Source organism: Blastococcus sp. SYSU D00669 (genome assembly GCF_054050715.1).
In genome coordinates, this window is the sequence record NZ_JBJGZV010000005.1 from 1 (window position 1) to 55,323 (window position 55,323).

Below are 55,323 nucleotides of genomic sequence, written 5' to 3' on the forward strand. Positions count from 1 at the left end.
CACTCGCCCGGCTCCGCGGGGGGCCACCGCGCGGCCCCCCCCGCCGCGGGCGCCCGCCCACCCCCCCCCCCCCGCCGCGCGCCCCGCCCCCCCCGCCCCCCGCGCCGCACAGCAGCACCGCACCGGCCGCCGCGACCGCGCGCGCGAGGGCGACGCGCTCGCCGAGGCCCGCGGCCAGGTCGTCGCCGAGGGCGAGCGAGTTGAGGCTGCGCGCCGACAGCAGGCCGACCAGGAAACCGGCCGCGAGGAAAGGCATAACCGGGGTGATGGACCCGAAGGTCGCCCCACCCACGCCGCCGACCTGCCAGGACTGGACGCTGGCGGCGATGTCGCCGCGCGGGAGGGCGACGGCGGTGACGAACGACGTCAGCGCCGCGGAGGTGGCGGACCCGGCCAGCGCGAGCTTGAGCGGGGTCGCGCCGCCCCGCCCCAGCGAGCCGACGCCGTAGACGAACACGGCGGCGACCGCCGCCCCGAGGATCGCCGTCCAGATGATGCTGGTCGCCGAGAACAGCCCGAACCAGGCCAGGCCGGCGACCACGGCCAGGGATGCGCCCATGTTCACGCCGAGGATGCCCGGGTCGGCCAGCGGGTTGCGGGTCACGCCCTGCATGACGGCGCCGGAGACCCCGAGCGCCGCACCGACGAGCGCCGCCAGCACGGTGCGGGGGATGCGCTTGGTCACCGCCGCCTGGCCCAGGTTCTCCGACGAGCCGCCGAGGGCGGCGAGGATGTCGGACCAGCCGACCCCGCGGGACCCCACCGCCACCGAGGCCGCCGTCAGCAGGGCCAGCAGGGCCAGGACGGCCAGCAGCCACAGGAACCGGACCGACCCCGGGCGTCGCGCGGGGGCGACGTCCGGGGTCGGGAGGGAGTCGACCGGGGTCACGGGACGGTGATCACGCGGCCTTGTCGGCCGCCTCGGCCAGCATGGCCAGGTAGTCCTCGAGCACCCAGGAGATCGCCAGCGGGGTCGGGTTCGCCGCGGTGCCCAGCGGGGTGTCGGGCAGCAGGACGATCGCCCCGTTGGCGACGGCGGGGATCTGGGACAGCAGCGGGTCGGCGTTGAGCGCGTCGACCAGCTCCTGGTCGCCGTAGGTCACGATGATGTCCACGTCGTCGAAGACGTCGACCTGCTCCGCGCTCACCGTGCCCGAGAACTGCTCGGGGTCGGTCGAGGCGGCGGCGATGCTCTCCGGCGTGCTCAGCCCGAGGTCCTCGAAGAAGGCGCTGCGGGTGTCGTGGGGCGTGTAGAAGCTGACCTCGCTGAGGTCGGTGGTGTCCACGTGCGTGAGGAACATCGTCGCCTTGCCCTCCAGCTGCGGGTGCTGCGCGACGGCGTCGGTGATGTCCTGCTCGATGCTCGCGATCAGCTCCTCGCCCTCCTCGGCCAAGCCCATGCCGGCGGAGTTGATCTCGATCATCTCCCGCCACGGCGTCGCCCACGGCGCCTCCGGGTAGGCCACGACCGGCGCGATCTCGCTGAGGGTGTCGTAGTCCTCCTGGGTCAGGCCCGAGTAGCCGGCGAGGATGACGTCGGGGTCGGTGTCGGCGACCGCCTCGAAGTCGATGCCGTCGGTCTCGTCGAAGAGCACCGGCTCCTCGCCACCGAGCTCCTCGAGCTCCTCGGCCACCCACGGCAGCAGGCCGTCGCCGTCGTCGTCGCCGAAGTTGGCGGCGGCCATGCCGACGGGGACGACGCCGAGGGCCAGCGGCACCTCGTGGTTCGCCCAGTTCACCGTGGCGATCCGCTCGGGCTGGGCGTCGATCGTCGTCGTGCCGAAGGCGTGCTCGACGGTGATCGGGGTGAAGTCCCCGGAGCCCTCCGCCTCGTCCTCGGCGGCCGAGGACGAGCCACCGCAGGCGGCCAGCCCGCCGGCGAGCAGGGCGGCCGTGGAGAGTGCGACCAGTCTCGGTGCGCGGCGCATGGTGTCCTTCCAGGTAGGAGTGCGGCGCCGCGGTGTCGGGCGACCGGGGCGAGCCTAGGACTAAGGCTTGGCTAACCGAACTTAGGGTCCACTCACCGACCTGTCGATCACGGCCGGCTCACGGTTGGGGAGGATGCGTCCGTGCGTGCGGTGGTCAGCCGGGTCGGGTCGGCGTCGGTGACGGTCGATGGCGCCGTCGTGGGCGAGATCGGCGCCGGGCTGCTGGCCCTGGTCGGCGCCGGCCGCGGCGACGACGCCGACCGGGCCCGTGCGCTCGCCCGCAAGATCCACGAGCTGCGGGTGTTCGCCACCGACGAGGGCGCGCGCTCGGCGGCCGACCTCGGCCGGCCGGTGCTCGTGGTGAGCCAGTTCACCCTCTACGCCGACACGCGCAAGGGCCGCCGTCCCTCCTGGGACGCCGCCGCCCCCGCCGAGGTCGCCGAACCGCTGGTCGACGAGGTGGTGGCCGAGCTGCGCCGCCGGGGCGCGCCGGTCGCCACGGGCGTGTTCCGGGCGTCCATGCAGGTCAGCTCGGTCAACGAGGGGCCCATGACCCTGCTGCTGGAGACCTGAGGAAGAAACGTCGGCGCGCCGACGTTGCGCCGTGAATCACACGGGTATCACTCCCGTGACGGAACCCACGCCTGTGCTTTCCCTGTGATTCACGCCCTCGTGGAACACGGGGGCCGGTGGCCGCCGTTGGACTCGGCGTACCACACCGGAACGAGAGCCAGGTACCGGGCCCGGCGATCCCGGGTCCGGGGACCACGACGAACGGATGAGCCTGCGCCACGGCGGGCAGTGCATCCGACCTGAAGGCAAGGACGAAGACCCATCGTGACGCTGTTGCAGTCTTCCCCCAACGACACCCTCGAGGTGCGCTCGCCGCGCCGGGAGTCCGACACCACCGGGCTGGTGTCGACCGACCTGGTGCGCGTGTACCTCAACACCATCGGCAAGACCGCTCTGCTGACCGCCGAGCAGGAGGTGGAGCTGGCCAAGCGGATCGAGGCCGGGCTCTACGCCGACCGGCTGCTCGCCGAGAAGAAGCTGACCCCTGCCCTGCAGCGGGACTACCGGGCCCTGGCCATCGACGGGAAGGCCGCCAAGGCGCACCTGCTCGAGGCGAACCTGCGCCTGGTCGTCTCGGTGGCCAAGCGCTACACCGGCCACGGCATGACGTTCCTGGACCTGATCCAGGAGGGCAACGTCGGCCTGATCCGCGCGGTCGAGAAGTTCGACTACACCAAGGGCTTCAAGTTCTCGACCTACGCCACGTGGTGGATCCGCCAGGCCATCACCCGCGCCATGGCCGACTCCGGCCGCACCATCCGGCTGCCCGTCCACCTGGCCGAGCAGGTCAACAAGGTGGTGCGCACCCGCCGCCGGATGCACCAGGAGCTGGAGCGGGAGCCCACTCCCGAGGAGCTCGGCCTCGAGCTCGACATGCCGGAGGAGCGGGTCACCGAGCTGCTGGAGTACAGCCGCGACCTGGTCAGCCTCGACCAGACCGTCGGTGCCGACGAGGAGTCCCGTCTCGGTGACTTCATCGAGGACGCCGACGCCGCGGTGGCCGAGGACGCGGTCGCCTTCCAGATGATGAAGGGCGACGTCCGCACCGTGCTGTCGACGCTGGAGGACCGGGAGCGCGACGTCGTCGTCCTCCGGTTCGGCCTGGACGGCGGCCAACCGCGGACGCTGGAGCAGATCGGCAAGCAGTTCGGTCTCTCCCGCGAGCGGGTGCGGCAGATCGAGCGCGAGACGATGGCCAAGCTGCGCGACCCGCAGCGGGCCGACGCCCTGCGCGACTACCTCGCCTGAGACGAGGCCCCCCAGGGGGCCGCTGACGAGCCGGGCCCCGGCAGGGGCCCGGCTCGTCGCGTCTGCAGGGCCGCCTGCGTGCGGCTGCGGACGCCGAGCTTGGCGAAGACGCTGCCGACGTGGTGCTCGACGGTGCGCTTGCTGAGGACCAGCCGTTCGGCGATCTCGCCGTTGGACAGCCCCGCGGCGAGCAGCTCCAGCACCTCCCGCTCGCGCCGCGTCAGCGGGCCCGGGCTGCGCGGCGACGGTGCGGTGCGCACCCCCGCCCGGCGCAGCAGCCCGGCGACCCGGTCCGCCTCCCCGCCGGCGCCGAGGTCGTGGAACACCCGCCAGGCCGTGGACCACTCGGCCACGGCCACCTCGGGCGAGACCGGCGCCAGCGCCCGGCCGAGCGCGACCCGGCACCGCGCCGCGTCCCACGGCAGCCCGGCGCGGGTGAACCGGCTCAGGGACGCCTCCAGGTGCGCGACCGCGCCGTCGGCACCCTCGGCCGCGAGCAGCAGGCCGCTGACCAGGTCGGCGCGGGCCTGCACGTGCGCCAGCCCGGTGCGCGCGGCCAGCGACCGCAGCCGCACGGCGCAGTCGCCGGCCTCGGCCGGACGGCCCGCGGCGGCGTGCAGCTCGGCCAGCAGGCCGACCTCCTCGTACCCGAGCACCTCGGCCGGGAGCTCGTCGACCGCCCGCCGGAGCACGGTCGCGGCGAGCTCCGCCCGGCCCTCCGCCAGGTGCAGCCGGGCGAGCGGGACCGCGGCCCGGCGGTCGCCCGCGGCGCCGTCCAGCAGCGCCGAGGCCTCCTCGAACCGTCCCTGCCTCGTGCGCAGGTCGGCCAGCCGCGCCGCCGCGGCCCCCCGCAGCGCGCGGAACCCGGACTCGTGCAGGCGCAGCGAGGTGGTCAGGTCCCGCTCGGCCTCGGTCCACCGCCCGGCCGCGGTCAGGACGCCGCCGTGGTGCATCCGGCAGACGGCCGGCACCCACAGGTCGTGCGAGGCGCGGCCGGCGGCGTCGGCGACGTCCACCCACTCCTGCGCGCGGCGCACGTCGAGCACCAGCTCGCAGCAGACCAGCATCTTGCAGTAGATCTCGCCGACGACCAGGTGGTCGCGGACCTCCCCGCTGGTGGCCGCGACGACCGCCTCGTCCAGCCGGCGCATGCCGTCCGCCACCCGGCCGTCCAGCACCAGGCCCGCGCCCTCGTACGCCAGCGCGCAGAACTGCAGGTCGGCGTCGGCGCAGCGGCGGGCGATCGCGGCCGCCGTCCGCACGTGGCCGGCGACGGCGGCCGGGGACTCGGTGGTCATGGCCTCGGCCAGCTCGACCCAGCCGCGCTCCGGGCACTCGCCGGCGTCCTCGGCGAGGCTGCGCGCACGGGCGAGCCAGCCGCCGGCGGCGGTGCCGTTGCCGTGCACCGCGGCGTGCAGGAACGCCAGCTCGCGCCCGGCGATGAGCGCGGGCCGGCGGACCTCGCCCCGGGCGCGGTAGCCGGTGAAGGCCCGCTCGTAGGACCGGACGGCGGAGGTGAAGTCGCCGGCCCACTCCTCGGCCCGGGCCAGGCCGTACCAGGCGTCCGGGGAGTCCTGCTGCCGCAGGGCGCCGGCGAACAGGCCGCGGGCCGCCGCCCAGTCGCCGCGCTCGAGGGCCGCCTCGCCGTCGGTCAGGAGCCCGGGCTCCGCCGCCATGCGCCGAGGATGCCACCGGCGTCGCGGGGGCGGACGCGCTCCGTGCACGGGTGCGCAGATGGGTGCGCGCACCCATGTGCGCGGCGTCGGCGATCGCCATCCTCGGCGTCGTTCCCGACGAGGAGAGGGCGCGATGAGCACGGAGACCTTCCAGATCCCCGCCGAGGCCGCCGAGCTGTACGAGGCGCGGTTCGTCCCGGCGATCTTCGCGGAGTGGGCGCCGCTGCTGGCCCACGCGGCCGGCGTGCGGCCGGGGCAGGCGGTGCTGGACGTGGCGTGCGGCACCGGCGTGGTCGCCCGCGCGGTCGCCGACCTGGTGGGCACGGAGGGCCGGGTCGTGGGCCTCGACCTGAACCCGGCCATGCTGGACGTCGCCCGCCGCGTCCGGCCCGACCTGGAGTGGCGGCAGGGGGACGCCGCCGACCTGCCGTTCGCCGACGGCAGCTTCGACGTCGTCCTGTGCCAGATGGCGCTGATGTTCTTCCCCGACCGGGCGGCGGCGCTCGGCGAGATGGCTCGGGTGGCGCGGCCGGGCGGCGTGGTCGGGGTGTGCGTGCCGGCCGCGCTGGACGACCAGCCGGCGTACGGGCCGTTCGTCGAGATGGCGGTCGACGTCGTCGGGCCGGCGGCCCGGTCGCTGCTCGGCAGCTACTGGTCGTGCGGCGACGCGGGCGAGCTGGTGCGGTGGTTCGCGGCCGCCGGCCTGCCCGCCGCGACGGTCACGACCCGGGTGGGGACGGCGGCGTTCGGCTCACCGGAGGAGCTGGCGGCCACCGAGGTCGACGGCTCGCCGCTGCGTGCGCGGATCAGCGCGGACCAGCACGCCCGCATCCTGGAGCGCAGCCGGGCGGTGCTGGCGCCGTTCACCGGGCCGTCGGGCCGGGTGGCCGCGCCGCTGCGCTGCCACCTCGTGGTGGCCGCGGCCCGCTGACCGTCACACCGGGTTGCGCAGGCGGCGCGGGCCGGGGTCGACCCGGCCGGACGGCGGGCCGACGCGGATGCCGCCGCCGGCGACCACCAGCGAGCGACCGCCGTGCCACGGCTCGGCGGGGCCCACGATGACCGGCTCGAGGGTGAGGGTGAGCACCTCCGGCAGGTCGTCGGCCAGCCGCGCGACCCGCAGCAGCAGCTCCTCCAGCGCCCGGGTGTCGACCGGCTCGGAGCCGCGGTAGCCGTCGAGCAGCGGCCAGGCGCGCGGCGCCCGCACCAGCTCGGCCGCGTCGAGGTCGGTGAGCGGCAGCGTGCGGTAGGCGCGGTCGCCGAGCAGGTCGGTGGCCACTCCCCCGAGGCCGAAGCTGACCAGCGCGCCGAACGAGGGGTCGTCGACGATGCCCACGACCGTGGCCACCCCCGGCGCGGCCATCTCCTGCACGATCACCGGGTCGCCGGCCGGGATGGCGGCGTGCGCGGCGCGGACGTCGTCGGCGTCCTTGAGGTCGAGCCGGATCCCGCCGAGGTCGGTGCGGTCGCGCAGCCACGGCGCGGTGGACTTGAGGACGACGGGGTAGCCGATCTCCTCCGCGGCGGCGACGGCCTCCTCCGCGGTGCTCGCCCGCCGGCTGCGCAGCAGCGGGATGCCGTAGGCGCCGAGGACGGCGAGCGCCTCCTCGTCGGTGAGGTCGCGGCCCGCCGGGCCCTCGGCCAGCACGACGCGGACCACCGCGCGGGCGGCGGCCTCGTCGACGTCGGGCAGCTCGGGGATCTGGCCGACCGGCCGCTGCCGCCAGCGGGCGTACTCGGTGACCATGGCCAGGGCGATCACGGCCCGCTCGGGCGTGGAGAACGACGGCACCGACCCGCGGGCCGGCATGCCGCCCTCGTCGAGGACGGCGAGCTCGGGCGGGATGCCCTCGGTGGAGAGGAAGGTCGCCACGATCGGCTTCGTCGAGCCGGCCGACACGTCGCGCAGCGCCCGGCCCATCGCCTCGGCGCCGCGGACCTGCGGCGGCAGGTAGACGGCGACCACCGAGTCGACGCCGTCGTCGTCCACGGCCGCCTGGAGCGCGGCCCGGAACGCCTCCGGCCCGGCGCTGGTGCCGATGTCGACCGGAGCGCCCTCGGCCAGCTGCAGCCCCTCCTCCAGCACCGCGTCGGCGACGAGCACGCCGAGCGCGGTGGAGTTGCCGACGACGGCGACGCGGCGGCCCCCGGGCAGCGGCTGGTGCGCCAGCAGCGTGCCGACGTCGAACAGCTGGGCGACGGTCTCCACCCGGATCACGCCGGCCGAGGCGAACAGCGCCGCCACCGACTGCTCGGGGACCTGCACCGACGTCCCGGCCAGGCCCGGGGCCATGCCGACGTGCCGGCCGCTCTTCACCGCGACCACCGGCTTGGTGCGGCCGACCCGCCGGGCCAGGCGGGCGAACTTGCGCGGGTTGCCGAAGCTCTCCAGGTGCAGCAGCACGACCTCGGTGCTGGGGTCGGTGGCCCAGTACTGCAGCAGGTCGTTGCCGCTGACGTCGGCGCGGTTGCCGGCCGAGACGAACGTGGACAGCCCGATGCCGCGGCTGCGGGCGCGCTCGAGCAGGGCCACGCCCAGCGCGCCGGACTGGGCGAAGAACCCGACCCGGCCGCGGCCGGGGACCATGGGCGCGAGGCTGGCGTTGAGCCGCACCGCCGCGTCGGTGTTGACCACGCCCAGGCAGTTCGGCCCGACCACGCGCATGCCGGAGGCGCGGGCGGCGGTGACCAGCTCGCGCTGGGCCACCCGGCCCTCCTCCCCCGCCTCGCCGAACCCGCCGGACACCACGACCAGGCCGCGCACCCGCTTGCGCCGGCAGGCCTCCACCACGCCGGCGACCTGCTCGGCCGGGACGGCGATGACGGCCAGGTCCACGTCGTCGGGGATGGCCTCGACGTCGGCGTAGGCCGGGACGCCCCGGACGTGCCGGGCGCCGGGGTTGACCGGGTAGACCGGGCCGTCGAAGCCGTAGCCGAGCAGGTTGCGCAGCAGGACGTTGCCGAGCTTGCCCTCGTCGTTGCTGGCGCCGACCACCGCGACCGAGGACGGGGTGAGCAGTCGGCCGATCGAGCGGGACTCGCTGCGCTGCTCGCGCTCGTAGGCCACGGCCAGCGCCGTCTCGGTCTGCGCGATCGGGAAGGTCAGGTGGACGACGCCGTCCTCGTACTCGCGGCGGGGCTCGTAGCCGGCGTCGAGGAAGACCCGCACCATGCGGCTGTTCTGGGCCAGCACCTCGGCGACGAACTTCGCGACGCCGCGCTCGCGGGCCGCCGCCGCCAGGTGCTCGAGCAGCACCGAGCCCAGGCCGCGGCCCTGGTGGGCGTCCTCGATGAGGAAGGCGACCTCGGCCTCGTCGGTGCCGGGCAGCCGGTCGTAGCGGCCGACGCCGATGACGTCGCCGCCGAGCACCAGCACGAAGGCCACCCGGTCGACGTGGTCGACGTGGGTGAACCGGTGGAGGTCGCGGTCGGAGAGCTTCTTCATCGGGCCGAAGAAGCGGTAGTAGCGGGTCTGGTCGGAGCTGCGCTCCATGAGCCCGACCAGGCCGTCGGCGTCCTCGGGGGTGATCGGCCGCAGGTGGGCGGTGCCGCCGTCGGCGGCGATGACGTCGGCCTCCCAGTGGGCCGGCGGCGGCGCGGGCGGGACGTCGGGGGGCGCGGTGGTGGTCTGCTCAGTCACGGGGGTCGTCCGGGTCCAGGCCGAAGTAGGGGAAGCTGGCACGGCGGGTGCGCAGGATCGCGCGGTCGACGCGGGACTCGGTGAAGGGGTCCCAGGCCGCGAAGCCGGTCCAGCCGCCCTCGGTCATGTGCGTCGGCGGACGGGCCCGCAGCCCGCGGCGGGCGACGTCCTCCCGCCAGGACTCCGGGATCTCGGTGGCGGGGTCCAGCGGCACGCCGCCGGCGACCGCGAGCAGGTGCGTCCAGGCCCGGGGGACGCAGCGGACCAGGCCGTACCCACCACCGCCCAGGGCGATCCACCGGCCGTCGCAGAGCTGGTGCGCCAGGTCGTGCATCAGCCGGTAGCTCGCCCGCTGGCCGTCGACGGTGAGCCCGAGGTCGGCCAGCGGGTCCTCGTGGTGGGCGTCGCACCCGCACTGGCTGACCAGGATCTGCGGCTGGAAGGCCTTGAGCACGCTCGGGACGACGGCGCTGAACGCGCGCAGCCAGCCGGAGTCGTCGGTGCCGTTGGGCAGGGCGAGGTTGACCGCGCTGCCGAGCGCCGTGGAGGGGTCGCCGGTCTCCTCGGGGAAGCCGGTGCCGGGGAAGAGGGTGAGCGGGGTCTGGTGGACGCTCACCGTGAGCACCCGCGGGTCGTCGTAGAACACCGTCTGGACGCCGTCGCCGTGGTGGACGTCGACGTCGACGTAGGCGATCCGCTCGTATCCCCGGTCGAGCAGCCAGCGGATCGCGATGGCCGCGTCGTTGAAGACGCAGAACCCCGAGGCGCGGTCGGGCATGGCGTGGTGCAGCCCGCCGGAGATGTTCACCGCGTGCTGGGCGCGGCCCTCGTGCACCAGCTCGGCGGCCCGGACGCTGCCGCCGGCGATGAGGGCGGCCGCGTCGTACATGCCGTCGAAGATCGGGTTGTCGGCGGTGCCGAGGCCGTGGCCGACGTCCGGGTCGGCGGGCGCGCGCTTCACCGCCTCGAGGTACGCCGGGTCGTGCACCAGGGTGAGCAGGTCGACGCCGGCCGGGGTGGGCCGCACCACGTCGACCCGGTCGGTGGAGAGGACACCGAGGGAGTCGGCCAGCCGCATCGTGAGGTCCAGGCGCACGGGGTGCAGCGGGTGCTCGCCGCCCATGGTGTAGCCGAGCAGGGCGTCGTCCCAGACCACGGTCACCGCGTCGCTCATCGGGCCTCCTCGCCAGGACGCGCCGGCGGCCGTTCGCCGCCCCCGCCGCCTTCGGACGCTACCTGCTCCGCCGAGTGCGCGACGCCGCACCGACCACCCGGTCGGGGACCCCGCCGCGGGCGCCGGAGTCCGTAGAATTCGAGGCCGGACACGGAGGAGCTGCTTGTGAACGACCTCATCGACACCACGGAGATGTACCTCCGGACGATCTTCGAACTGGAGGAGGAGGGCATCACCCCCCTGCGCGCGCGGATCGCCGAGCGCCTCCACCAGAGCGGTCCCACGGTCAGCCAGACGGTCGCCCGGATGGAGCGCGACGGGCTGCTGCGCGTGGAGGGCGACCGCCACCTGCAGCTGTCCGACAAGGGCCGCGCCCTGGCCACGGCCGTCATGCGCAAGCACCGGCTGGCCGAGTGCCTGCTCGTCGACGTGATCGGCCTCGACTACGCCGACGTGCACGAGGAGGCGTGCCGCTGGGAGCACGTCATGAGCGAGGCGGTGGAGCGCAAGCTGCTCACCCTGCTGGGCAACCCGACGGTCTCCCCGTTCGGCAACCCGATCCCGGGCCTGGACGCGCTCGCCGGTGAGTCCCCGCTGGGCGGCGAGACGTCCACGGTGCTCGACGCGCTGACCCTGCTGTCGGTGACCGCCACCGCCACCGGCCGGCCGGTGACCATCGCCCGGATCAGCGAGCAGCTGCAGGACCCCGAGACGCTGCGCGTGTTGGACGAGCGCGGCGTGCGCCCGGGCGCCTCGATGACCGCCCGCCTGGTCGACGGGACGGTCACCCTCGACGACTACCCGCTCCCGCCCGGCGCCGCGCAGCACCTGTTCGTGCGGGCCGAGGACGAGGACCTCACCCCGCAGGAGGCCGCCGCCGCGCTCTGAGGCGGTACCCCCGGCCGGACGACACCCCGAGAGCCGCGGTCTCCGCGGGGCCGCGGCTCTCGGGGTTCCGGGGACCGGGCTGCGGGCACCGCTGACGGAGGCCGTCGCGGGCGCCGGGCCGGGCGGTCCCGCCGTCGAGGTGGAGGCGGCGGTCGCCGAGCTGCCGCGCGACGCGTGCACCGGGAAGCTGCGCCGGTTCGTGACCGCGGTGGTGAGCACCCCCGGAGGGCGGGGTGGGTGCTCCGGCGGTGCTCACTACGGTGGATCCGTCGATCCCCGCACGTGAGAGAAGGCGACCCGTGAGCCAGGCCGACGCGCCCGAGACCGCCGCCGAGACGCCCGCCCCCAGCCCGTTCCACCGGCTCGCCGACTTCGTCGCGCTCCCGCGCATCGGCGGGCTGGCCCTCTCCCGGGACGGCCGCCGGCTGGCCATCTCGGTGCAGACGCTGGATCCGGAGGGGAAGAAGTGGCAGTCGGCGATCTGGGAGGTCGACCCCGAGGGGCGGGGCGACGCCCGCCGGCTGACCCGCAGCGCGCCGGGTGAGTCGTCGCCCGCGTGGGCGCCCGACGGCTCGCTGCTGTTCACCTCGGCGCGGCCCGACCCCGGTGCCGCGAACGGGGACGGCGAGCCCAGGGCGGCGCTGTGGAGCCTCCCGTCCGGCGGCGGTGAGGCCCGCCCGGTGCTGACCCGCGGCGCGGGGATCGGCGGCTTCGCCGTCGCGGCCGACAGCGGCGACGTGGCCGTGGTCGTCCCGACGATGCCCGGTGCGGTCGACGGGGAGGGCGACGACGCCCGGCGCAAGGAGCGCAAGGACGCCGGGGTCTCCGCCGTGCTGCACGAGAGCTACCCCGTCCGCCACTGGGACCACGACCTCGGCCCGGCCGCGCCGCACGTCCTCTGGCTGGGCCCGGTGCCGGCCGAGCCGACGGCCGGGAGCCCGGTCGAGGCCCCGGAGCTGCGCGACCTGACGCCCGACGCCCGGCCCCCGCTGGGCAGCGGTGACGAGATCGCCCTCTCCCCCGACGGACGGCTGCTCGCCCGCAGCGAGGACGTGCCCGACGGGCCGGCGGGGCGCCGGCTGCGGCTGCTGCTGACCGACACCTCCACCGGTGCGGCGCGGGTCCTCGTGGACGACGCGCTGGCCGACGTCTACGGCGCCCGCTTCTCGCCGGACGGCAGCACCGTCGTCTGCGTGCGCGAGGCGATGTCGACCTACAGCGAGCCGCCGGACTACACCCTGCTGCTCGTCGACGTCGGGACGGGGCGGGCCACCGAGCTCACCGAGGGCTTCGACCGCTGGCCCAGTGCACCCCAGTTCAGCGCCGACGGGTCGGCCGTCTACTTCCTCGCCGACGACGACGGCCGGCACGCGGTGTTCCGCGTCGGCCTCGACGGCGGGCAGCCGGTGCGGCTGACCGGCGACGGCGCCTACAGCGACCTGCAGGTCGCCCGCGACGGCAGCGCCCTGTACGCCCTGCGGTCGGCGTACGACTCCCCCGCCGTGCCCGTGCGCCTCGACCCGGCGGCGGAGCGGCAGGACCCGGTCGTGCTGCCCAGCCCGGGTGCGGTCGGACCGCTGCCCGGCCGGCTCGAGGAGGTCGAGGCCACCGCCGCCGACGGCTCGCGCGTGCAGTCCTGGCTGGTGCTGCCGGAGGGCGCCTCGGCGGAGAACCCGGCACCGCTGCTGCTGTGGATCCACGGCGGCCCGCTGATGAGCTGGAACTCGTGGTCGTGGCGCTGGTGCCCGTGGGTGCTCGCCGCCCGCGGCTACGCCGTCCTGCTGCCCAACCCGGCCCTGTCGCAGGGCTTCGGCCAGGACTTCGTCCGGCGCGGCTGGGGCGAGTGGGGCGGCGCGCCGTACACCGACCTGATGGCCGCCGTCGACGCCGCCGAGCAGCGGCCCGACATCGACGAGACGCGCACCGCGGCGATGGGCGGCTCCTTCGGCGGCTACATGGCGAACTGGGTCGCCACCCAGACCGACCGGTTCAGGGCGATCGTCACGCACGCCAGCCTGTGGGACCTCGACGCCTTCACCGGAACGACGGACGCGGCGTACTACTGGGAGAAGGAGTGGGGCGACCCGCTGCGCGAGCCCAAGCGCTACGAGCAGAACTCGCCGCACCGGTTCGCCGACGCCATCCGGACGCCGATGCTGGTCATCCACGGCGACAAGGACTACCGGGTGCCGATCGGCGAGGCGCTCCGGCTCTGGTACGACCTGCAGAAGCGCGGGATCCCGTCGAAGTTCCTGTACTTCCCCGACGAGAACCACTGGGTGCTCACCCCGGGCAACGCGGCGGTCTGGTACGAGACGGTCATCGCCTTCCTGGCCGAGCACGTGCTCGGCCAGGAGTGGCAGCGCCCGCAGCTGGTCTGACCCCGGCTCAGCCGGCACGGCGGAGGTCGTCGACGTCGGCCCGGGTGGCGACGATCAGGGCGCGGAGCTCCTCGGGCCGGACGCAGGCGGCCAGGCCGGAACGGAGGAGCCGCGCCAGGTCGTAGTCCTCGTCGTGGTCCAGGGCGTGCTCCAGCGCGATCGCGGCCATCGCGCCGTCGCCGCGCAGCCAGGCGCTGACCGCGGCCAGGGTCGCCGGCGGCGCCGCGAGCGGGAGCGGTGCGCGGCGGGTGCACTCGGTCCACAGCGACTCCGCCGCGGCGGCGTCCGCGCCGAGCGCCAGCCCGAGCGCCCGGTCGCGGACCGCCCGGTGCTGGAGGGCGCACAGGACCTCCGCCAGCTCCCCGGGCCGCAGGGGCGCCGGCGCGGCGCCGTCCCGGCGGGAGCTCAGCGCCCGCTCGACGGTGGCCCAGCCCTCCTCGCGGGCGCGTCCCCGGTCGGCCGGGGTCATCGCCAGGTACGCGGCCCGCACCGCCTCGACGTCGAGGCGGTCGAGGGAGCGCAGCCGGGTGGCCAGCTCCCCGCGGCTCTGCGCCACCACCTGGCCGGTCACCACGGAGGCGGCGGCGAGCGGGCTGACGCCCGCGGGCAGCGGCGTGCCGGCGCCGGGCGCGCAGCAGGGATCGGGGCAGTCGTAGGACCACCACCGCCCGTCGCGGACCAGCAGGAGCTCGCGCACCGGGATGCGCGCGGCGGCGAGGGTGAGGACCAGCTCGTGGACCAGGGGGCGGTGCGGCAGGTCGGGGTGGGGCTCGTCCGGCGCCTCGGACACGATGGCGATCAGCACCGCCTCGGGCGCGTCGGTGGCGATCCCGCGGGCGATGGCGCCGGCCAGCGGGACGGCGTGCTGCGGGGGCGGGATGTCCATCCGCACCGTCATCCCCACCCGGCCGCCGGACTCCCCGCCCAGCCCGACGACCACCACCGACTCCGCCGGCCGAAAGCCCAGCAGGTGCGGGAGCCCGGCAGCGATCTCGCCCGGGTCGGTGAGCCGGACCTCGTACTCGTGCTCGTCCATGCCGAGGACCGTGCCCGTCCGCAGCCCGCTTCGAGGGCGTTCGAGCGGATCTGTGGACAGCGCCGCCGGCTGTGGACGGCGGCCGGCGGTCAGGCGGACGGCCGCCCTACCGTGCGCCTCAGTCGAGCGCCTCCGACTGCGTGTCGTAGGCCTCCTGCAGGAGGGCGGTGAAGGATGCGGGGTCCAGTTCCTCGTCCCAGGACATCTGGGCGAGCCCGAGCACGCGGTCGCCGTCCTGGGCGACCCCCACCAGCTTCGTGGCGTCCCACGTGCCGTCCGGCCGCTCGCCGGAGATCGTGACCCGGAAGGCCGCCATGCCGTCCGGCACGTCCAGCTCCTCGATGCTCACGCTCGACGGCCCGTACCCGTCGTCGTCCTCCCCGCGGTCGAAGGTGACCGACCGGCACGCGTCCACGACCGTCTGCACCTGGGCCAGCACGTCCATGGAGGCGTCGGCGGTGGCCAGCACCTCGAACGTGCGCACGCCGTCGGCCCGGGCCACCTGGCCGACCGCGTCCTGCACGCCCGACACGAGGGACGCCGCCTGCTCGAGCGCGGTGCCGCACTCGCCCGGCGCGACCGGGTCCTCGGCGTCGGCGTCCGCGTCGCGGTCGTGCCAGGGAGGCCCACCGCGGTCGCCGTCGCCGAACGGGAGGCCGTCGAGCGGGAACCGGTGCACCTCGGCGCCTTCGCCGAACGCGGTGTCGGGCAGGAGGCCGTCGGCCAGGGGGGAGTCGTCGGCGGACGGTTCGTCGGCCGGCTCGTCGGTCGGGGTGGCGGACTCGGTCGCGGCGGCCGGCACCGTCCGGGTCGGCGTGGCGCCGCCGCAGCCGGTCAGCGCCAGGCCCGCGAGCAGGCCGGCCCCCAGGACGACAGCGGAGCGACGGTTCGGCAGCGCGCGGCGCGGCATGGGACGACGGTAGGACGGTCTCCGGCCGGCGCACAGCACCTCGGCGGGATTCACAGCACCTTGCCAGGTGCGTGCGGGTGGGCTCAGAGCTCGTACTGGACCGCGCTGCGGGTGGCCACCCACGGCTTGACGTGCTCCTCGATCACCGCGAGGTGCACCGGGTCGGCGGCGTAGCGCCGGTAGGCCCCGACGTCGGGGAAGTCGGCGACGAGCGCGGTGTCGGCGTTGCCCTCGCGCAGGCCGGCATCGTCGCCGACGGCGAACGCGGTCATCCCGCCGACGTCCTCGGGCAGCCGGCGCAGGGCGGCGAGGGTGGCCGCCCGGCGCTCGGCGTCGGCGGCGTCGGACCAGGTGAAGAGCACGACGTGGCGGAGCACGGGCACAGCCTGTCAGGTCGGGTCGACCGGCGGGTGACAACGGCTGGTTAGAGTCCCGCCCATGGGACGGTCGTTGCGCATCGCACTGCTGTCCTACCGGAGCAAGCCGCACAGCGGGGGCCAGGGCGTCTACGTGCGCGCGCTCTCCCGCGAGCTGGTCGGGCTCGGCCACCGGGTCGAGGTGTTCAGCGGCCAGCCCTACCCAGAGCTCGCCGACGGCGTCCCGCTCACGCCGGTGCCGAGCCTCGACCTCTACCGCGAGCCCGACCCGTTCCGCACGCCCCGGCCGTCGGAGTTCCGCGACTGGGTCGACGTCGCCGAGTGGGCCACGATGTGCACCGCGGGCTTCCCGGAGCCGCTGACCTTCAGCCTGCGCGCGGCCCGCCTGCTGCTGCGCCGCCGGGCCGAGTTCGACGTCGTCCACGACAACCAGTCGCTCGGCTACGGGCTGCTGCGGCTGCCCGGGGCCGGCCTGCCGACGGTTGCCACCGTCCACCACCCGATCGCGATCGACCGCGCCCTCGAGCTGGCCGCCGCCCCGACGTTGCGCCGCCGGCTCACCCTGCGCCGCTGGTACTCCTTCACCCGCATGCAGGCCCGCGTCGCGCAGCGGCTCGACGGGCTGACCACGGTGTCGGAGAACTCCCGCCGCGACATCGAGACGCACATGGGCGTGCCCGGCGCCGGCATCGAGGTGATCCCGGTCGGCATCGACCCCGACGTGTTCACCCCGCCGCCGGCCGACCGGCCGCGGGACCCCGGCTCGATCGTCGTGATCACCAGCGCCGACGTCCCGCTGAAGGGGCTGGTGCACCTGCTGGAGGCGGTCGCGAAGCTGCGCACCGAGCGGGCCGTGCGGCTCACCGTCGTCGGCACCGCCCGCCCGGGCGGCCCGGCGGCCGCCGCGCTGGACCGGCTGGCCCTGCACGACGCCGTGCGGTTCACCGGCTTCCTCCCCGAGCCCGAGCTGGTGGAGCTCCTGCAGTCGGCCGCGGTGGTGGCGATCCCGTCGCTGTACGAGGGGTTCTCGCTCCCGGCGATCGAGGCCATGGCCTGCGCCACCCCGCTGGTCACCACCGACGCCGGGGCGCTGCCCGAGGTCGTCGGCAGCAAGGCCGGCCTGCGGGTGGGGGCCGGCGACGTCGGGGAGCTCACCTCCGCCCTCGCGCTGGTGCTCGACTCCCCCTCCCTCGGCGAGCAGCTCGGCCGCGCCGGCCGCCGGCGGGTCCTGGAGTCGTTCACCTGGCGGGCCACCGCGCAGCGCACCGCCGACTGGTACGCCGAGGTGCTGCGCGCGAGGGGCAGCACGTGCTGACGATCGACTACGACCGGCTCGACCTGCGGCCGGGCATGCGGGTGCTCGACCTCGGGTGCGGCGAGGGCCGGCACGCCTTCGAGGCCTACCGCCGCGGCGCCCACGTCGTGGCCGTCGACTGGGGGCGGCACGAGGTCGAGACCACCAAGCGCTGGCTGGGTGCGATCGCCGAGGCCGGCCAGGCCCCGGCGGGCGCCCGTGCCGAGGTGGTCCGCGGCGACCTCACCGCCCTGCCCTTCCCCGACGCGAGCGTGGACCGGGTGATCGCCTCGGAGGTCCTCGAGCACATCCCCGACGACGCCGCCGCCTTCGCCGAGATCGCCCGCGTGCTCGCCCCCGGCGGACGGGTCGCGGTCACCGTCCCCCGCTACGGCCCCGAGCGCGTCTGCTGGGCGCTGTCCGACGCATACCACGCCAACGAGGGCGGCCACGTGCGCATCTACCGCGGCGACGTGCTGCGCACCCGGCTGCTCGCGGCGGGTCTCACCCCCGGCGGCAGCCACCACGCGCACGCGCTGCACGCCCCGTTCTGGTGGCTCAAGTGCGCGGTCGGCGTCGACAACGACACCGCCGCCGTGCGCGCCTACCACCGGCTGCTCGTCTGGGACCTGGTGCGCCGGCCGTGGCTCACCCGCACCGCCGAGAAGGTGCTCGACCCGCTGATCGGCAAGAGCTTCGTCCTCTACGCGGACAAGCCGGCGCGCGAGCGGCCGGTGGCCGCCGCGGGCAGCACGGACGCGGAGCGGACCGCTGCGGCGCGCTGACCCCGGCGGCCTGCCCGACCTGCCGGGGGTGCTCGGCGCCGACCAGGTCCGCGCCACCGTGGCCGCCATCGCCGCCGAGCAGGACCGCGACGGCGCCCTCCCCTGGTTCCGCGGCGGCCGGCTCGACCCGTGGGACTCCGTCGAGGCGGCCATGGCGCTCGACGTCGGCGGCGAGCACGCCCGCGCCCGCGCGGCCTACCGGTGGCTGGGTGCCCGGCAGCGCCCCGACGGCTCCTGGGCCGCCGAGTACCGCGGCGGCGTCGAGACCGCCCCCGCCGCGGAGAGCAACCACGCCGGCTACCTCGCCGTCGGCCTGTGGCACAGCTGGCTGGTCAGCGGGGACGAGGAGCTGCTCGCGGAGCTGTGGCCGGCGGTCCGCCGCGGGCTGGACCTGGTCACCCGCATGCAGCTGCCGGGCGGCGCGGTCGGCTGGGCGTTGCGCCCCGACGGCAGCCCCGACGACGTCGCCCTGCTCACCGGCAACGCCAGCCTGTTCCAGGCCCTGCGGTGCGGCATCGCGCTCGCCGGGCTGCACGGCGAGGCCCAGCCCGACTGGGAGCTGGCGGTCACCGAGCTCGGCACCGCGCTGCGGGAGCGGCCCGAGGCCTTCGCCGACCGGTCGCGCTACTCGATGGACTGGTACTACCCGGTCCTCGGCGGCGCGGTGACCGGCGGCGACGCCCGCGACCGGCTGGCCGCCGACTGGGACCGCTTCGTCGTCCCGGGGCTCGGGGCCCGGTGCGTCGCCGACCGCCCGTGGGTGACCGGCGCCGAGACCTGCGAGCTCGCCCTGGCGCTGGCCGCCGCCGGGCAGCGCGACGCCGCGGTCGAGCAGCTCGCCGCCATGCAGCACCTGCGCGCCGACGACGGCTCCTACTGGACCGGCTACGTCTACCCCGACGACGCCCGCTGGCCGGTCGAGCGGACGACGTGGACCGCCGCGGCCGTCGTCCTGGCCGCCGACGCCCTCACCGGGGCCGGCGGCGGGTCGCGGCTGTTCACCGATCCCGGCGCGCTGCCCGCGCCCGGCGCCGCGGACGCCCCGCGATCGCCCGATTGGCTGCCGGGGAGGGCGGGCAGAGTCCTCCCGTGAGTTCCCGCACCGAGGTCGCCGTCGTCGTCGCCAGCCGCAACCGCCGGGAGGACCTGCTGGCCACGTTGGCGCGGCACGAGGCGCCGGTGGTCCTCGTCGACAACGGCTCGACCGACGGCACCGTCGAGGCGGTGCGGGCTGCCCACCCGCAGGTCGCCGTGCTGCCGCTGGAGCGCAACGAGGGCGCCCACGGCCGCACGCTCGGGGTCGCCCACGCCGGCGCGGAGTTCGTGGCGTTCGCCGACGACGACTCGTGGTGGGCCCCGGGGGACCTCGCCCGGGCGGTCGAGACGCTGCGCGCCCACCCGCGGCTGGCGCTGCTCAACGCCCGCATCCTCGTCGGCCCCGAGGAGCGGCTCGACCCGGTCTGCGCGGAGATGGCGGCCAGCGCGCTGGGCACGCCCGACGACCTCCCCGGCCCCGCCCTGCTCGGCTTCGTGGCCTGCGGCGCGGTGGTGCGCACCGAGGCGTTCGAGGCGGTCGGCGGCTTCGACCCCGTCGTCCGCTTCCCCGGCGAGGAGGAGCGGGTCGCGCTCGACCTGGCCGCGGCCGGCTGGGAGATGGCCTACGTGGACGACGTGACCGTCCACCACCACCCCTCGCCGCGCCGGGACGCCCCGGCGCGGCGGCAGGCGGCGATCTGGCGCAGCAAGCTGCTCACCGCGCTGATGCGGCACCCCGCCCGCGAGCTGCCGGGGCTGCTGCTCCGCGCCGTCCGGGCCGGCGAGCCGGGCCTGCGCGGCCTGGCCCGCGCCCTCCCCGACCTGCCCGCCGCGCTGCGCCGCAGGAAGCCGGTCCCCCCGGCCGTGTGGGCCGACGTGCGGCGGCTCGCCGGCGCGTGAGGCGCCGCCGCCTCAGCTGACGGCCAGCACGTCCCGTTCCCCGGCCGGCGCCGGCCCCGGCCGCCCGGTCGCCCGGGCGTCGGCCCGCGCCAGGAGGCCGATCGCCCGGCGCAGCACCTCCGGCGGCTGGGTGAACGGCAGCCGCAGCCGGTCCTCCAGCGCGTGGCCGGTGCCGAACAAGGGGCCGGGGGCCAGCCGCACGCCGAGGCGCTCGGCCGCGAGCACGAGGGCGCTCGACCGCGGCTCCGGCAGGGCGCACCACAGGAACAGCCCGCCCGGCGGCACCGGCACCCGCCACGCGGGCAGCCGCTCGGCCAGCGCGTCCAGCAGCGCGGCGCGCCGCTCCCGCAGCCGTGCGCGCACCCCCTCGCGGGCGGCCTCGGCGCCGTCGAGCAGCACGCACGCGGCGAGCTGCTCGACGACCGCGCCGGCCATCGTGGTCCGGGCCAGCGCCACGGTCAGCCGGCGGACGACGTCGGCGTCGCCGCGGACCCAGCCGACCCGCAGGCCGCCCCAGAACAGCTTCGACAGCGTCCCGACGGAGACGCTGCCCGGGGCGAACGCGCCGAACGGGGCCGGCGGCTCGGCGTCCAGGCCGAGCTCGACGAACGCCTCGTCGACGACGGCGACGGTGCCCGCCCGGCGCAGCTCCCGGGCCAGCCGCTCGCGGTCGGCCGCCCCGAGCAGCCGGCCGGTGGGGTTGGCGAAGTCGGGCACCAGGTAGGCGGCCGTCGGGCGGACGGTGCGCAGCGCCCGCACGGCGGTGGCCGGCCACTCGTCCGGCGCCTCGGGGTCGAGCGCGGTGGGCAGCAGGCGGGCGCCGAGGCCGCGGGCGGCGTCGAGCGCCGTCGGGTAGGTGGGCTGCTCGACCAGCAGCGGACGGCCCGGCCCGAGCAGCAGGGACAGCGCCAGCGACACCCCGGCCATCGCCCCGCCGGTCACCAGCACCTGCTCCGGCGCGGTGGGCAGGCCCCGGGCGGTGTACCGGTCGGCGATGCGGGCCCGCAGCTCCGGCAGCCCGGCCGGGTGGTAGCCGTGACCCGGCAGGTGGCGCGGCAGCTCGGCCAGCGCGGCGGCGAAGGCCGCGGGCACCTCGGGCGGGGCGGCGGGCGCGGCGTGGGCCAGGTCGATCGCGCCGTCCCCGGGCGGCGCCGGCAGCCAGGCGCCGCGGGCGGGTCCGGCCGGCAGCACCGCGAACGTGCCGGCCCCCTGCCGCGCGTCGGCCCAGCCGTCCTCGCGCAGCCGCGCGTAGGCCGCGGTCACCGTGGCCCGGCTCAGCCCGAGCGCCCCGGCCAGCTCGCGCTCGGCCGGCAGCCGGGCGCCCAGCGGCACCCGGCCGTCGGCGATCAGCAGCCGCACCCGGTCGGCGAGCGCGGCGTAGCGCGGCGGGCGGACGGCGGCCAGGTCGCCCAGCAGCTGCGCCAGGCGGACGGCGGAGACGGCGACCACGCCACTTCCTCCCGATTGGCATGTGGGGAACAGGCCAATCCTGGCGCACGATGGACCGGTGACGCGAGTCCCCGCCCATCTCCCCCGCCGGCTGGTCCAGCTGTACCTCGGCTTGGCGCTCTACGGCGTCTCGATGGCGCTGATGATCCGCTCCGCGCTGGGCAACATGCCGTGGGACGTGCTGCACCAGGGCCTGTCCGAGCGGCTCGGGTGGTCGCTGGGCACCGTCACCGTGGTCATCGGCGCCCTGGTGCTGCTCTGCTGGGTCCCGCTGCGCCAGCGCCCGGGGCTCGGCACGGTCAGCAACGTCGTCGTCATCGGGATCGCGGTCGACGGCGCGCTGGCGCTGGTCCCGGACGTCGACGCGCTCGCCGGCCGGATCGCGCTGGCCGCCGGCGGCATCCTGCTCAACGCCGTGGCGACCGCGCTCTACATCGGCGCCCGGTTCGGCCCCGGTCCGCGCGACGGGCTGATGACCGGCCTGGTGGCGCGCACCGGCTGGTCGCTGCGGCTGGTGCGCACCGGGATCGAGGTGGCCGTCGTCCTCACCGGCTGGGCGCTCGGCGGGACCCTCGGCGTGGTGACCGTCGTCTACGCCCTGGCGATCGGGCCGCTGGTGCACGCGCTGCTGCCGCTGCTCACCGTGCCGGGTGCTCAGCGGGCGCAGGAGATGCAGGTGCGCGCGGCCGGCCGGGCGGCCAGCCGCTCGGGGGCGATGGCCCCGCCGCAGACCTCGCAGACCCCGTAGCCACCGGCGGCGCGGCGGGCCAGCGCGGCCTCGACGTCGGTCAGCCGGCGCCGCGCCGACTCCAGCAGCGCCGCCACCTGCTGCCGCTCGAAGGCGATCGTCGCCCCCTCCGGGTCGTGCTCGTCGTCGGCGTTCGACGACGCCGAGGCCGCCACGACGTCGTCGAACTCCCGCGTCAGCGCCGCGATCTGGGCCAGCGCGGCCGCCCGCTCGGCCGCCAGGGCGTCACCGGTCACGGCGCAGCAGCCGCAGCGAGCCCGTGCCGGGCAGCTCGGTGAAGTCACCGCTCGCCAGCACCCGGGTGTAGACGCCGAACGGCGCCTGGCCCCCGTCGGCCGGGTCGGGGAAGACGTCGTGGATGGCGAGGGTCCCGCCGACGGCGAGCTTGGCGACCCAGGCGTCCTGGTCGCGGCGGGCGGACTCCTCGGTGTGGCTGCCGTCGAGGAACAGCAGCGCCAGCGGGGTGGTCCACAGCGGCGCCAGCACCTCGGAGCGGGCGACGACGGCGATCACGACGTCCTCGGCGCCGGCGTCGGCGACGGTCCGGCGGAACCGCGGCAGGGTGTCGAGCCGGCCGACGGCGGGGTCGACCAGCGACGGGTCGTGGTACTCCCAGCCGGGCTGGTGCTCCTCGGAGCCGCGGTGGTGGTCGACGGTGACGACCTGGCGGCCGGTCGCGCGGGCCGCGGCGGCGAGGTAGAGCGCCGACTTGCCCATCCAGGTGCCGACCTCCAGCAGCGGCCCCGGCACGGCGACCTCGCGCGCCGCCTCGTACAGCGCCCGCCCCTCGTCGGGGGGCATGAACCCGGGCGCGGCCTCCGCGGCCGCCAGCAGATCGCACTCGTCCAACGGTTCGCTCGCCGGCTCGCTCACCGCGCCAGTCTCGCCCTCAGGGACGACAACCCGCGCGCCTCCCCCGGCTGCGAGAACCGCGCGAGGAAGGCGCCCACCGCCGTCGTCACCGGGGTGGCGAGGACGAGGCCGATGCCGCCCACCAGGGTGCGGATGACCTCCGTGGCCACGACGTCGCCGGTGAGCACCGTGCCGGCGGGCCGGCTGTAGATGCTGAAGAGGAGCATCAGCGGGAGTGCGGCACCGGCGTAGGCGAACACGATCGTGTAGACCGTCGAGGCGATGTGGTCGCGGCCGATCGCCATGCCGCGGGAGAACAGCTGCCGCCAGCTCATGCCCGGGTCGACCTCGTGCAGCTGCCACACCGCCGAGGCCTGGGTGATCGTCACGTCGTTGAGCACGCCCAGCCCCGCGACGACCACGCCGGCGATGACCAGCCCCGAGAGGTCCAGGGCCGGGTCGTAGGTCTGCAGCTGGATCGTCTCCTCGCTGGAGAGCCCGGTCAGCCTGCTCACCGACACGGCGAGCGCGCCCAGCCCCGCGACGAGCGCGAGCCCGAACAGCGTGCCGACCAGCGCCGTCGTCGTCCGCGCGGAGAACCCGTGGGCGAGGTACAGGACGACGAACATGATCGCCGCCGACCCGACCAGGGTCACCAGCGTCGGCGGGGACCCCTCCAGCAGCGCCGGCAGCATGAACTGCAGCAGGATGAAGAACGCGAACCCGAGGCCGAGCAGGGCGGCGAGCCCGCGCAGCCGCGCGACCGCCCCGACCACCACCGCGAACGCGATCGCCAGCACGACCATCGGCGTCGTCCGGGCGTAGTCGTGGAACGCGTAGCTCGGCCCCTCGGCCGCCCCCGGGTCGCGCTGGAGGACGATCTCGTCGCCCTCCTCGATGCCGTAGGACACGACCTCGGCGGGCACGTCGATCTGCACGAACTCGCCGGCGCCGTCGCCCTCGGTGACCTCGACGACCAGCGTCGCGCAGGTGAGCTGCTGCGCGCGGCCGGTCTGGTCGGTCACCGAGCAGTCGTAGGGGGTGACGGTCGAGACCGTGCCCTCGGGGTAGGTCGTGCCGGCCGGGACGGCGGCCGCCGCGGCCCGCTCGGCGCGGCCCGGCTCACCGCTCGGCCACAGCAGCACCAGGCCCAGCACGGTGGCCAGCCCCACCGGGACGAGCAGGAAAAGCATCAGCCGGACGGCGCGGCGCCGGCGGGCCAGGGTCTGCTCGTCCGGCGGCGGCGCGTCCGGGTCGGGGCCGTGGCTGTGCGGGTGAGAGGGCGGCACCCGGTCAGGCTAGGAGGCGCCGCCCTCCTCCACCGGGAAGCGGTGCCACAGGCCGGCGAGCTGCAGCGGGCGGGCGACGGCCTCGGGCGGGCCGACCAGGACGACGTCGACCGCACGCGGCTGGCCGAGCTTCTGCAGCTGGACCAGCACCGCCATCCCCGCCGAGTTCATGAAGGTGGTGCCGGCCAGGCGCAGCTCGGCGCGCTGCAGCGGGGCGTGGCTCAGCAGCAGGTCGGTGAAGGTGCGCACCAGCGGCCGGCGGGCCGCCTCGGTGAGCTCCCCCACGACGGTGACGACGGCGGTGTCCCCCCGCAGCTCCGAGGTGACCTCCGGCTCCCCGGGCGCCGGCTTCTCGTCGGGATCGCGGGTCGGTGCGGTCGGGTGCTCGTCCACGCCCCCCGGGTAGCCGGGACGGCCGCCGTTCACACGCCGCGGGCCCGGAACAAAAGTGAGCGGCAGACGTTTACTTTGGTGCGTGGCCGAGGTAATCTCTAGTCGCCACTAGAGGTTCACCCTCGGGCAGCGAACAACACCAGAGACACCCAGGAGGTTGCACCGCGATGGCCATGCTGACCGCCTACGACCCGTTCGCCGCCACCAACAGCGCCTTCCGGCTGCTGGACCAGCTGACCGGCCGCATGGGGACCGCCCGCCCGCTCTCGGGCATGCCGATGGACGCCTACAAGGTCGGCGACAACTTCGTCGCCCACTTCGACCTGCCCGGCGTCGACCCCGGCTCGATCGACCTGTCGATCGAGGGCAACACCCTGACCGTGACCGCCGAGCGCTCGGTCCCGCAGCTGGAGAACGCCGAGTGGCTGACGGCCGAGCGGCCGTACGGCAGCTACACGAGGCAGCTCGTCCTCGGCCGGAGCCTCGACACCGACCGGCTCGAGGCCAGCTACCACGACGGCGTGCTCACCGTGAGCATCCCGGTGGCCGAGAAGGCGCGGGCCCGCAGGATCCAGGTGAGCCGCGCCGACACCCCCGCCCCGGTCGAGCACCGCACGATCGAGGGCGAGTCGCAGGGGTCCAAGGCCGTCGAGGCCTGAGCCGACGGCGGACGCACGAGGGGCCGGCCCCGACCGGGGCCGGCCCCTCCGCCTTTCCGGAGCCGGCCTCTCCAGAACCGGCCTTGCAAGAGGAGGTGCCGTGACCGAGCACGACCCGCTGCGGCGGCTCGACGACCCGGACTACCCGGCGCTGACCATGAGCCAGGCCGCCGAGCTCCTCGGCGTGCAGGCGGCGTTCCTGCGCAGCCTGGACAGCTCCGGCGTGCTACAGCCGCACCGCTCCCCCGGCGGGCACCGGCGCTACTCGCGCGCCCAGCTGAACGTCGCCGCGCGCATGCGCGGCCTGCTCGACGACGGCCACTCCCTGGCCTCGGCCGAGGCGATCGTGGGTCTGCAGGACGAGCTCGCCGAGGCGCGCGCGGACGCCGACCGGCTGCGCGCCGACGTCGACCGCCTGACCGCGGAGCGGGACGAGGAGCGCTGACCGCCTGGCGGCAGACACCCTAGGGGGGTATGGTTCCTGCCGTGGCCGCGGCGCACGCCCGCGGCCGGGACCGACGGCAGGAGAGACGGCGTGGCGATCGAGGAGACCGGCACCCCGCCGGCGCACCACGGCTACATCAACCGCAAGCAGGACTACCTGACCCGGCTGCGCCGCATCGAGGGCCAGGCCCGCGGGCTGCAGCGCATGGTCGAGGACGAGAAGTACTGCATCGACATCCTCACCCAGGTCTCCGCGATGACGAAGGCGCTGCAGTCGGTGGCGCTGGGCCTGCTCGAGGAGCACCTCTCCCACTGCGTGGTCTCCGCCGCCCAGGCCGGCGGCCCCGAGGCGGACGAGAAGGTCCGCGAGGCCGCCGACGCGATCGCCCGGCTCGTCCGCTCCTGAACCCCGAGAGGAACACCCCCATGAGCACCGCCACCTACACCGTCACCGGCATGACCTGCGCCCACTGCGTGAACGCGGTGAGCGACGAGGTCGGCGCCCTGCCCGGCGTCACCGCCGTCGAGGTCGACCTCGAGTCCGGCGCGCTGACGGTCACCAGCGACTCCCCCGTGGACGACGAGGACGTGGCCGCGGCCGTCGACGAGGCGGGCTACGCGCTCGCGGGGCGCTGAGGGCCCGGTGAGCACCCCCGCCAAGGTCGCCGCCTTCGCCCTGGGCCTGGTCGCCACCTTCGGCGCCGCCCTCGGCGTGGGCGCGGTGGTCGGCCCGGTCGACGTCGCACCCGCGGCCGACGCCGAGCACGCCGCGGCCGGGGGCGGGCACGCCGCCGAGGAGGAGCACCCGGCCGGGGGCAGGAGCACGCAGCCCGCCGGTCTGGCCGTCTCCGACGGCGGCTACACGCTCCACCTCGACGCGGACGCGGCCCCGGCCGGCCCGGCGACCCCGGTCACCTTCCACGTCCTGGACGACGAGGGCACCGCCGTCACCGACTTCGCCGTCGAGCACGAGCAGCGGCTGCACCTGATCGCCGTCCGCCGCGACCTCTCCGGCTACCAGCACCTGCACCCGCAGATGGCGGCCGACGGCACGTGGACGGCCGCCCTGGCGCTCACCCCGGGCAGCTGGCGGATCCTCGCCGACTTCGTGCCGGCGGCCGACGGCGCGAAGCGCGTGCTCGGCGCCGACCTCGCCGTGCCGGGCGAGCTCGTGCCGGCCGCGCTGCCCGCGACCACCCGCACCGTCGAGGTCGACGGCTACACCGTCACGCTCAACGGCGACCTGGTGCCCGGCGAGGAGACCCGGCTGACCGCCACGGTCGCCCGCGACGGGCAGGCGGTGACCGACCTGCAGCCCTACCTCGGCGCCTACGGCCACCTCGTGGTCCTGCGCGCCGGCGACCTCGCCTACGTGCACGTGCACCCCGACGACGGCGCCGGCGCCGGGCCGCGGATCCCGTTCGCCACCACCGCCCCCACGGACGGCACCTACCGGCTGTTCCTCGACTTCCGGCACGGGGACGTGGTGCGGACGGCGGAGTTCACCGTCGACGCCGGCGAGGGGCACGACCATGGCTGAGACCTCCGGGCTGCAGTCCACCGGGCTGCAGTCCACCGAGCTGCTGATCGGCGGCATGACCTGCGCCTCGTGCGCCGCGCGCATCGAGAAGAAGCTGAACAAGCTCGACGGCGTCACCGCCACCGTCAACTACGCGACGGAGAAGGCGCGGGTCTCCTTCGCCGACGGCGTCACGACCGACGACCTGATCGCCACCGTGGAGAGGACCGGCTACACCGCGGCGCTGCCGCAGCCGGCCGAGCCGGAGGCGCCCGCCGAGGCCGACCCCGCCGCTGCGCTGCGCACGCGGCTGCTCGTCTCCGTCGTGCTGAGCATCCCGGTGGTCGCGCTGGCGATGGTGCCGGCGCTGCAGTTCGAGTACTGGCAGTGGCTCTCGCTCACTCTGGCCGCGCCGGTCGTGGTGTGGGGCGGCCTGCCGTTCCACCGGGCGGCGTGGACCAACCTGCGGCACGGCGCGGCGACCATGGACACCCTGGTCTCGCTCGGCACGCTGGCCGCGTTCGCGTGGTCGCTGTACGCGCTGTTCTGGGGCACCGCCGGCGAGCCCGGCATGACCCACCCCTTCGAGCTCACGATCGAGCGGGGCGACGGCAGCGCGAACATCTACCTCGAGGCCGCCGCCGGGGTGACCGCGTTCCTGCTCGCCGGGCGGTACTTCGAGGCCCGCTCCAAGCGGCGGGCCGGCGCGGCGCTGCGGGCGCTGCTCGAGCTCGGCGCCAAGGAGGTGTCGGTCCTGCGGGGCGGCACCGAGCGGCGGGTGCCGGTCGCCGGGCTGCGCGCCGGGGACCTGTTCGTCGTCCGGCCGGGCGAGAAGATCGCCGCCGACGGCGTGGTGACCGAGGGCTCGTCGGCGGTCGACGCCTCGATGCTCACCGGCGAGTCGGTGCCCGTGGAGGTCGGGCCGGGCGACGCCGTCGCCGGGGCCACGGTCAACGCGGGCGGCCGGCTGGTCGTGCGCGCCACCCGCGTCGGCGCCGAGACGCAGCTGGCCCAGATGGCGCGGCTGGTCGAGGAGGCGCAGAACGGCAAGGCCGAGGTGCAACGGCTGGCCGACCGCGTCTCCGGCGTCTTCGTGCCGGTCGTGCTGGCCCTCGCCGTCGGCACGCTGGGCTTCTGGATCGGCGCGGGCGCCGGGCTGCCGGCCGCGTTCACCGCCGCCGTCGCCGTCCTGATCATCGCCTGCCCCTGCGCCCTCGGGCTGGCCACGCCGACCGCGCTGATGGTCGGCACCGGCCGCGGCGCGCAGCTGGGCATCCTGATCAAGGGCCCGGAGGTGCTGGAGAGCACCCGCCGGGTCGACACCGTCGTCCTGGACAAGACCGGCACGGTCACCACCGGCCGGATGACCCTGCTCGACGTCGTCCCGGCGCCCGGCGAGGACGGCGACGAGCTGCTGCGGGTGGCCGGGGCGCTCGAGGCGGCCTCGGAGCACCCGATCGCGCAGGCGGTGGCCCGGGCCGCGGCCGAGCGCGGCCGGCTGCCGGGCGTCGAGGGCTTCGCCAACGTCGAGGGGCTCGGCGTGCAGGGCACCGTCGGGGAGCGGGCGGTCGTCGTCGGCCGGCCGCGGCTGCTCGCCGACTGGTCGGTGCCGCTCCCCCCGTCGCTGGACGACGCACGGCGCGCCGCCGAGGCCGAGGGCCGCACCGCGGTCGCGGTGGCCTGGGACGGCGCCGCACGCGGCCTGCTGGTCGTCGCCGACGCGGTCAAGCCGACCTCGGCCGCCGCGGTGCGGCAGCTGCGCGACCTCGGGCTGCGGCCGGTGCTGCTGACCGGCGACAACGAGCGGGCCGCCCGCGCGGTCGCCGCCGAGGTGGGCATCGACGAGGTGGTCGCCGAGGTGCTGCCGGCCGACAAGGTCGACGTCGTGAAGCGGCTGCAGGGCGAGGGCCGGGTCGTGGCGATGGTCGGGGACGGCGTCAACGACGCCGCCGCGCTGGCCCAGGCGGACCTCGGGCTGGCCATGGGCACCGGCACCGACGTGGCGATCGAGGCCGGCGACCTCACCCTGGTGCGGGGCGACCTGCGGGCCGCGGCCGACGCGATCCGGCTCTCGCGGCGGACGCTGGCGGTCATCAAGGGCAACCTGTTCTGGGCGTTCGCCTACAACGTCGCGGCGCTGCCGCTGGCGGTCGCGGGGCTGCTCAACCCGATGATCGCCGGCGCGGCGATGGCGTTCAGCTCGGTGTTCGTGGTGAGCAACAGCCTGCGGCTGCGCGGCTTCGCACCCCTGCCGGAGAACCGCGACGCCGCGCTGCCGGTGCCCGCCGGCCGCGTCCGGGAGCCCGCCGGCGCCGGACCGCGCGGGTGAGCGGCCGGGCGCTGGTCGCCGGCGGGTCGAGCGCCATCGGCCGCGCCGTCGCCGGCGAGCTGGCCGGCCTCGGCCTCGACGTGACGCTGTGGGGCCGCGACGCCGGCCGGCTGGCCGAGGCCGCAGGGTCCTGTGGCGGCACGTCCCGGCAGGTCGACGTCACCGACCGCGCCGCGCTGCGGGCGGCCGCCGACGAGCTCGTCGCCGGCGGCGACCTGCGCGCCGTCGTCTGGGCGGCCGGGCTGTTCGACCGGGCGCCCGCCGACGCCGCCGACGCCGGCACCTGGGGCGACCTGCTCGACGTCAACCTCACCGCGGCCGCCGTCGTCACCCCGCTGCTGCTGCCGGCCCTGCTGGAGACGCGCGGGGCGCTGGTCTACCTCGGGTCCGGTGCGTCCCGTCAGGCGTTCCCGAACAACGCGGCGTACGTGGCCAGCAAGCACGGCATCGCCGGGCTGGCCGGGGCGGTGTGGCACGACGTCAAGGCCCGCGGCGTGCGGGTCAGCCTGGTCTCGCCGGGGCTGGTGGCGGCCGGCGCGGCGCTGGGCGCGCCGGCCGCGCAGGCCTCCCCCGAGCTGCTGCTCCGGCCGTCGGACGTCGCGGCGGCCGTGCGGTTCGTCGTCACCTTCCCCGGCCCCGGCTGCCCCACCGAGGTCGTGCTGTCCCCACCGGTCGACGGCTGAGGCGCCCGGCCCGGCCCTGCCGAGAAGGCATCCCGTTCACGGAACACGGCGGGGCACGCCGCACGGGCGTGCACGGAATGCCTTCTCGGCCCCGGCTCAGCGGTGGCCGAGGTCGACCACGCAGAAGCGGTTGCCCTCCGGGTCGGCCAGGACGACGAAGTCCGGGTCCTCCGGGTAGTCCGGCCAGTCGACCCGCTGCGCGCCGAGCCCGACCAGCCGCTCGACCTCGGCCGCCTGCTCGGCGGCGTCGGCCACGTGCAGGTCCAGGTGCAGGCGCGGCCGGTCCTGCGGCGGCGTCCGGCTGCGCTGCAGCGCGAGCCCCGGCCCGCCGGCGGGCGGCACGAGGACCAGCGCCCAGCCGCCGAAGCCGTCGGTCCGCCGCTCGCAGCCCAGCGCCGCGGTCCAGAACGCCGCCGCCCGCTCGACGTCGGCGACGCCGAGCACGACCACGCCGAGACCGAGCACCGGCGTCAGCCGACCAGCCGGACGAACCGGCGCAGCTCGTCGACGAGGAGGTCGGGCACCTCCATCGCGGGGAAGTGGCCGCCGCGGTCGAACTCGGTCCACGACACCAGGTCGACGGCGTCGGCCACGGCCGCGCGCGGCGGCCGGGCCAGGTCGTGCGGCAGGACGGCCACGCCGGTGGGGACGCCGCGCGCCCACGCCGGCGTCGGCGCGTGCGCCCGCTCCCAGTAGATCTGCGCCGACGACGGCCCGGTGCGGGTGAACCAGTAGACCGCCACGTTCGCCAGCAGCTGGTCGACGTCGATCTCGCTCGCCGGGTCGGTCCACTCGGCGAACCGCTCGGCGATCCAGGCCAGCAGCCCCGTCGGCGAGTCGGTGAGCGCCGGCGCCAGCGACAGCGGCCGCGTGGACTGCAGGCTGTTGTAGCCGGCGAGCTCGCCGCGGTAGCGGTCCCACCGGGCCGCGGCCGCCGCATCGCCGCGCACGTCGACGCCCGGCGTCATGGTCACGTGCAGGCCCAGCAGCGAGTCGCCGTCCACCCGGGCCAGGTCCCGGCCGACGTGCGACCCCCAGTCCCCGCCGTGCACGACGTACCGGTCGTACCCGAGCCGGTGGACGAGCTCGGCGACGGCCCGGGCGATGCGCTCGGGCGTCCACCCGCCGTCCGGCGTCGGGCCGGAGAAGCCGAAGCCCGGCAGGGACGGGACGACGAGGTGGTGCCCGGCGCTCAGCGGCTCGAGCACCCGCAGGAACTCCACCACCGATCCGGGCCAGCCGTGCAGCAGCACCAGCGGCACGGCGCCGGGTTCGGCCGAGCGCACGTGCAGCGCGTGCACGCGGGTGCCGTCGATCGTCGTCGTCACCTGCGGGAAGGCGTTCAGCGCCGCCTCGTGCGCGCGCCAGTCCCAGCCGCCGGCCCAGCGCGCGGCCAGCTCGCGCACCCGGGCGGGTGCGATGCCGCGCTCCCCGGGCAGGTCCTGCTCGACCGGCCAGCGGCTCCGGCGGAGACGCTCGGCGAGGTCCTCGACGTCGGCCTGCGGCACCTCGACGCGGAACGCCGCGACGTCGGTCACGCCTGCTGCTGCTCGGCGAAGCGCCGCCGGGCGTCCTCCAGCGCCTTCACGCCGCCGGCGGCCTGCTCCCAGTGGCCCATCTCGGTCGTCTTGTCGGGCTCGAGCTGCTTGTAGACGTCGAAGAAGTGCCAGAACTCGGCGATCTGGTGCATCGGCACGTCCTCGAGCTCGTGCAGGTGCGCGAACCGCGGGTCCTCGGCCGGCACGCACAGCAGCTTGGCGTCCGGGCCGGCCTCGTCGCGCATCCAGTAGACGGCGATGATCCGCGCCCGCACCAGGCAGCCGGGGAACGTGGGCTCACCGACCATCAGCAGCACGTCGATCGGGTCGTCGTCCTCGGCGAGGGTGTCGGGCACGAAGCCGTAGTCGGCCGGATAGCCGGTGGCCGTGAACAGCGTGCGGTCCAGCCGGATCCGCCCCACCCTCGAGTCGTACTCGTACTTGTTCCGGGACCCCTTGGGGATCTCGACGATCACGTCGACGTCCACGCCGCGACCCTGGCCGGACGACCCGCGCCCGTCAAATCAGAGGACGGCCGGCAGGAGCAGCAGCAGGGTCGGGAGGAGCAGCAGGAGGGCGGCGCCGGCGAGCGCACCCCAGCGGGCGGCGGCCGTCAGCGGGGACGCCGGCTCGAGCAGGCGGACGACGCGGGCCCCGGTGGCGCTGCCGGTGACGGCGAGCGCACCGGTCGGCACCCCCGCCCCTCCCCCGGCGCCGCCGGCCACCGCGACGATCGCCTTCGCCAGGGTCCGTCGCGACCCGTCGGGCAGCAGCCGCAGCGCGACGTCGTCGGCCCGCATCTCGACCAGCTGCCGCACCGAGGCGTGCGCGCGGGCGGCGGCCGGCAGCACCGGCAGCGCCGCCTCCCAGGCGACGAACGGCAGCAGCAGCAGGTGGTGCCGCTCGCGCAGGTGCGCCCGCTCGTGCGCGACGACCGCGGCGAGCTGGTCGTCGTCGAGCTCCGCGACCATGCCGGAGGACAGCACGAGCAGCGGCCGGGCGCCGGGGATGCAGAACGCCACCGGCGCCGGGTGCTCGAGCAGCCGGGTGTCGGGCGAGGCGGCCGGCTGCACGACCAGCTCCAGCAGCTCGCGGTGCCGCCGGCGGGTGCGCGCGGTGCGCACCCACGACAGCACCAGGACGCCGACCAGCTCGGCGGCGAGCACGCCGGCCAGCGTCAGCGTGACCCAGTGGTCGCCGCGCACCGGGTCGACGGCGGCGTGCCCCCGTAGCACCGCCCACCCCGCCTCGGGCAGCGAGTGCCCCCAGGGCGCCAGGCCGTGCACCAGCAGCGCGCCGATGATCGACAGGCCGCCGGCCAGCCCCAGCGCCTGCCAGCAGACCAGCGCCACCAGCGGGTCGCGGCGCGGCCAGCGGGCGCGCGCGAGCAGCGCCGGCACCGGCCACGCGAGCAGCGCGGCGAGGCAGGCGAGCGCGATCGCCGTCAGGGGCAGCACGGGTCAGTCGGCGAGCAGCTCGCGCAGCAGCCTCGCCTCGTCCTCGCTCACGCTGCCGACGAAGCGGGCCAGCACCGCCTGCCGGTCGGCGGACTGCCCGAGCACCTCGTGCATGAGCTCCGCGGCGTGCTCCTCGCGGCTCGCGCGCGGCGCGAAGCGGCGGGGACGCGCGTCGTCGTGGACGACGAAGCCCTTCTGCTCGAGACGCGTGAGCACCGTGTGCACCGTGGTGAGCGCCAGCCCCCGGTCGGCCAGGGATTCGCGCAGGTCAGCGGCGGAGACGGGACCTTCGGCCACCCAGAGGCGGTCCATGATCGTGCGCTCCAGCTCTCCCAATGAGGCCAAAGGTCCCTCCCTGTTCCCGGTCTCACACGCCGATCCTCTACAGGCTGTAGAAAATTGTCTTCTACAGGGCGTAGAAAGAACATGTCGATCGTACGACAGAGGGAGACCGCACGGTGGACGTGCTCGACATCGCCCGGTGGCAGTTCGGCATCACGACCGTCTACCACTTCCTCATGGTCCCGCTGACCCTCGGCCTGGGGGTCCTGGTCGCGGTCATGCACACCATGTGGCTGCGCACCGGCAAGCCGGAGTGGCTGCGGATGACCCGGTTCTGGGGCCGCATCTACCTGATCAACTTCGCCCTGGGCGTGGCCACCGGGTTGGTCCAGGAGTTCCAGTTCGGCCTCGCGTGGAGCGAGTACTCCCGGTTCGTCGGCGACGTCTTCGGCTCGCTGCTGGCGATGGAGGCGCTGCTGGCGTTCTTCCTCGAGTCGACGTTCCTCGGTCTGTGGATCTTCGGCTGGGACCGGCTGCCCAGGAAGCTGCACCTCGGCGCGCTGTGGGCCGCGGTCGTCGGCTCGTGGATCAGCGCGTACTTCATCATCGCGGCCAACTCGTGGATGCAGCACCCGGTGGGCGTCACGCTCACCGACGAGGGCCGCCCCGAGCAGGTCGACTTCCTCGCCGTCCTGACCAACAACACCGCGCTGGCCGCCTACAGCCACGCCGTCGTGGCCTCGCTGATGGTCGCGGGCGCGCTGCTGGTCGGCATCGGGCTGTGGCACCTGCGCCGGCGCACGCTGGCCGGCCGGCCCACGACCGACGTCGACCACTCGGTGTGGCGGCGGTCGGTGCGGCTCGGCGGGTGGGTGTCGCTGGCCGCGTTCGTGCTGGTCGCGGTCACCGGCGACTGGCAGGGCAAGCTCATGTACGAGCAGCAGCCGCTGAAGATGAGCTCGGCCGAGGCGCTCTGCGAGACCGAGGCACCGGCGCCGTTCTCGGTCTTCGCCTGGGGCAAGCTCGGCTCCAACGAGTGCGACGACGTCCACTCGATCACCGTGCCGGGCCTGCTGTCCTTCCTCGCCCACGGCGACTTCTCCACCGCCGTCCCGGGCGTCAACGAGCTGCAGGAGGAGTACGCCGCGGTATACGGCGAGACCTACCCCGACGACCCGTCGTTCGGGGACAAGGCCGGCGAGCCGATCGACTACACGCCGGTCCTCGCGGTGACCTACTGGAGCTTCCGGCTGATGATCGGCATGGGCGCGGTCTCGGCCGCGGTCGCCGCCTACGCGCTCTGGGCCACCCGGAAGGGACGCGTGCCGACCTGGCGGATCGGCGTCTACGGCTCGCTGCTCGCCGTCGCCGCGCCGTTCGTGGCCAACGCGACCGGCTGGATCTTCACCGAGATGGGCCGGCAGCCGTTCGTGGTCCACCCGAACCCGGACGTGCCGGTCGGCGAGCAGGTGTACTTCTTCACCGCGCAGGCCGTCTCGCCCGGCATCAGCGCCGCCGAGGTGTGGACGTCGCTGATCACCCTCGCCGCGGTCTACGGCGTGCTCGCCGTCATCGAGCTGTTCCTGATCACCCGCTTCGTCCGGAAGGGCGCGTCGGACGACGACGCCCCGACCCCCGGTGAGCCCCGCGGGGGCACACCGGAGCAGGACGACGTCCTCTCGTTCGCGTACTGAGGAGCGCCTCCGTGGACCTGCAGACCCTCTGGTTCGTCGCCGTCGCCGTGCTCTGGACCGGCTTCCTGCTCCTCGAGGGCTTCGACATCGGCGTGGCCGCGCTGCTGCCGGTGCTCGGCCGCTCGCGGCGCGACCGGCACCTGATGCTGCGCACCATCGGCCCGGTCTGGGACGGCAACGAGGTGTGGCTGATCACCGCCGCCGGCGCGATCTTCGCCGCCTTCCCCGGCTGGTACGCCAGCTGGCTGCCGGCGCTGTACCTGCCGTTCGTGCTGGTGCTGCTCGGCCTGATCGTGCGGGCGGTCGCCTTCGAGTGGCGGCACTCCCACCACGACCCCCGCTGGGACGCGACCTGGACCCACGTCATCACGGCCGGCTCGCTGGTCGCCGGCCTCGGCGTCGGCGCCGCCCTGGGCGCGACGACGCTCGGCCTGCCGATCGACGACGCCGGCAACCGGGTCGGCGGCGCGTTCTCCGGCCTGGGCTGGTCGGCGCTGCTCGGCGCGGTGAGCGTGGCCGCCTTCGCCGTGGTGCACGGCGCCCTGTTCCTGGCGCTGAAGACCGACGGCGACGTGCGGCTGCGGGCGCGGGCGTTCGCGCTGCGCTGGTCGCCGGTCGCGGCGCTCCCCCTGCTCGCCTGGGCCGGGCTGGTGCACCTGCGGTACGGCACCCCGGTCACCGCGGTGCTCTGGGTGGGAGCCGCGCTGGCCGCCGTCGTCACCTGGACCCGGATCCGGCTGGACCGCGAGGGCCAGGCCTTCACCGGCTGGGCAGTGCTCCTGGCGGCCTCGGCGGCGACGCTGTTCGGCGCCGCCTACCCCGTGGTCATCCCCTCGACGGTCGACCCCGCGTTCGACCTGACCGTCGCCGAGGCGTCGGTCAGCGACTACACGCTGACCGTCATGACCTGGGTCGCCGCGGTCGGCCTGCCGGTGGTGCTCGCCTACCAGGCCTGGACCTACTGGGTGTTCCGCAAGCGGCTGACCGCCGAGCCGGTGCACGAGGTGCACGAGGAGGCCCTGCCCGCATGAGTTCCCGCGGACCGCGCGGCGCCCTCGCCGGCGTGCCCGGGCTGCGCGGCGCCCTGGTCCGGGCCGCCGCCGCGGCGCTGGTCTCCACCGCCGGCCTGGTCCTGCTCGCCGGCGGCCTGGCGACGGCGATCGCCCGGGTCGCCGGCCTGTCGTCCGGCGCCCCGACCACCCCGCTGGTCGTCGCGGCCGCCGGCGTCGCGCTGCGCGCGCTGGCGCAGAGCGCCGGGGAGGCGCTGGCCGCCCGCGACGCGCGCCGGTCCGAGGACGAGCTGCGCCGGGAGCTGTTCGACCGGCTGGCCGCCGGGCCGGCCGCGGTCGAGGCCGCCGGCGGCCCCGGCCCCGCCGCCGTCCTGGCCACCACCCGGCTGGGCGACCTCGGCCCCGGCCTGGCCGCCTTCCTGCCGGCGTTCGCGCAGGCGCTCGTCGTGCCGCCGGTGCTGCTGCTCGTGCTCGCCCGGGCCGACCTGCTCTCGGCCGTGGTCGTCGCGCTCACCCTGCCGCTGGTGCCGCTGTTCATGGTGCTGGTCGGCAAGCACACCCGCGACGGCACGACCGCCGCCGCCCGGGCGCTGGACCGCATCGCCGCGCACGTGGCCGAGCTGGTCCGCGGGCTGCCCGTGCTGGTGGGCCTGGGCCGCGCCGCCGACCAGGCCGCCGCCCTCGCCGAGCTGGGCGACTCCTCCCGGCGCAAGACCCTCGCCACGCTGCGGCTGGCGTTCCTCTCCGCGCTGGTGCTCGAGCTGATCGCCACCCTGTCGGTCGCGCTGGTCGCGGTGACGGTGGGCCTGCGGCTGGTGCACGGCGACCTCGCGCTCGCCGTCGGGCTGTTCGCGCTGCTGCTCGCCCCGGAGGCGTTCGCGCCGCTGCGCGCGGTCGGCGCCGCGCACCACGCGAACGAGGCCGCGACCCTCGCGGCCGCCGAGGCGCGGGCCGTGCTGGCCGCGGCGCCCGTGCCGCCGGTGGTCCGCGGCGAGGCGGACGACGACCCGCGCGGTGCCGACGTCGCGGTGTCCGGGCTGTCGGTGCGCTACCCCGGCCGTTCGGTGGCGGCCCTGCCCCCGATCGACCTCGTGGTGCGGCCGGGCGAGCTGGTCGCCGTCCGCGGGCGCAGCGGCTCGGGCAAGTCGACGCTGCTCGCCGTCCTGGCCGGGCTGACGCCGCCGGCCGCCGTCGTCACCGGGGCGGTGAGCGGTGTCGGGCCCGTGGCGTACGTGCCGCAGCACCCGCGAACCACCGGGGCCACCGTCGCCGACGAGCTGCGCCGGCACGCGGGCAGCGAGCCGGGCGCCGACGAGGTGGTGGGCGAGGCGTTCGTCGTGGAGGCGCTGGCGCGGGTGGGGGCGTCGTCGCTCGCGGGGCGGGAGTGCACCACCCTCTCCCCCGGCGAGCTGCAGCGCGTGGCGCTGGCCCGCGCGCTCGTGCGGATCCGCCGCGGCGCCCGCCTCCTGCTGCTCGACGAGCCGACCGCGCACCTGGACGAGGCCGCCGCGGCCACGGTCACCCGCGTGCTCGCCGACCTGCGCGGCACGGTGACGGCGGTGCTGGTCACCCACGACCCCGCGCTGGCCGCCCTCGCCGACCGCACCGTCACCCTCGCCGCCCCGGACGCCCCCGCCCCCTCCCCCGCTTTCGGCGCCGAAAGCGGGACCGCTTCCGGCGCGGAAAGCGGTTCCGCTTTCGGTGCGGAAAGCGGGGGGACGGCGACCGGGGAGGCGCGGACGGCGGCGGGCGGGGGGCTGCGGTGGCCGCGGCGGGCGCTGCTGAAGGCGGTCGCGGCGGGAACGCTGTCCTCCGGGGCGGGCGTCGCGCTCACCGCTGTCTCGGGCTGGCTCATCGTCCGGGCCGCGGAGATGCCGCCGATCCTCACGCTGATGGTCGCGATCGTCGGTGTGCGGGCCTTCGGCATCGGCCGGGCGGGCATGCGCTGGGTCGAGCGGATGACCGCCCACGACGCCGCGCTGCAGCTCGCCGCCGACACCCGGGTGCGCGTCTGGCGCGCCCTGGCCGCGCAGGGCGTCGCCGCCGACCGGACGCCGGGCGCCGCGCTGGCCCGCGTGGTCGGCGACGCCGGCCTGGTGCAGGACCTCTCGGTGCGCGTGGTGCCGCCGCTGCTGGTGGCGGTCACCGTCCTCGCCGGCACCGTGGGCGCGCTGGCGCTGCTCGACCCCGCGGCTGCGGGGGCGGTCGCGCTGGTCCTCGCGGTCACCGTCGCCCTCGTCGTCCTCGTGCACCGGCGGGTCGACGCCGGCGCCGCCCGCGCCGAGGCCGCGCTGGCGGTGACCGCGCTGCGCCAGACGGCCACCGTGCTCGAGGGCGCCGGCGACCTGCGCGCGCACGGGCTGGCCCGGCACACCGCGGTCGATCTCGCCGCGCTGGCCGGCCGGCAGGGCGCCGCGGCGCGCGCCGGTGCCCGGGCGGGGGCGCTGGGCACCGGCCTCGTCGTCCTCGGGTCCGGCCTCGCGGCGGTCGTCGCGGCGGCGGTCGGCGCGGGCGGTCCGCTCGACGGCCCGGGTGTCGCGGTGCTGGCGCTCGCGCCGCTGGCGCTGGCCGAGCCGCTGGCCGCCTCGGTCGCGGCGCTGCGGCGGCGGGGCGCGCTCGCCGACGCCCGCGCCCGGCTCGACGCCGTCCTCACCGCCCCGGTGCCGGCCGACCCGGCCGACCCGGTGCCCGCGCCCGCAGCGGTCCGCGAGCTCGCCGTCTCCGGGCTGACCGCCGGCTGGCCCGGCGGTCCCGACGTCCTGGCCGGGCTGGACGCCGCGGCCGGCACCGACGGCTGGCTGGTCGTCCGCGGACCGTCCGGCTCGGGCAAGTCCACGTTCCTCGCCGTCCTGCTGGCGGCGCTGGGCCCGCGAGCGGGCCGCTACGAGGTCGCGGGCGTCGACGCCGCGCGGATCGCCGGGGACGACCTGCGGGCACGGACGGCCTGGCTGCCGCAGGAGTCGCACGTGTTCGCCTCGAGCATCCGGGCGAACCTCGCCACCGCCGCCCCGCGGGGCGCCCTGGCCGGCCCGGACGGCGAGGCGCGCATGCGGGCCGCGCTGGCCGCCACGGGCCTCGGCGGCCTGCTGGCGGGCCTGCCCGAGGGCCTGGACACCCAGGTCGGGGCCGGCGGCACGGCGCTGTCGGGCGGCGAGCGGCGGCGGCTGGCCGCGGCCCGGGCGCTGCTGGCCGACCGTGACGTCGTCCTGCTCGACGAGCCCACCGCGCACCTCGACCCACCGACGGCGCGGGCGCTCGTCCGCGACCTGCGCGCGGCCCTGGCCGGGCGGGTGGTGGTCTGCGTGACCCACGACGACGACGTGGCGGAGCCCGGCGACACGGTGGTGCGCCTCGGTGCGCCCGCGGCGGTGACCGCCTGAGGCACGGGAACGGGGCGCGGGTGCGGCTCGTAGGACGGGTGTGGACGGACTCCGGTTGATCCTCAACGTCGTCTGGTTCGTGCTGACCGGGTGGTGGCTCGCGCTGGCCTACCTGCTGGCCGGGCTCCTCGCCTGCCTGCTGATCGTCACGATCCCCTTCGGCATCGCCTGCTTCCGGCTGGCCGGGTACGCCGCGATCCCGTTCGGGCGCACGACGGTGCCGGCGCCCGGTGCCGGCATCGCCTCGGCGATCGGCAACCTGCTGTGGTTCGTGCTGGTCGGCTGGTGGCTGTCGCTGCTGCACGTGCTCGCCGGCATCGCCTACTGCGTGACGATCATCGGGATCCCGTTCGGGGTCGCGCTGTTCAAGCTGGCCTTGGTCGGCCTCTTGCCGCTGGGCAAGCGCGTGGTCGACACCGAGCTGCCGTCCTCGTACTTCCGGGCCGGCACGACCGTCGGCGCCGCGCCGGCGCGCTGAGCTCCTCCGACGGGCTACCCCGCCGCCGCCGGCGCGGCCGTCACGCCGTGCCGGCTCAGGAACTCCAGGGCGGCGTCGGCGACGTCGCGCCACCCGGAGTCGGCCCCGTAGGAGTGGCCGCGACCGGGGAAGGCGCGGAACTCCGTGACGCCGGCGTTGCGCTTCGCCTGGATGCGGTGGGCGGCGCGCACCGTCGACTCCGGCACGGTGCGGTCCTCCCCCGCCGCGACCATCAGCAGCGGGCCGCGCTCGGCCCGGGTGTCCACCGCCGCCTCGCTGCGGGGCGAGAAGTTCGCCAGCCCCGCCTGGAACAGCGGCTTGGCCGGCGACGGGATCACGTGCGCCTCGTACAGCGCGTCGGACTCCTCCCGGGGGACGGCGCTGGCGAACGCCAGGTGGAAGCTGTCCGGCGAGTGCATCCAGGTCCGGTGCAGCAGCCAGGGCCGTGACAGCACCGGCAGCGCGTTGCGCAGCTGCACCGGCGGCAGGCCGAGCACGCCCTTGAACTGGGCCGGCGACAGCGCGACGCACGCCCGCGCGAACCCCATCGCGTGCAGCCGCTGGGCCACCAGCCCGCCGAAGGAGTGCCCGACGACCACCGGTGGCGACGGCAGCTCGGAGATGAAGGCCGAGTAGGAGTCGGTCACCGCGGCGATGCCGACGTCGGCCACCGCCCCGGGGTCGGCCCGGGTCTCGGCGGCCGTCGCGGCGTCGCCGGGCCAGCCGGGCGCGTGCGCGTCGAACCCGCGCTCGGTGAACAGCTCCACCCACGGCGCCCAGCTGCTCGAGTGCAGCCACAGTCCGTGCACGAAGACGACGGGGACGCGGTCGGGCTCGGCCACGCAGCACCTCCGGGAGGCGGGGATCGGCGACGGCGACGCTAGGGCGGCGCCGCCGGCCGCGGTGGTCCCTGCGCGCCATGCTCCGGGCCCTGCCTGCCCGTGCCTCGCGCCGGCGGGGGCTTTACAAGGTGGAACCGCTCCCACCACGATCGACGCCGAGGCAGCGTCGCCGACCAGAGCTTCTGCGGAGGGAGCCCCGTGGCCACGCTGTTCGACACCGCCGCACTGGCGCCCGCCGACCGGCGCCCCGCCTTCGCCGCGGCGATGACCGAGGCGACGATGCCCTCCCGCGTCGACGTGCACGACGCCGAGCGGCCGTGGTCGGCGCGGATGGACGGCTGGGACCTCGATGGGCTCGCCGTGCTGCGCGCCGAGGTGACCGGTGGGCTCTCCCTGGTCCGTCCGCCGCGGCTGCTCCGGAGCGGCGAGGTGGAGGTGCTCTCGGTCTCGGTGCAGGAACGGGGCACCGGCCGGCAGGACCAGTTCGACGAGCAGCGCACCGTGCCGGCGGGCGGGCTCGCGACGACCGAGCTGACCGCGCCGTACGAGTTCCGGTGGACCGGCCACGGCGCCGGCCGCGCGCTGCACGTCCCGGTGAGCCGGCTGGGGCTGCCCGTGGACACCGTCCGGGCGGCGGCACCGGCCATCGGGCGCAGCGCCATGTACGACCTCGTCCGCGTGCACGTGGACCAGGTGACCCGGGACGCGGCCCGCCTGGAGGGCGACCCGCTGGTCGGCAGCCTCGCCGCGGCCACCGTCGACCTGGTGCGGGCGCTGCTCGCCTCGGCGTCCGGTGGTCGGCGCGGCGCCCGCGACGCGCTCGCCGACACCCTGCTGACCCGGGTCCGGGCCTACGTGCGCCAGCACCTCGGGGACGTCGACCTCGGGCCCGAGCGGATCGCCCGGGAGCACGCCATCTCCACCCGCTACCTGTACCGGCTCTGCCGGGCGGCCGGCCTGAGCCTCGAGCAGTGGATCATCGAGCAGCGGCTGGCCGGCGCCCGCGCGGAGCTGGCCGACCCCGCCGCCGAGCACCGGTCGATCGCCATGGTCGCCCGGCGGTGGGGGTTCGCCGACCCGTCGCACTTCAGCCGGCGGTTCCGCGACGCCTACGGGCTGAGCCCGCGGGACTGGCGCGGCGCCGGCAGCCGGTGAGCGGTCAGCGGCCGCCGCGGTAGCGCACCAGCGCCCCGGCGCCCCGGGTCCGCGCGGCGGCCAGCGACAGCTGCGCCCGGCGGCGCACCTCGGCCGCCTGCAGGCCGGGCTCCAGCGCCGCGAGACCGGCGGCGGCCGCCACCCCGGTGACGACGCCGCCGACGGCACCCACGAGCCGGCGCACCGCGACCTCGGCGCCGTCCGGACCCCCCGCGATCAGGACGGCGAACTCCGCGGCACCCTCGCGGGCCAGCCGGTCGTCCCCCCGGACGCCGCCGGCGAGCAGGGCGGTCACCGCGCGCATGGTGGCCGGGGCGGTCGGCCAGCCGTCGTCGCGGCGCAGCAGACCGACGACGGCGAGGGTGGCCGGCGGCGCGGTGAGGTCGGCGAGCGCGTCCCCGAGCCGGTCGAGCAGGGCGGCGGGGCCGGGCAGCAGGCCGTCCGCGGCGGACGGCTCGCGGCGGAGGACGTCGGGCCCGACGGTGGGCAGGATCGTGGACACGGGTTGCGGATCGGCCCGTTCCCGCCACCGGAGCAGCCGAACCCGGGGAACCCACCCCAGGGGGTGTGCAGGTGTGTCAGCCGGCGGCGGGCACGTCGACGGCGATCTCGTCGCCCAGGGTGGCGCCCAGCTGCAGCTCCAGGTCGTCGCCGGACCAGAACTTGCCCGGGTCGTACCAGTTGCGCGGCCGCTCGGCCGGCAGCAGCCCCATCGCGGTGTAGGTGGCCGCCACGAGCTCGGCGCAGTAGACGGCCTCGGTGGTGGTCCGGCGCCGCAGCCGGCCGTTGATCCAGCCCGCCGCCAGCCCGCGGGTGGTGGGGAACGGCTTGCCGTCCAGCCGGGCGACGGTGCGCAGCACGGCGTCCTCCATCTCGGAGGTGACGCCGCCGTCGTCGGCCGGTCCGACCAGCTGGCGCAGCCAGGCGCGCTGCCCGTACCGGCGCCGCCAGGTGAGGACGGCGTCGCGCAGGTCGTGCAGCTGGACCCCGCGGTGGTGGTCGCCGGTCCACGCGTCGGGCAGCGACCGCCCCAGCTCGGCGTGCCAGAGCAGCGGCGGCAGGTCGTCGAGGACGACGGCCATGCCCACGTGGTTGACCGGCGCGTTGGTCACCGCCTGGATGACCCGGTCGGCGGGCGAGCCGCCGCGGAAGATCCAGACGTCGCCGGTGCGGGTCAGGTCGACGGCCTCGTCGAGCGGCAGGGCGCGGCGGGCGGGCACGGCGCTAACTTACGGACGTGCGCCTGTGGAAGCTGCTCGGACTGGCCGGCCTCGCCGGGGTGGCGGCCACCGGCGCCGTCCTCGCTCGCAACGAGCGGCAGCGGCGGTCCTGCACGCCCGACGACGTCCGCGCGCGGCTGCGCGAGCGGCACGCCGCGCTGGGGGCCGAGCCGGAGCCGCCCACGGCCGAGGAGCTGTCCGCCGGCCGCACCCACCGGCTGGCCCGGTTGCTGCGCCGGTCCTGAGCCACGACCCGCGTTTACCGGTTCGGGCGGGCGCGCATCGAACTCCCCATGCCTGCTGGTGACGAGGAGCAGCGTGGCGCCCCGATCGGCTTCCGGGACCGGTCGGGGGACCGGTCGGCGGCGGAGAGCCTGGGCGAGGCGCTGCTCGGCTCGCTGCTGGACCGGGCGCACCTCATCCCGCCCCGTCTCGTCGGGCCGCTGGTGGCACAGGAGGTGGGGGCCGCGGGTGGGGACGACGTCGCGATCCACCTGCAGGACCACGACCAGGTCAGCCTGCAGCCGCTGGAGGGGCGGGGCATGGCGGGGCGTCGGGTGCCGATCCACGAGTCCCCGGAGGGACGGGCGTTCAGCACCGACGAGCTGGTCGAGGCGGAGCTGCCCGACGGACGGCGGCGGCTGCACCTGCCGATGCTCGACGGCTCCGATCGGGTCGGCGTCCTCTCGGTCACGCTGCCGGCCGTCTCCGACGGCGACCGGCGGCTGGCCCAGCGCCTCGCCGGGCTGGTGGCCGACCTGGTGGTCACCAAGTCCGCCTACACGGACGCCTTCGAGCTGACCCGTGCCACCCGGCCGATGACCCTGTCCGCCCGCCTGCAGCGCGACACCCTGCCGCCGCTGGCCATGACCACGCCCGACGTCGACCTGGCCGGCATCCTCGAGCCCGCGTACGAGGTGGGCGGCGACAGCTTCGACTACGCCCTCGACGAGCACCTGCTGCACGTCGCCGTCTTCGACGCGATGGGTCACGGCCTGGAGGCCGCCACGATGGCGACCGTCGTCATCGCCGCGTACCGGCACGGCCGGCAGTCCGGCGCCGAGCTGACCGAGATCTACGAGCGCATGGACCACGCGGTGGCCGCCACCTTCCCGGGCAGGTTCGCCACCGCGCAGATCGGCCGGCTGGACACCGCCGGCGGGGAGCTGAGCTGGGTGAACGCCGGCCACCCGGCTCCGCTGCACGTGCGTGGCGGCCGGGTGGTCGGCGAGCTGACCGGGCCGATCACCCGGCCGGTCGGGCTCGCCGACGGGCGGCCGGCGCGGGTGCAGACCGCCCGGCTGGAGCCGGCGGACCGGGTCCTCTTCTTCACCGACGGCGTGGTCGAGGAGCGCGTCGCGGGCGAGCAGTTCGGCGAGGCCCGGCTGCGCGAGGTGATCGAGGAGACCACCGCCGAGGGACTGGCCGCGGCCGAGACGGTGCGCCGGCTCTCGCACGCGCTCATGGCCGCGCGGCGGGGCGCACCAGCGACGACGCGTCGCTCCTGCTGGTCGAGTGGAAGCGCCCGCCCCGCGACGACGAGCTGGCGCCCGACATCCCCGAGGCGAAGCCGGAGAGCCGCTAGGGCGTGAGCGCGGACTCGTCCTTGAGCGCCACCCCGGAGGCGCCGAGCCGGCGGGCGGCGGTGAGCAGCGCGGCGACGGTGTCGGCGGCCTGCGCGTACGAGAGCCCGTGCGGCGGGCGGATGTTGGAGACGCAGTTGCGCTCGGCGTCCACCCGGCCGGGCCGCGGGTCCCAGGTCAGGTACGCGCCGAGGGAGTCGGCGGCCGACAGCCCGGGCCGCTCCCCGACCAGCACCACCACCGCGCGCACGCCGAGCGCCGCGCCGATCGCGTCGCCCAGCGCCACCCGCGCCTGGTGCGCCAGCACGACCGGTGCCACCGACCAGCCCGGCAGCCGCGCGAGCAGCGCGGTGGTGACGCCCGCGGCGTGCTCGTGCACCGCGCGCGGCGAGAGCCCGTCGGCGACGACGACGGCCAGGTCGGCGTCGGTCCGGTCCAGCGACGTGCCCTCGGCGAGCCGCCGGCCGAGGTCGGGGCGCTGCAGGTAGGTGGCCCGGTCGGGGGCGGCCGAGCGCACCTCAAGCACCTCGTCGAGGGCCACCTGCCGCCGGTCGAGCGGCGCGTGGACGGCGTCGCGGGCCGCGGCGTGCGCGGCGCGGAACTCCAGCTCCCGCGCCGTCGGCAGGGCGTCGCCGGCCCGGCCGAGGGCCACCCGGGCCCGGGTGGCCGACCGCAGCACGGCCCAGGCGTCCGGCACCGCGTCGCTCACCGGGAGGCCGCCGCGAGCAGCGCGCGGGCCGCCGGCGCGTCGGGGGCGAGCGAGCGCACCCGGCCGGCGTCGTCGAGCAGGTCCATCCGCGCCAGCCAGGCCTCGAACTCCGGCGCCGGCCGCAGGCCGAGCACCTGCCGGGTGGTGAGGACGTCGGAGAAGGACAGCGACTGGTAGTGCAGCATCACGTCGTCGGCCCCGGGGACGGCGATGAGGAACGTGCAGCCCGCCGCGCCGAGCAGCAGCATCAGCGCGTCGGTGTCGTCGCCGTCCACCTCGGCATGGTTGGTGTAGCAGACGTCGACGCCCATGGGCAGGCCGAGCAGCTTGCCGCAGAAGTGGTCCTCCAGCCCGGCGCGCAGCACCTGCTTGCCGTCGTAGAGGTACTCCGGGCCGATGAAGCCGACGACGGTGTTCACCAGCAGCGGCTCGAAGTGCCGCGCGACGGCGTAGGCGCGGGCCTCGAGGGTCTGCTGGTCGACCGGGACGCCGTCCACCCTGCGGTGCGCGTCGGCCGACAGCGCCGAGCCCTGCCCGGTCTCGAAGTACATGACGTTGCGCCCGGCCGTCCCGCGGCCGAGCGCCAGCGCGCCGGCCCGCGCCTCGGCGAGCAGGTCGAGCGTGACGCCGAACGAGCGGTTGCCCGCCTGCGTGCCGGCCACCGACTGGAACACCAGGTCGACCGGCGCGCCCTGCTCGAGCGCGCGCAGCGTCGTTGTGACGTGGGCGAGCACGCACGACTGCGTGGGGATGCTGTACCGGTCGATGACCTCGTCGAGCAGGTGCAGCAGGGCCACGGTGCGCGCCGGGGAGTCGGTGGCCGGGTTGATGCCGATGACGGCGTCACCGCAGCCGTGCAGCAGGCCGTCGACCACCGACGCGGTGACCTCCAGCGGGTCGTCGGTCGGCGAGTTCGGCTGCAGCCGCGACGCCAGCCGGCCCGGCAGGCCGAGCGTGCTCCGCAGCCCGGTCGCGACCCGGGTCCGCCGGGCGACGGCGACCAGGTCGGCGTTGCGCATCAGCTTCGACGTCGCCGCCACCATCTCGGGGGTCAGCCCGCGGGCCAGCCCGCCGATCGACGCCTCGTCGCCGTCGGCCGCCCACTGCAGCAGCCGGTCGCGGAACTCCCCGACCGTCAGCGACGCCACCGGCGCGAAGGCGGCGGCGTCGTGGGTGTCGAGGACCAGCCGCGTGACGTCGTCCTCGTCGTAGCCGACGACCTGCTCCTCGAGGAAGGTCGCCAGCGGCAGGTCGGCGAGCACGGCCTGCGCGGCCACCCGCTGCGCCGCCGACTCCGCCGCGACGCCGGCGAGGACGTCGCCGGACCGCGGCGGCGTGGCCTTGGCCAGCAGGTCGGCCAGCGAGCCGAACTCGTACGTGTGCCCGGCCAGCGAGCCGCGGCGGACGGTCATGCCGGGCAGTGAACCAGGATCAGTCGGGCACGAGGGTGGTGAGCTCGCGCACGTACACGCCGGTGCCGTGCCCGAAGCCGGACACCGCCGGCTGCAGGCGCCCGACCCCGGCGACGGCCCGGTCGAGGAGGGTGCGCGGCCGCGGCAGCCGGACCCGCTCGCCGGACACGGTGAGCACCAGGACGCCGGCCACCACCGCGAGGACGGCCACCGAGCCGACCGCCACCGGCAGGCCGGCGGACTCGGCGAGCAGCCCGATCACCGGCGGGCCGCCCAGCAGGCCGGTGTAGCCGACGGTGGTGGACAGGGCGATGCCCCGGGCGCCGCCGAGCAGCCCGGCGCGGGCGACGGCCAGCGGGAACACGTTGGCCAGCCCGAGCCCGACCAGCACGAAGCCGGCGAGCGCCACGGTCAGGGACGACGTCGTCACCGCGGCGAGGGCACCGGTCGCGGCGAGCAGCGTGCCGCCGACCAGCAGCCACCGCTCCCCCACCGCCTGCAGCAGCCGGCCGCCGGCGAGCCGGCCCGCGGCCATGGCCAGGGAGAACCCGGCGTACCCCGCCGCGGCGACGGTCGCCGGGGCGGCGAGCTCCTCGCGCAGCAGCAGCGCGCCCCAGTCGGTGAGCGCGCCCTCGCCGAACGCGGTGCAGCCGGCGATGGCGCCCAGCACGACGAGGACGGCGGTAGGCCGACGGCGCGGGCCGTCGGCGCCGTCCGGCGCGTCCGGCGCCGCGGTGGACCGCGGGGCGCCGACGAGGGCCGGCAGCGCCCACGCGCTGACGAACAGGCCGGCGGCGGCGACCAGCGCGAGGTGCGCGGTCACCCCGAGCAGGGAGGAGACGCCGCCGCCGAGCAGCGCGCCGGCCAGCCCGCCGAGGCTGAAGCCGGCGTGCAGGCCCGACAGGATCGGCCGGCCGACGCGGGCCTCCACCTCCACGCCGACGGAGTTGGCGGCGACGTTGACCATGCCGGTCGCGGCGCCGAACGCGAACAGCGCCGCGCACAGCCCGGGGACGCCGGCCACCAGACCGGGCAGGACCGCACCGGCGGAGACGGCGACCGCGGCCACCGCGGCCACCCGCCCGGCGCCGAACCGGGCGCACCACGCACCCGTGACGCGCATGCACACCAGCGCACCGAGCGAGAGGCACAGCAGCGCGATGCCGAGCGTCCGGTGGCCGGCGCCGACCCCGGCGGCCACGTCGGGGACGCGCGCGGCCCAGCTGCCGAAGACGGCGCCGTCGAGCACGAAGAGGGCGGTGACGGCCGCGCGCAGCCGCGACGTCGAGGGCTCCGGCGCGCGCGAGGCGGTCGAGCGGAGCAGGTCCGCGACCGGGACGCGGGCGCGCGCCAGCGAGGGAGGAGTCGTCATGGGAGTTCGTCTCTCGGGAGGGCGAGGGGCAGGGAAGAGCACACGACCTCGGGCACCCGTTCCTCTCCACGGTGCCCCGGCTCCCGGCGCTCATGCCGCTCCTCGCCCGGGAATCCGGCGTGAGACGAACCACCGTCGTGCCACAGGAGCCGTCACCGTCCACGGCGGCAGCGGCTCCTGTGGCGGCGCTCTCACGCGGACGGCGTCCCGACGGGGTCGCGGCCGGCGAGGCCGAGCGCCCGCGCGAAGGCGGGGGCGTCGGCGGGCACGGGCACCTCGGCGCCGAACCACCCACCGTCGCGGCCCGTCGCCGCGATCCCCTCCACGGCGGTGAGCGCGGTCCGGCCGAGCTCCTCGGGGACGTCGTAGGGCGCGCCCACCGCCCGGGCGACGTCCCAGCCGTGGACGGCGAACTCGGCGAGCATCATCGGCCCGACGACGGCGGCCGGCATCGGCGACGTCCCCATCACCGTCTCCCCCTCCCAGGCGCCCGGCTCCCCCCAGGCGTCGGCGGCGGCGCGCAGCTGCTGCGCCACGGCGGGCGCCCAGTCCCGCGGCGGCAGGCCGGCGAGGAACGGCGGCGGCCCGGCGCTGCTCCAGTCGCGCTCGAGCGGTTCCCGGCGGGCCGCGTGCAGCGACAGCAGCGCTCCCCAGGCGAGGTGCTCGGCGAGGGCCCGGACGTCGAAGTCGGCGCACGGCGTCGGTGCGGTCCAGCGGTCGGCCGGGACGGCGGCGACGGCGGACGCGGCCAGCTCGGCAGCGGTGCGGACCTGCAGGGCTTCGGGCTTCGCGGTCGTGTTCGTCATGCCGCCAGCCCACTCCAGGGGTGGCCGCGGGTCTTGAAGATCCGCGACAGAATCGGCCGGTGCCCGTCGACGAACCGCCCGGCGACGACCGCGGCATCCTGCACCCGCGCACCGCGGAGGCGGCGTTCGACGTCGGCCGGCACGCGCCGTCACCCCGGCTGGCCGCCTTCGTCTCCTACCTCTGGACGGTCGAGTGGGCGCTGCCGCCCGGGCGGACGCACCGGCAGCGGGTCCTGCCCAACCCGTCGGTGCACCTGTCGTTCGAGCCCGACCGCGCCCGGGTGACCGGCCCGCTGCGCCGGTCGGACTCCGGCTACGAGCTGACCGGCCGCGGCCGGGTGGTGGGGGTGCGGTTCCGGCCCGGCGGGGCGCGGCCGTGGCTGCCGGGTCCGGTGTCGGCGCTGACCGACACCGAGGTGCCGGTGGGCACGATGGCCGACCTCGACGCCGACGCCGTCCGGGCGCAGGTGGCGGCGGCGCCCTCCGCGGCCGCGGCCGCCGGGATCGTGGACGCCGTCCTCGCCCCTCTGTGCCCGGAGCCCGACCCGGCCGTCGACCGCGCCGACGGGCTGGTCGCCCTGGTCGACGCCCAGCCGGCGATCCGCCGGGTCGAGGACCTCGCCGCCCGGCTGGCGACGACGCCGCGCAGCCTGCAGCGGTTCTGCGCCGAGTGGATCGGGGTCGGGCCGAAGGAGCTGGTGCGATGGGCGCGGCTGCACGAGGCCGCCGGCCGCGCCGCCGCCGGCCCGGTGGACTGGGCGGCGCTGGCCGTCGAGCTGGGCTACGCCGACCAGGCGCACCTGGTGCGGGACTTCACCCGCGTGGTCGGCGAGCCGCCCGCCCGGTACGCCCGCGCGGAGGCGTCCGGCTGACGCTGCGCCGCCGAGAAGGCGATCCGTGCACGGCGGTTCGGCGTGTCCGCGCGTGTCCCGTGCACGGGGTGCCTTCTCGGCCCGGAGGCCGGGCCTCAGATGCCGCGCCAGGGACCCCGGGTGGCGTTGGTCGCCGGCCGCGACTCGAAGACATTGCCCTCGGTGGGGCCGGTCTCGTCGCGGGAGACGGCGAACGTGCGCAGCATCGGCCCGACCAGGGCGTCGTACACCCCGGGGAAGAGCCGGAAGCCGGCGATGACCAGCGGGTTCAGCGGCCCGGCGTGCACCATGCGGCGCGGCCGGCCGAGAACGCGCGCGATGCGCTTCGCGATGCGCTCGGGCGAGTAGACCGGGATCGGTGGACGGCCGGTGCGGCCCATGTAGGACGCGCCCTGGTAGTAGATCGGCGTGCTGACGCCGCCGCAGGCGACCGCGGAGACCTTGATCGCCGGCACGTCGCGGACCTCCTGCTGCAGCACCCGCACCAGCCCCATCTGGCCCCACTTCGCCGCGATGTAGCTGCCCATCAGCGGGGTGGCGACCGACGCGAGCAGCGAGCTGACGACGACGAGGTGGCCGGCGCCCTGCCGGCGGAACACCGGCAGCGCCGCCCGGCCCACGTTGGCAGTGCCGTGCAGGGCGGTGTCCACCACGCGGTCGAAGACCTCCGCGGGCACGTCCTCGACCCGGCCGTACGCCATCACCTGCGCCGAGTGCACGATGACGTCGAGCCGGCCGAACCGCTCGACCGCGGCGTCGACCGCCGCGCGGACGGCGCCGGCGTCGGTGACGTCGGCGGGGTGGACGACGGCCGCGGCGGCACCGGCCGCGCGCGCCTCCTCCGCCGCCGCCTCGAGGGACTCACGGCCGCGGGCGACCAGGACGACCGACGCCCCGCTCGCGGCGAAGCGGCGGGCGGTCGCGCGCCCGATCCCGCTCGAGGCGCCGGTGATCAGCACGGTCTGGGGCGAGGGGGGCATGCGGGAACTCCGGTGGCTCGGGAAGGGTTGTGCACGACCTACCCGTCGGCCCCGGATCCATGCAGCCGCTCGAGCAGCCAGCGCGGGCCGGCGACCGGGGTGCCCGCCGGCAGGCGGGCCCGCAGTCCGCGATCCGCGGTGACCACCAGCGGCGGGTCCCCGGCGCCGGCCAGCGCGGCCGCCCGCGCCGCCAGGGCGTCGTCCCCGCTGCCGGGCGCCCGGACGACGTCGACGCCGTCCGGTGCCGCCACGTCCCGCGCCTGCCCCTCCACGACGACCACCACCCCGGTGACCTGAAGCGGGGCGCCGTCCGGGCCGGTCGTCGACGTGCCCGGGAGCGCGGCCAGCCGGGCGAGCAGCCGTGCGGTCGCGCCCGCCCGGTCCCGCCACCAGCCGTCCGGCCGCGAGCCGACCACGTTCGCCGCGTCGACCAGGACGACGGTCACCGCGTCCCCCGATCGGGCGACGGGCGGCGCCGTTTCCGCGCCCCGGCCTGCGGGAATTCCCAGTCCGACCTGCGACGGAGGAGGCCGGGCATGGCGATCCACGAGGACCGCGACGGGACCACCACGACCGAAGGGTCGCACGCGACCCGCGGCACGGCCCGCGACGCGGTCGCCGCCCAGCGGGCGCGCTTCGGCGGCATCAAGTGGGGGGCGGCGTTCTTCGGCTGGCTGTCGGCCAACGGGCTCGCCGTCGTCCTGATCGCCCTGCTGTCGGCCGCCGGCGTCGCGATCGGCCTCACCAACGGCGTCGACACCGCCGACGAGGCCGCCGCGCAGGCCGACACCCTCGGCCTGGCCGGCGGGATCGGCGTCCTCGTCGTCCTCTTCCTCGCCTACCTCGCCGGCGGCTACGTCGCCGGGCGGATGGCCCGCTTCGACGGCGTCCGCCAGGGGCTGGCCGTGTGGCTGATCGGGCTGCTCGTCGTGGTGCTGCTCGCGCTCGCCGGGGTGGCGCTCGGCGCCGAGTACAACGTGCTGCAGCAGCTGAACCTGCCGCGCATCCCGGTCGACGAGGGCACCGCCACCACCGCCGGCATCATCACCCTGGTCGCGATCCTCGTGGTCACGCTGGTCGGCGCGGTCCTGGGCGGCAAGCTCGGCGACCGCTACCACCGGCGGATCGACCGCGCCGGTTTCGTCCTCTGAGCGTCACCCCCGGCTCGTAGGCTGCCCGGCATGTGCCGGAACATCCGACCGCTGGCCAACTTCGAGCCCCCGGTGACCTCCGAGGAGGTCCAGGCGGCGGCGCTGCAGTACGTCCGCAAGATCAGCGGGACGACGCGGCCGTCGCAGGCGAACACCGAGGTGTTCGAGCAGGCCGTGGCCGAGGTGGCCGCCGCCTCCCAGCGGCTGCTCGACGCGCTGGTGACGACGGCGCCGCCCAAGGACCGCGAGGTGGAGGCGGTCAAGGCGCGCGCCCGGGCCGCCGCGCGGTACGGGACGCCCGCCTAGCCGCCGACGTCCCGCGGGTCCGGCGTCCGGAACGGCACGTCGTCGCGCGGCAGGTCCGGCGGGTCGTCGGGCGGATCGGCCCGGTCGCCCGGCTGGGCGTGCGCGACGTCCGGCTCCTCCCCCTCGATCCCGAACCCGTCGGCCGGCTCGGGGGCACCGGCCCCCGGGTCGGCGGCCGGGATGCCCTGGTCCGGCATCCCCTGCTCCGGCTCGAGCGGACTCGTCATCGACATGCTGCCGCGATACCCGCTCGTGCGGCATCCTTCCCGGGCACGGGTGAACAGCAGGTGAACGGCCAGCGGGACGGCATTCGGCTGAGAGCGAGGCGTCGCCATGAGCGTGGAGGTGCGGCAACGTCCGGGGCGGGACGACGGCGAGCCCGGCGAGACGCACCAGGAACGGGTCAACCGGGAGCTGATCGAGCTCCTCAACGAGCTCCGGGTCGCGCTCCCGGGAGTGCAGTTCCTCTTCGCCTTCCTGCTGGTCGTGCCCTTCTCGCAGGGCGTCGAGGACATGACGGCGTTCCAGAAGGACGTCTACTTCGTCAGCCTCGTCGCCGCGGCCGTCGCGACCGGTCTGCTCATCGCGCCGACGGCCCAGCACCGGATCCTCTTCCGCAAGCACGACAAGGAGGCGCTGCTCAAGCGCAGCAGCAAGTCGACGATCGCCGGCACCGCCGTGCTGGCGGTCGCCATCTGCTCGGCGGTGCTCCTCGTCGTCGACGTGCTGTTCAGCGCCACCCAGGCCTGGATCACCGCCGGGGCGGTCGCCGTGCTCCTCGCGTGGTGGTGGTTCGCCACGCCGCTCTACCAGCGGGCCCGCGGCCGGGCGGACGACGAGGGCTGAACCCGCGGGCGGGTTGCCTAACCTCTAGCGCGTGACCTCGACGGCGCTCCGCGGCGCCCCCGCGCCCGCCCACCGCCGCGACGCCCGGAGCCGCCGGTGGCTGCTCGAACTGCTCCCCCCGGCCCTGGTCCTGCTCCTCGGCGGGCTGCTGCTCGCGCCGGGGCACGGGCTGTGGTTCGACGAGCTGTTCACCGCCGAGGTCGCCCGCCTACCGCTGGGCGACGTCCTGGCCGCGGTGGCCGCCGGCGAGGGGACGACGAGCTACCTGGCGGGCGTGCCGCCGTCCTACAACGCGCCGTACTACGTGGTCGCGCACGCCTGGGCCTCGCTGCCGGGCCTCGGCGGGGACACCTCGCTGCGGGTGCTCTCGCTGCTGGCCACCGCCGGCGGGCTCGCGCTGGTCACCCGCGCCGTCACCCGCCTGGCCGGACGGCCCACGGGGGTGCTCGCCGGGCTGGTGCTGGCCGTGAGCCCGCTCGTGCTGGAGCAGGCGGTCGAGGCCCGCAGCTACGGCCTCGCCGTGCTGGCCACCGGCGGCGCCGCGCTCGGCCTGGCCCGCTGGCTGGCCGGCGCGCCGCGGGGGCTGCTGCTGTTCGGCCTCGCCGGGGCCGGTGCGGGCCTGATGCACTGGTACGCGGTCACCGCGGTCGCCGCGTTCGTCGTCGCCGGGCTGCTCCTGCGCGGCCGGCGGGCGCTCCCGCTGGTCGCCGTCGGCGCCGCGGCCGCACTGCCGACCGCCGCGCTGATCGGCGTCAACCTGCTCAACGGCACCGGCGCGCGCAACGCCGAGCACCTGCGCGACACCGGCGGGCGGCTGGCCGACCTGGCCTTCGCCGCCTGGACCGGCCGCTCCTGGCCGCTGCTGTTCCTCACCGCCGGCCTGGCCGTGGTGGGCGGGCTGCGCGGCGCCGGCGTCCGGGTGGTCGGGACGGCGTGGGCGGTGGTCCCGCTGCTGCTGCTCACGCTGGCCGAGCTCGTGCGCCCGGTGTACCTGCCGCGCTACCTGCTCGCCGGGCTGCTCGGCATCGGCGTCCTGGCCGCGGCGGGTGCCTGGGCCCTCCCCCGCACCGCGCGGCTGCCGGTGGCCGGGCTGCTCGTCGGCCTGGCGCTGCTGGTGTCCTCGCCGCTGCTCGTCCGCGAGGCGCGCGAGCGGTCCGACGACGTCGTCCGCTACCTGGCGAGCGTGCAGCGGGCCGGTGAGCCGGTGGTCGCCGCCGACCAGCGGTCCGCGCTCGGGCTGGACCACTACGTCCGTCTGCTCGCGCCCCGGCTGCGCGCCGACGTCGTCCTGCCCCCCGACGACGCCCCGCCCGGCGAGGACCGGGTGTGGGTGGTCCGCCGGCTGATCGACGGCGAGCCGGAACCCACCGACGACGACGAGATCCTGCTCGGCGCCGGGCTGCGCCTGGTCGACGAGCGGTCCTTCCCCGGGTCGAAGACCGACCTCGTCGTCCAGCTCTGGACGCGTTAGCGGCGGCGGGCGCGCGCGGCCCAGAGCAGCGACCGGGCCGACTGCCGGAGCCGCCGCGCGGAGGTCCACGACGACCGGCCCTCGGCGCGGCGGGCGCGCTCGACCGGGATGCTGGTCACCGGCCGCCCGGCCAGCCCGACGGCGAGCACCACGCTCGGTGCCCGCGCGGCGAGGACGGCGTCGCGCACCGGCCGGGTCATCGCCAGGAAGGCCCCCGCGTCGGGCGGCAGCCCGGTGAGGCGGGCGGCCAGCCGCCGGTGCAGCGCGCCGGTCCCGCGGCGCACGGCCGGCTCGTAGCGGCCGCGGCGGCCGGCGAACACCGCGTCGACGTCGCCGCGGGCCAGCCGGTCCAGCAGCCGGGGCACCGCCTCCGGCGGGTCCTGCAGGTCGGCGTCCATGCAGACCCACACGTCGACGTCGTCCTCGGCGGCCAGGCCGACGGTGAGCGCGGCGTGCTGGCCCACGTTGACCGTGAGGCCGGTGATCGCCACCCGGCGGTCGGTGGCGGCCAGCTCGTGCGCGACGCGGACGCTCTCGTCGGGCGAGGCG

58 protein-coding genes (1 of these 58 only partly in view) are annotated in these 55,323 nt (G+C 76.5%); 29 read left to right on the forward strand and 29 right to left on the reverse strand.

Annotated features, from left to right (window positions below; genetic code table 11):
* Together ACI8AF_RS05415 and ACI8AF_RS05420 are read right to left on the reverse strand one after the other, a co-directional pair.
* Positions 1–889, reverse strand: an 889-nt coding sequence (locus ACI8AF_RS05415) for a FecCD family ABC transporter permease (RefSeq protein ID WP_456538651.1), incomplete at its 3' end; no start/stop codon positions are given.
* Between the two features lie 10 nt (positions 890–899).
* Positions 900–1,928, reverse strand: coding sequence for an iron-siderophore ABC transporter substrate-binding protein (locus tag ACI8AF_RS05420; RefSeq protein ID WP_456538652.1), 1,029 nt, complete (start codon positions 1,926–1,928; stop codon positions 900–902).
* A gap of 141 nt (positions 1,929–2,069) precedes the next feature.
* Between ACI8AF_RS05420 and dtd the strand changes: the two genes are divergently transcribed.
* Complete coding sequence (dtd, locus tag ACI8AF_RS05425) at positions 2,070–2,501, forward strand: D-aminoacyl-tRNA deacylase (RefSeq protein WP_456538653.1); 432 nt, start codon at positions 2,070–2,072, stop codon at positions 2,499–2,501.
* 264 nt (positions 2,502–2,765) lie between these two features.
* Positions 2,766–3,749 carry an RNA polymerase sigma factor SigB gene (gene sigB / locus ACI8AF_RS05430; protein WP_456538654.1) on the forward strand — a complete coding sequence of 328 codons (984 nt, stop codon included), beginning with the start codon at positions 2,766–2,768 and terminating at the stop codon, positions 3,747–3,749.
* On the opposite strand, the gene ACI8AF_RS05435 is transcribed toward sigB, so the two are convergent.
* Positions 3,737–5,425 carry a LuxR C-terminal-related transcriptional regulator gene (locus tag ACI8AF_RS05435; RefSeq protein WP_456538655.1) on the reverse strand — a complete coding sequence of 563 codons (1,689 nt, stop codon included), beginning with the start codon at positions 5,423–5,425 and terminating at the stop codon, positions 3,737–3,739. The genes sigB and ACI8AF_RS05435 overlap by 13 nt on opposite strands.
* A 133-nt stretch (positions 5,426–5,558) precedes the next feature.
* Between ACI8AF_RS05435 and ACI8AF_RS05440 the strand changes: the two genes are divergently transcribed.
* Positions 5,559–6,356, forward strand: coding sequence for a methyltransferase domain-containing protein (locus tag ACI8AF_RS05440; RefSeq protein ID WP_456538656.1), 798 nt, complete (start codon positions 5,559–5,561; stop codon positions 6,354–6,356).
* A gap of 3 nt (positions 6,357–6,359) precedes the next feature.
* Here ACI8AF_RS05440 and ACI8AF_RS05445 read toward each other — a convergent pair whose 3' ends face one another.
* A complete protein-coding gene (locus ACI8AF_RS05445) occupies positions 6,360–9,065 on the reverse strand; it encodes a bifunctional acetate--CoA ligase family protein/GNAT family N-acetyltransferase (RefSeq protein ID WP_456538657.1) in 2,706 nt (901 codons plus the stop codon).
* Positions 9,058–10,239, reverse strand: a complete 1,182-nt coding sequence (locus tag ACI8AF_RS05450; RefSeq protein ID WP_456538658.1) for an acetoin utilization protein AcuC — start codon at positions 10,237–10,239, stop codon at positions 9,058–9,060. The genes ACI8AF_RS05445 and ACI8AF_RS05450 overlap by 8 nt, the downstream gene beginning before the upstream one ends.
* A gap of 165 nt (positions 10,240–10,404) precedes the next feature.
* Here ACI8AF_RS05450 and ACI8AF_RS05455 point away from each other — a divergent pair, with 165 nt between their 5' ends.
* Positions 10,405–11,127 carry an iron dependent repressor, metal binding and dimerization domain protein gene (locus tag ACI8AF_RS05455; RefSeq protein ID WP_456538659.1) on the forward strand — a complete coding sequence of 241 codons (723 nt, stop codon included), beginning with the start codon at positions 10,405–10,407 and terminating at the stop codon, positions 11,125–11,127.
* Between the two features lie 299 nt (positions 11,128–11,426).
* The gene (locus ACI8AF_RS05460; protein WP_456538660.1) at positions 11,427–13,508 is read left to right on the forward strand and encodes a S9 family peptidase; all 2,082 of its coding nucleotides are present in this window, start codon (positions 11,427–11,429) and stop codon (positions 13,506–13,508) included.
* Between the two features lie 7 nt (positions 13,509–13,515).
* Here the strand turns inward: ACI8AF_RS05460 and ACI8AF_RS05465 are convergent, their stop codons facing one another.
* The 3 genes from ACI8AF_RS05465 to ACI8AF_RS05475 form a co-directional block, all read right to left on the reverse strand.
* Entirely contained in the window at positions 13,516–14,544 is a 1,029-nt protein-coding gene (locus ACI8AF_RS05465; RefSeq protein ID WP_456538661.1) for a DUF4192 domain-containing protein, read from the reverse strand.
* Positions 14,545–14,662: 118 nt separating this feature from the next.
* Positions 14,663–15,454, reverse strand: a complete 792-nt coding sequence (locus tag ACI8AF_RS05470) for a hypothetical protein (protein ID WP_456538662.1) — start codon at positions 15,452–15,454, stop codon at positions 14,663–14,665.
* Between the two features lie 83 nt (positions 15,455–15,537).
* A complete protein-coding gene (locus tag ACI8AF_RS05475) occupies positions 15,538–15,831 on the reverse strand; it encodes a Dabb family protein (RefSeq protein WP_456538663.1) in 294 nt (97 codons plus the stop codon).
* Between the two features lie 61 nt (positions 15,832–15,892).
* Here ACI8AF_RS05475 and ACI8AF_RS05480 point away from each other — a divergent pair, with 61 nt between their 5' ends.
* From ACI8AF_RS05480 to ACI8AF_RS05495, 4 genes are read left to right on the forward strand one after another with little or no spacing between them, the layout of a single operon-like run.
* Entirely contained in the window at positions 15,893–17,146 is a 1,254-nt protein-coding gene (locus ACI8AF_RS05480; protein WP_456538664.1) for a glycosyltransferase family 4 protein, read from the forward strand.
* Positions 17,140–17,910, forward strand: a complete 771-nt coding sequence (locus tag ACI8AF_RS05485) for a class I SAM-dependent methyltransferase (protein ID WP_456538665.1) — start codon at positions 17,140–17,142, stop codon at positions 17,908–17,910. Before ACI8AF_RS05480 ends, ACI8AF_RS05485 begins: the two co-directional genes overlap by 7 nt.
* 28 nt (positions 17,911–17,938) lie before the next feature.
* Positions 17,939–19,003, forward strand: a complete 1,065-nt coding sequence (locus ACI8AF_RS05490; protein ID WP_456538666.1) for a prenyltransferase — start codon at positions 17,939–17,941, stop codon at positions 19,001–19,003.
* Positions 19,000–19,845, forward strand: a complete 846-nt coding sequence (locus ACI8AF_RS05495) for a glycosyltransferase family 2 protein (RefSeq protein ID WP_456538667.1) — start codon at positions 19,000–19,002, stop codon at positions 19,843–19,845. The genes ACI8AF_RS05490 and ACI8AF_RS05495 overlap by 4 nt, the downstream gene beginning before the upstream one ends.
* Before the next feature lie 12 nt (positions 19,846–19,857).
* Here ACI8AF_RS05495 and yczR read toward each other — a convergent pair whose 3' ends face one another.
* A complete protein-coding gene (gene yczR / locus ACI8AF_RS05500; protein WP_456538668.1) occupies positions 19,858–21,294 on the reverse strand; it encodes a MocR-like transcription factor YczR in 1,437 nt (478 codons plus the stop codon).
* A gap of 58 nt (positions 21,295–21,352) precedes the next feature.
* Between yczR and yczE the strand changes: the two genes are divergently transcribed.
* Entirely contained in the window at positions 21,353–22,042 is a 690-nt protein-coding gene (yczE, locus tag ACI8AF_RS05505) for a membrane protein YczE (protein ID WP_456538669.1), read from the forward strand.
* On the opposite strand, the gene ACI8AF_RS05510 is transcribed toward yczE, so the two are convergent.
* From ACI8AF_RS05510 to ACI8AF_RS05525, 4 genes are read right to left on the reverse strand one after another with little or no spacing between them, the layout of a single operon-like run.
* Positions 21,949–22,278 (reverse strand): TraR/DksA family transcriptional regulator, encoded by a 330-nt coding sequence (locus ACI8AF_RS05510; protein ID WP_456538670.1) that lies wholly within the window; start codon positions 22,276–22,278, stop codon positions 21,949–21,951. The two genes, yczE and ACI8AF_RS05510, sit on opposite strands and share 94 nt — an antisense overlap.
* On the reverse strand, positions 22,268–22,915 hold the full coding sequence (locus ACI8AF_RS05515; protein ID WP_456538671.1) for a class I SAM-dependent methyltransferase: 648 nt from the start codon (positions 22,913–22,915) through the stop codon (positions 22,268–22,270). The genes ACI8AF_RS05510 and ACI8AF_RS05515 overlap by 11 nt, the downstream gene beginning before the upstream one ends.
* Positions 22,912–24,183 (reverse strand): YibE/F family protein, encoded by a 1,272-nt coding sequence (locus ACI8AF_RS05520; protein ID WP_456538672.1) that lies wholly within the window; start codon positions 24,181–24,183, stop codon positions 22,912–22,914. Before ACI8AF_RS05520 ends, ACI8AF_RS05515 begins: the two co-directional genes overlap by 4 nt.
* Positions 24,184–24,192: 9 nt before the next feature.
* A complete protein-coding gene (locus ACI8AF_RS05525) occupies positions 24,193–24,576 on the reverse strand; it encodes an STAS domain-containing protein (RefSeq protein ID WP_456538673.1) in 384 nt (127 codons plus the stop codon).
* Between the two features lie 167 nt (positions 24,577–24,743).
* On the opposite strand from ACI8AF_RS05525, the gene ACI8AF_RS05530 reads away from it, so the two are divergent.
* The 7 genes from ACI8AF_RS05530 to ACI8AF_RS05560 all read left to right on the forward strand — a co-directional run bounded on the left by ACI8AF_RS05530 (position 24,744) and on the right by ACI8AF_RS05560 (position 30,210).
* Complete coding sequence (locus ACI8AF_RS05530) at positions 24,744–25,235, forward strand: Hsp20/alpha crystallin family protein (RefSeq protein ID WP_456538674.1); 492 nt, start codon at positions 24,744–24,746, stop codon at positions 25,233–25,235.
* Positions 25,236–25,335: 100 nt separating this feature from the next.
* Positions 25,336–25,680 carry a helix-turn-helix domain-containing protein gene (locus ACI8AF_RS05535; RefSeq protein WP_456538675.1) on the forward strand — a complete coding sequence of 115 codons (345 nt, stop codon included), beginning with the start codon at positions 25,336–25,338 and terminating at the stop codon, positions 25,678–25,680.
* A gap of 96 nt (positions 25,681–25,776) precedes the next feature.
* Complete coding sequence (locus tag ACI8AF_RS05540) at positions 25,777–26,085, forward strand: metal-sensitive transcriptional regulator (RefSeq protein WP_456538799.1); 309 nt, start codon at positions 25,777–25,779, stop codon at positions 26,083–26,085.
* Between the two features lie 20 nt (positions 26,086–26,105).
* Complete coding sequence (locus ACI8AF_RS05545) at positions 26,106–26,315, forward strand: heavy-metal-associated domain-containing protein (RefSeq protein ID WP_456538676.1); 210 nt, start codon at positions 26,106–26,108, stop codon at positions 26,313–26,315.
* Between the two features lie 7 nt (positions 26,316–26,322).
* Entirely contained in the window at positions 26,323–27,219 is an 897-nt protein-coding gene (locus ACI8AF_RS05550) for a hypothetical protein (RefSeq protein ID WP_456538677.1), read from the forward strand.
* Positions 27,212–29,527 carry a heavy metal translocating P-type ATPase gene (locus ACI8AF_RS05555; protein WP_456538678.1) on the forward strand — a complete coding sequence of 772 codons (2,316 nt, stop codon included), beginning with the start codon at positions 27,212–27,214 and terminating at the stop codon, positions 29,525–29,527. Before ACI8AF_RS05550 ends, ACI8AF_RS05555 begins: the two co-directional genes overlap by 8 nt.
* The gene (locus ACI8AF_RS05560; RefSeq protein WP_456538679.1) at positions 29,524–30,210 is read left to right on the forward strand and encodes an SDR family oxidoreductase; all 687 of its coding nucleotides are present in this window, start codon (positions 29,524–29,526) and stop codon (positions 30,208–30,210) included. The genes ACI8AF_RS05555 and ACI8AF_RS05560 overlap by 4 nt, the downstream gene beginning before the upstream one ends.
* A 96-nt stretch (positions 30,211–30,306) precedes the next feature.
* On the opposite strand, the gene ACI8AF_RS05565 is transcribed toward ACI8AF_RS05560, so the two are convergent.
* The 5 genes from ACI8AF_RS05565 to ACI8AF_RS05585 are packed head-to-tail and all read right to left on the reverse strand — an operon-like array spanning position 30,307 to position 33,550.
* Positions 30,307–30,675 (reverse strand): VOC family protein, encoded by a 369-nt coding sequence (locus ACI8AF_RS05565; RefSeq protein ID WP_456538680.1) that lies wholly within the window; start codon positions 30,673–30,675, stop codon positions 30,307–30,309.
* Positions 30,676–30,680: 5 nt separating this feature from the next.
* Positions 30,681–31,748: an epoxide hydrolase family protein gene (locus ACI8AF_RS05570; protein ID WP_456538681.1), complete on the reverse strand. Its 1,068-nt coding sequence runs from the start codon at positions 31,746–31,748 to the stop codon at positions 30,681–30,683.
* Complete coding sequence (locus ACI8AF_RS05575; RefSeq protein WP_456538682.1) at positions 31,745–32,236, reverse strand: inorganic diphosphatase; 492 nt, start codon at positions 32,234–32,236, stop codon at positions 31,745–31,747. Before ACI8AF_RS05575 ends, ACI8AF_RS05570 begins: the two co-directional genes overlap by 4 nt.
* 36 nt (positions 32,237–32,272) lie before the next feature.
* Positions 32,273–33,205 carry a M48 family metalloprotease gene (locus ACI8AF_RS05580; protein WP_456538683.1) on the reverse strand — a complete coding sequence of 311 codons (933 nt, stop codon included), beginning with the start codon at positions 33,203–33,205 and terminating at the stop codon, positions 32,273–32,275.
* 3 nt (positions 33,206–33,208) lie between these two features.
* The gene (locus tag ACI8AF_RS05585; protein WP_456538684.1) at positions 33,209–33,550 is read right to left on the reverse strand and encodes a BlaI/MecI/CopY family transcriptional regulator; all 342 of its coding nucleotides are present in this window, start codon (positions 33,548–33,550) and stop codon (positions 33,209–33,211) included.
* Between the two features lie 113 nt (positions 33,551–33,663).
* Between ACI8AF_RS05585 and ACI8AF_RS05590 the strand changes: the two genes are divergently transcribed.
* Genes ACI8AF_RS05590 through ACI8AF_RS05605 form a run of 4 tightly spaced genes read left to right on the forward strand, consistent with a single transcriptional unit; the run spans position 33,664 to position 40,049 of the window.
* Positions 33,664–35,181 carry a cytochrome ubiquinol oxidase subunit I gene (locus ACI8AF_RS05590; RefSeq protein WP_456538685.1) on the forward strand — a complete coding sequence of 506 codons (1,518 nt, stop codon included), beginning with the start codon at positions 33,664–33,666 and terminating at the stop codon, positions 35,179–35,181.
* Between the two features lie 11 nt (positions 35,182–35,192).
* The gene (cydB, locus tag ACI8AF_RS05595) at positions 35,193–36,212 is read left to right on the forward strand and encodes a cytochrome d ubiquinol oxidase subunit II (RefSeq protein WP_456538686.1); all 1,020 of its coding nucleotides are present in this window, start codon (positions 35,193–35,195) and stop codon (positions 36,210–36,212) included.
* A complete protein-coding gene (gene cydC, locus ACI8AF_RS05600; protein WP_456538687.1) occupies positions 36,209–39,571 on the forward strand; it encodes a thiol reductant ABC exporter subunit CydC in 3,363 nt (1,120 codons plus the stop codon). The genes cydB and cydC overlap by 4 nt, the downstream gene beginning before the upstream one ends.
* A 40-nt stretch (positions 39,572–39,611) precedes the next feature.
* Positions 39,612–40,049, forward strand: a complete 438-nt coding sequence (locus ACI8AF_RS05605) for a YccF domain-containing protein (protein WP_456538688.1) — start codon at positions 39,612–39,614, stop codon at positions 40,047–40,049.
* A gap of 14 nt (positions 40,050–40,063) precedes the next feature.
* Here the strand turns inward: ACI8AF_RS05605 and ACI8AF_RS05610 are convergent, their stop codons facing one another.
* A complete protein-coding gene (locus ACI8AF_RS05610) occupies positions 40,064–40,891 on the reverse strand; it encodes an alpha/beta hydrolase (protein WP_456538689.1) in 828 nt (275 codons plus the stop codon).
* A 198-nt stretch (positions 40,892–41,089) separates the two neighbouring features.
* On the opposite strand from ACI8AF_RS05610, the gene ACI8AF_RS05615 reads away from it, so the two are divergent.
* Entirely contained in the window at positions 41,090–42,046 is a 957-nt protein-coding gene (locus tag ACI8AF_RS05615; protein ID WP_456538690.1) for a helix-turn-helix domain-containing protein, read from the forward strand.
* Between the two features lie 4 nt (positions 42,047–42,050).
* On the opposite strand, the gene ACI8AF_RS05620 is transcribed toward ACI8AF_RS05615, so the two are convergent.
* Both ACI8AF_RS05620 and ACI8AF_RS05625 read right to left on the reverse strand, forming a co-directional pair.
* Positions 42,051–42,548, reverse strand: coding sequence for a hypothetical protein (locus ACI8AF_RS05620; protein ID WP_456538691.1), 498 nt, complete (start codon positions 42,546–42,548; stop codon positions 42,051–42,053).
* 76 nt (positions 42,549–42,624) lie between these two features.
* The gene (locus tag ACI8AF_RS05625) at positions 42,625–43,266 is read right to left on the reverse strand and encodes a hypothetical protein (RefSeq protein WP_456538692.1); all 642 of its coding nucleotides are present in this window, start codon (positions 43,264–43,266) and stop codon (positions 42,625–42,627) included.
* Positions 43,267–43,283: 17 nt separating this feature from the next.
* Here ACI8AF_RS05625 and ACI8AF_RS05630 point away from each other — a divergent pair, with 17 nt between their 5' ends.
* On the forward strand, positions 43,284–43,511 hold the full coding sequence (locus ACI8AF_RS05630) for a hypothetical protein (protein ID WP_456538693.1): 228 nt from the start codon (positions 43,284–43,286) through the stop codon (positions 43,509–43,511).
* Positions 43,512–43,559: 48 nt separating this feature from the next.
* The gene (locus ACI8AF_RS05635) at positions 43,560–44,858 is read left to right on the forward strand and encodes a PP2C family protein-serine/threonine phosphatase (RefSeq protein WP_456538694.1); all 1,299 of its coding nucleotides are present in this window, start codon (positions 43,560–43,562) and stop codon (positions 44,856–44,858) included.
* Here the strand turns inward: ACI8AF_RS05635 and eutC are convergent.
* The 4 genes from eutC to ACI8AF_RS05655 form a co-directional block, all read right to left on the reverse strand.
* On the reverse strand, positions 44,848–45,558 hold the full coding sequence (eutC, locus tag ACI8AF_RS05640) for an ethanolamine ammonia-lyase subunit EutC (RefSeq protein ID WP_456538695.1): 711 nt from the start codon (positions 45,556–45,558) through the stop codon (positions 44,848–44,850). The genes ACI8AF_RS05635 and eutC overlap by 11 nt on opposite strands.
* Positions 45,555–46,970: an ethanolamine ammonia-lyase subunit EutB gene (locus ACI8AF_RS05645; RefSeq protein ID WP_456538696.1), complete on the reverse strand. Its 1,416-nt coding sequence runs from the start codon at positions 46,968–46,970 to the stop codon at positions 45,555–45,557. Before ACI8AF_RS05645 ends, eutC begins: the two co-directional genes overlap by 4 nt.
* 19 nt (positions 46,971–46,989) lie before the next feature.
* Positions 46,990–48,342, reverse strand: a complete 1,353-nt coding sequence (locus tag ACI8AF_RS05650; protein WP_456538697.1) for an MFS transporter — start codon at positions 48,340–48,342, stop codon at positions 46,990–46,992.
* Positions 48,343–48,533: 191 nt separating this feature from the next.
* Positions 48,534–49,148 (reverse strand): TIGR03086 family metal-binding protein, encoded by a 615-nt coding sequence (locus tag ACI8AF_RS05655; protein ID WP_456538698.1) that lies wholly within the window; start codon positions 49,146–49,148, stop codon positions 48,534–48,536.
* Between the two features lie 59 nt (positions 49,149–49,207).
* Here ACI8AF_RS05655 and ACI8AF_RS05660 point away from each other — a divergent pair, with 59 nt between their 5' ends.
* On the forward strand, positions 49,208–50,020 hold the full coding sequence (locus ACI8AF_RS05660) for an AraC family transcriptional regulator (RefSeq protein WP_456538699.1): 813 nt from the start codon (positions 49,208–49,210) through the stop codon (positions 50,018–50,020).
* Positions 50,021–50,115: 95 nt separating this feature from the next.
* Here the strand turns inward: ACI8AF_RS05660 and ACI8AF_RS05665 are convergent, their stop codons facing one another.
* Together ACI8AF_RS05665 and ACI8AF_RS05670 are read right to left on the reverse strand one after the other, a co-directional pair.
* Positions 50,116–51,000: an SDR family NAD(P)-dependent oxidoreductase gene (locus tag ACI8AF_RS05665; protein ID WP_456538700.1), complete on the reverse strand. Its 885-nt coding sequence runs from the start codon at positions 50,998–51,000 to the stop codon at positions 50,116–50,118.
* Positions 51,001–51,038: 38 nt separating this feature from the next.
* Positions 51,039–51,446, reverse strand: a complete 408-nt coding sequence (locus ACI8AF_RS05670; protein WP_456538701.1) for a hypothetical protein — start codon at positions 51,444–51,446, stop codon at positions 51,039–51,041.
* Between the two features lie 90 nt (positions 51,447–51,536).
* Here ACI8AF_RS05670 and ACI8AF_RS05675 point away from each other — a divergent pair, with 90 nt between their 5' ends.
* Positions 51,537–52,151, forward strand: a complete 615-nt coding sequence (locus ACI8AF_RS05675) for a hypothetical protein (RefSeq protein WP_456538702.1) — start codon at positions 51,537–51,539, stop codon at positions 52,149–52,151.
* Positions 52,152–52,181: 30 nt separating this feature from the next.
* A complete protein-coding gene (locus ACI8AF_RS05680) occupies positions 52,182–52,457 on the forward strand; it encodes a DUF2277 domain-containing protein (protein WP_456538703.1) in 276 nt (91 codons plus the stop codon).
* Here the strand turns inward: ACI8AF_RS05680 and ACI8AF_RS05685 are convergent.
* Positions 52,454–52,684, reverse strand: coding sequence for a hypothetical protein (locus ACI8AF_RS05685; protein WP_456538704.1), 231 nt, complete (start codon positions 52,682–52,684; stop codon positions 52,454–52,456). The genes ACI8AF_RS05680 and ACI8AF_RS05685 overlap by 4 nt on opposite strands.
* A gap of 106 nt (positions 52,685–52,790) precedes the next feature.
* On the opposite strand from ACI8AF_RS05685, the gene ACI8AF_RS05690 reads away from it, so the two are divergent.
* Positions 52,791–53,303, forward strand: coding sequence for a DUF6328 family protein (locus ACI8AF_RS05690; RefSeq protein ID WP_456538705.1), 513 nt, complete (start codon positions 52,791–52,793; stop codon positions 53,301–53,303).
* A gap of 31 nt (positions 53,304–53,334) precedes the next feature.
* Positions 53,335–54,774, forward strand: coding sequence for a hypothetical protein (locus ACI8AF_RS05695; protein ID WP_456538706.1), 1,440 nt, complete (start codon positions 53,335–53,337; stop codon positions 54,772–54,774).
* Here ACI8AF_RS05695 and ACI8AF_RS05700 read toward each other — a convergent pair.
* Positions 54,771–55,323, reverse strand: the 3' portion of a protein-coding gene (locus ACI8AF_RS05700; RefSeq protein ID WP_456538707.1) for a glycosyltransferase. Its footprint extends 128 nt past the window's final position; the window shows 553 of its 681 coding nt (coding positions 129–681); its start codon lies beyond the right edge, outside the window — the gene reads right to left on this strand; it ends in the stop codon at positions 54,771–54,773. The two genes, ACI8AF_RS05695 and ACI8AF_RS05700, sit on opposite strands and share 4 nt — an antisense overlap.

Coding starts and splice junctions, on each gene's coding strand:
- ACI8AF_RS05420 (WP_456538652.1), bottom strand. CDS start 1,928: ATGCGCCGCGCACCGAGACTGGTCGCACTCTCCACGGCCGCCCTGCTC.
- ACI8AF_RS05435 (WP_456538655.1), bottom strand. CDS start 5,425: ATGGCGGCGGAGCCCGGGCTCCTGACCGACGGCGAGGCGGCCCTCGAG.
- ACI8AF_RS05440 (WP_456538656.1), top strand. CDS start 5,559: ATGAGCACGGAGACCTTCCAGATCCCCGCCGAGGCCGCCGAGCTGTAC.
- ACI8AF_RS05450 (WP_456538658.1), bottom strand. CDS start 10,239: ATGAGCGACGCGGTGACCGTGGTCTGGGACGACGCCCTGCTCGGCTAC.
- ACI8AF_RS05465 (WP_456538661.1), bottom strand. CDS start 14,544: ATGGACGAGCACGAGTACGAGGTCCGGCTCACCGACCCGGGCGAGATC.
- ACI8AF_RS05470 (WP_456538662.1), bottom strand. CDS start 15,454: ATGCCGCGCCGCGCGCTGCCGAACCGTCGCTCCGCTGTCGTCCTGGGG.
- ACI8AF_RS05480 (WP_456538664.1), top strand. CDS start 15,893: ATGGGACGGTCGTTGCGCATCGCACTGCTGTCCTACCGGAGCAAGCCG.
- ACI8AF_RS05530 (WP_456538674.1), top strand. CDS start 24,744: ATGGCCATGCTGACCGCCTACGACCCGTTCGCCGCCACCAACAGCGCC.
- ACI8AF_RS05545 (WP_456538676.1), top strand. CDS start 26,106: ATGAGCACCGCCACCTACACCGTCACCGGCATGACCTGCGCCCACTGC.
- ACI8AF_RS05555 (WP_456538678.1), top strand. CDS start 27,212: ATGGCTGAGACCTCCGGGCTGCAGTCCACCGGGCTGCAGTCCACCGAG.
- cydC (WP_456538687.1), top strand. CDS start 36,209: ATGAGTTCCCGCGGACCGCGCGGCGCCCTCGCCGGCGTGCCCGGGCTG.
- ACI8AF_RS05635 (WP_456538694.1), top strand. CDS start 43,560: ATGCCTGCTGGTGACGAGGAGCAGCGTGGCGCCCCGATCGGCTTCCGG.
- ACI8AF_RS05645 (WP_456538696.1), bottom strand. CDS start 46,970: ATGACCGTCCGCCGCGGCTCGCTGGCCGGGCACACGTACGAGTTCGGC.
- ACI8AF_RS05650 (WP_456538697.1), bottom strand. CDS start 48,342: ATGACGACTCCTCCCTCGCTGGCGCGCGCCCGCGTCCCGGTCGCGGAC.
- ACI8AF_RS05655 (WP_456538698.1), bottom strand. CDS start 49,148: ATGACGAACACGACCGCGAAGCCCGAAGCCCTGCAGGTCCGCACCGCT.
- ACI8AF_RS05665 (WP_456538700.1), bottom strand. CDS start 51,000: ATGCCCCCCTCGCCCCAGACCGTGCTGATCACCGGCGCCTCGAGCGGG.
- ACI8AF_RS05675 (WP_456538702.1), top strand. CDS start 51,537: ATGGCGATCCACGAGGACCGCGACGGGACCACCACGACCGAAGGGTCG.
- ACI8AF_RS05680 (WP_456538703.1), top strand. CDS start 52,182: ATGTGCCGGAACATCCGACCGCTGGCCAACTTCGAGCCCCCGGTGACC.
- ACI8AF_RS05685 (WP_456538704.1), bottom strand. CDS start 52,684: ATGACGAGTCCGCTCGAGCCGGAGCAGGGGATGCCGGACCAGGGCATC.
- ACI8AF_RS05690 (WP_456538705.1), top strand. CDS start 52,791: ATGAGCGTGGAGGTGCGGCAACGTCCGGGGCGGGACGACGGCGAGCCC.